The 51,623-nt window shown below is 64.6% G+C and carries 39 protein-coding genes; 11 read left to right on the top strand and 28 right to left on the bottom strand.

Annotated elements, in window-relative coordinates; genetic code table 11:
* Positions 1-132: 132 nt before the first annotated feature.
* Positions 133-1,524, bottom strand: coding sequence for an aminobacteriohopanetriol synthase HpnO (hpnO, locus tag IVA78_RS30470; RefSeq protein ID WP_247278896.1), 1,392 nt, complete (start codon positions 1,522-1,524; stop codon positions 133-135).
* 141 nt (positions 1,525-1,665) lie between these two features.
* Here hpnO and IVA78_RS30465 point away from each other — a divergent pair, with 141 nt between their 5' ends.
* Positions 1,666-2,292 carry a DUF2147 domain-containing protein gene (locus IVA78_RS30465; RefSeq protein WP_247278897.1) on the top strand — a complete coding sequence of 209 codons (627 nt, stop codon included), beginning with the start codon at positions 1,666-1,668 and terminating at the stop codon, positions 2,290-2,292.
* Here the strand turns inward: IVA78_RS30465 and IVA78_RS30460 are convergent.
* Positions 2,260-4,848 (bottom strand): MMPL family transporter, encoded by a 2,589-nt coding sequence (locus tag IVA78_RS30460; protein ID WP_247278898.1) that lies wholly within the window; start codon positions 4,846-4,848, stop codon positions 2,260-2,262. The two genes, IVA78_RS30465 and IVA78_RS30460, sit on opposite strands and share 33 nt — an antisense overlap.
* A 465-nt stretch (positions 4,849-5,313) precedes the next feature.
* Here IVA78_RS30460 and ispH point away from each other — a divergent pair, with 465 nt between their 5' ends.
* Together ispH and hpnH are read left to right on the top strand one after the other, a co-directional pair.
* Positions 5,314-6,240 carry a 4-hydroxy-3-methylbut-2-enyl diphosphate reductase gene (gene ispH, locus IVA78_RS30455; protein WP_247278933.1) on the top strand — a complete coding sequence of 309 codons (927 nt, stop codon included), beginning with the start codon at positions 5,314-5,316 and terminating at the stop codon, positions 6,238-6,240.
* Positions 6,241-6,275: 35 nt separating this feature from the next.
* Entirely contained in the window at positions 6,276-7,433 is a 1,158-nt protein-coding gene (gene hpnH / locus IVA78_RS30450; RefSeq protein ID WP_247278899.1) for an adenosyl-hopene transferase HpnH, read from the top strand.
* Positions 7,434-7,511: 78 nt separating this feature from the next.
* On the opposite strand, the gene IVA78_RS30445 is transcribed toward hpnH, so the two are convergent.
* From IVA78_RS30445 to IVA78_RS30420, 6 genes are all read right to left on the bottom strand, one after another.
* Positions 7,512-8,261: a phosphorylase gene (locus IVA78_RS30445; RefSeq protein WP_247278900.1), complete on the bottom strand. Its 750-nt coding sequence runs from the start codon at positions 8,259-8,261 to the stop codon at positions 7,512-7,514.
* Positions 8,258-10,225 carry a squalene--hopene cyclase gene (gene shc, locus IVA78_RS30440; protein WP_247278901.1) on the bottom strand — a complete coding sequence of 656 codons (1,968 nt, stop codon included), beginning with the start codon at positions 10,223-10,225 and terminating at the stop codon, positions 8,258-8,260. The genes IVA78_RS30445 and shc overlap by 4 nt, the downstream gene beginning before the upstream one ends.
* 51 nt (positions 10,226-10,276) lie before the next feature.
* Positions 10,277-11,533, bottom strand: coding sequence for a hydroxysqualene dehydroxylase HpnE (gene hpnE / locus IVA78_RS30435; protein WP_247278902.1), 1,257 nt, complete (start codon positions 11,531-11,533; stop codon positions 10,277-10,279).
* Positions 11,533-12,372, bottom strand: coding sequence for a presqualene diphosphate synthase HpnD (gene hpnD / locus IVA78_RS30430; protein WP_247278903.1), 840 nt, complete (start codon positions 12,370-12,372; stop codon positions 11,533-11,535). Before hpnD ends, hpnE begins: the two co-directional genes overlap by 1 nt.
* On the bottom strand, positions 12,362-13,246 hold the full coding sequence (gene hpnC / locus IVA78_RS30425; protein WP_247278904.1) for a squalene synthase HpnC: 885 nt from the start codon (positions 13,244-13,246) through the stop codon (positions 12,362-12,364). The genes hpnD and hpnC overlap by 11 nt, the downstream gene beginning before the upstream one ends.
* Positions 13,247-13,425: 179 nt before the next feature.
* Positions 13,426-13,659, bottom strand: a complete 234-nt coding sequence (locus IVA78_RS30420) for a hypothetical protein (RefSeq protein WP_166817451.1) — start codon at positions 13,657-13,659, stop codon at positions 13,426-13,428.
* A 448-nt stretch (positions 13,660-14,107) separates the two neighbouring features.
* Here IVA78_RS30420 and IVA78_RS30415 point away from each other — a divergent pair, with 448 nt between their 5' ends.
* Positions 14,108-14,605, top strand: a complete 498-nt coding sequence (locus IVA78_RS30415) for a hypothetical protein (protein WP_247278905.1) — start codon at positions 14,108-14,110, stop codon at positions 14,603-14,605.
* Positions 14,606-14,724: 119 nt separating this feature from the next.
* On the opposite strand, the gene IVA78_RS30410 is transcribed toward IVA78_RS30415, so the two are convergent.
* From IVA78_RS30410 to IVA78_RS30395, 4 genes are all read right to left on the bottom strand, one after another.
* Positions 14,725-17,088, bottom strand: a complete 2,364-nt coding sequence (locus IVA78_RS30410; protein ID WP_247278906.1) for an MMPL family transporter — start codon at positions 17,086-17,088, stop codon at positions 14,725-14,727.
* Positions 17,089-17,294: 206 nt separating this feature from the next.
* A complete protein-coding gene (gene eutC, locus IVA78_RS30405; protein ID WP_247278907.1) occupies positions 17,295-18,080 on the bottom strand; it encodes an ethanolamine ammonia-lyase subunit EutC in 786 nt (261 codons plus the stop codon).
* Positions 18,081-18,086: 6 nt separating this feature from the next.
* The gene (locus IVA78_RS30400) at positions 18,087-19,673 is read right to left on the bottom strand and encodes a B12-binding domain-containing radical SAM protein (RefSeq protein ID WP_247278908.1); all 1,587 of its coding nucleotides are present in this window, start codon (positions 19,671-19,673) and stop codon (positions 18,087-18,089) included.
* A gap of 147 nt (positions 19,674-19,820) precedes the next feature.
* The gene (locus IVA78_RS30395; RefSeq protein ID WP_247278909.1) at positions 19,821-21,203 is read right to left on the bottom strand and encodes an ethanolamine ammonia-lyase subunit EutB; all 1,383 of its coding nucleotides are present in this window, start codon (positions 21,201-21,203) and stop codon (positions 19,821-19,823) included.
* Between the two features lie 318 nt (positions 21,204-21,521).
* On the opposite strand from IVA78_RS30395, the gene IVA78_RS30390 reads away from it, so the two are divergent.
* The gene (locus tag IVA78_RS30390) at positions 21,522-23,261 is read left to right on the top strand and encodes a methyl-accepting chemotaxis protein (protein WP_247278910.1); all 1,740 of its coding nucleotides are present in this window, start codon (positions 21,522-21,524) and stop codon (positions 23,259-23,261) included.
* A gap of 258 nt (positions 23,262-23,519) precedes the next feature.
* On the opposite strand, the gene IVA78_RS30385 is transcribed toward IVA78_RS30390, so the two are convergent.
* From IVA78_RS30385 to hpaR, 14 genes are all read right to left on the bottom strand, one after another.
* Positions 23,520-24,950, bottom strand: a complete 1,431-nt coding sequence (locus IVA78_RS30385; RefSeq protein WP_247278911.1) for a hypothetical protein — start codon at positions 24,948-24,950, stop codon at positions 23,520-23,522.
* A 311-nt stretch (positions 24,951-25,261) separates the two neighbouring features.
* A complete protein-coding gene (locus tag IVA78_RS30380; protein WP_247278912.1) occupies positions 25,262-26,479 on the bottom strand; it encodes an acyl-CoA dehydrogenase family protein in 1,218 nt (405 codons plus the stop codon).
* A 29-nt stretch (positions 26,480-26,508) separates the two neighbouring features.
* A complete protein-coding gene (locus IVA78_RS30375) occupies positions 26,509-27,720 on the bottom strand; it encodes an ABC transporter substrate-binding protein (RefSeq protein WP_247278913.1) in 1,212 nt (403 codons plus the stop codon).
* Between the two features lie 169 nt (positions 27,721-27,889).
* The gene (locus tag IVA78_RS30370; RefSeq protein ID WP_247278914.1) at positions 27,890-29,413 is read right to left on the bottom strand and encodes an FAD-dependent oxidoreductase; all 1,524 of its coding nucleotides are present in this window, start codon (positions 29,411-29,413) and stop codon (positions 27,890-27,892) included.
* 27 nt (positions 29,414-29,440) lie between these two features.
* Positions 29,441-30,067 carry a GTP cyclohydrolase I FolE gene (folE, locus tag IVA78_RS30365; protein ID WP_247278915.1) on the bottom strand — a complete coding sequence of 209 codons (627 nt, stop codon included), beginning with the start codon at positions 30,065-30,067 and terminating at the stop codon, positions 29,441-29,443.
* Positions 30,068-30,204: 137 nt separating this feature from the next.
* Positions 30,205-31,095: an alpha/beta hydrolase gene (locus IVA78_RS30360; RefSeq protein WP_247278916.1), complete on the bottom strand. Its 891-nt coding sequence runs from the start codon at positions 31,093-31,095 to the stop codon at positions 30,205-30,207.
* A 112-nt stretch (positions 31,096-31,207) separates the two neighbouring features.
* A complete protein-coding gene (locus IVA78_RS30355; RefSeq protein WP_247278917.1) occupies positions 31,208-32,035 on the bottom strand; it encodes an HD domain-containing protein in 828 nt (275 codons plus the stop codon).
* 216 nt (positions 32,036-32,251) lie between these two features.
* Complete coding sequence (locus IVA78_RS30350) at positions 32,252-33,130, bottom strand: transglutaminase family protein (RefSeq protein WP_247278918.1); 879 nt, start codon at positions 33,128-33,130, stop codon at positions 32,252-32,254.
* The gene (locus IVA78_RS30345; RefSeq protein ID WP_247448580.1) at positions 33,127-35,652 is read right to left on the bottom strand and encodes a circularly permuted type 2 ATP-grasp protein; all 2,526 of its coding nucleotides are present in this window, start codon (positions 35,650-35,652) and stop codon (positions 33,127-33,129) included. Before IVA78_RS30345 ends, IVA78_RS30350 begins: the two co-directional genes overlap by 4 nt.
* Before the next feature lie 27 nt (positions 35,653-35,679).
* Complete coding sequence (locus IVA78_RS30340) at positions 35,680-38,955, bottom strand: transglutaminase family protein (RefSeq protein ID WP_247469136.1); 3,276 nt, start codon at positions 38,953-38,955, stop codon at positions 35,680-35,682.
* A gap of 104 nt (positions 38,956-39,059) precedes the next feature.
* On the bottom strand, positions 39,060-40,583 hold the full coding sequence (locus IVA78_RS30335; RefSeq protein WP_247419323.1) for an altronate dehydratase family protein: 1,524 nt from the start codon (positions 40,581-40,583) through the stop codon (positions 39,060-39,062).
* Between the two features lie 211 nt (positions 40,584-40,794).
* A complete protein-coding gene (locus IVA78_RS30330) occupies positions 40,795-41,571 on the bottom strand; it encodes an aldolase/citrate lyase family protein (RefSeq protein ID WP_247278922.1) in 777 nt (258 codons plus the stop codon).
* Between the two features lie 115 nt (positions 41,572-41,686).
* Positions 41,687-42,772: a malate/lactate/ureidoglycolate dehydrogenase gene (locus IVA78_RS30325; protein WP_247278923.1), complete on the bottom strand. Its 1,086-nt coding sequence runs from the start codon at positions 42,770-42,772 to the stop codon at positions 41,687-41,689.
* Positions 42,773-42,890: 118 nt separating this feature from the next.
* Positions 42,891-43,409, bottom strand: coding sequence for a homoprotocatechuate degradation operon regulator HpaR (gene hpaR / locus IVA78_RS30320; protein ID WP_247278924.1), 519 nt, complete (start codon positions 43,407-43,409; stop codon positions 42,891-42,893).
* 111 nt (positions 43,410-43,520) lie between these two features.
* On the opposite strand from hpaR, the gene hpaH reads away from it, so the two are divergent.
* The 6 genes from hpaH to IVA78_RS30290 all read left to right on the top strand — a co-directional run bounded on the left by hpaH (position 43,521) and on the right by IVA78_RS30290 (position 49,925).
* Positions 43,521-44,327, top strand: a complete 807-nt coding sequence (hpaH, locus tag IVA78_RS30315) for a 2-oxo-hept-4-ene-1,7-dioate hydratase (protein ID WP_247469134.1) — start codon at positions 43,521-43,523, stop codon at positions 44,325-44,327.
* A gap of 33 nt (positions 44,328-44,360) precedes the next feature.
* Complete coding sequence (locus tag IVA78_RS30310) at positions 44,361-44,759, top strand: 5-carboxymethyl-2-hydroxymuconate Delta-isomerase (protein WP_247278926.1); 399 nt, start codon at positions 44,361-44,363, stop codon at positions 44,757-44,759.
* Entirely contained in the window at positions 44,752-46,290 is a 1,539-nt protein-coding gene (gene hpaE, locus IVA78_RS30305; RefSeq protein ID WP_247278927.1) for a 5-carboxymethyl-2-hydroxymuconate semialdehyde dehydrogenase, read from the top strand. Before IVA78_RS30310 ends, hpaE begins: the two co-directional genes overlap by 8 nt.
* Positions 46,291-46,418: 128 nt before the next feature.
* Positions 46,419-47,402 carry a 3,4-dihydroxyphenylacetate 2,3-dioxygenase gene (gene hpaD / locus IVA78_RS30300; protein WP_247278928.1) on the top strand — a complete coding sequence of 328 codons (984 nt, stop codon included), beginning with the start codon at positions 46,419-46,421 and terminating at the stop codon, positions 47,400-47,402.
* Positions 47,402-48,271 (top strand): fumarylacetoacetate hydrolase family protein, encoded by an 870-nt coding sequence (locus tag IVA78_RS30295; protein ID WP_247278929.1) that lies wholly within the window; start codon positions 47,402-47,404, stop codon positions 48,269-48,271. Before hpaD ends, IVA78_RS30295 begins: the two co-directional genes overlap by 1 nt.
* 25 nt (positions 48,272-48,296) lie before the next feature.
* Positions 48,297-49,925 carry a thiamine pyrophosphate-dependent enzyme gene (locus IVA78_RS30290; protein ID WP_247278930.1) on the top strand — a complete coding sequence of 543 codons (1,629 nt, stop codon included), beginning with the start codon at positions 48,297-48,299 and terminating at the stop codon, positions 49,923-49,925.
* A 122-nt stretch (positions 49,926-50,047) separates the two neighbouring features.
* On the opposite strand, the gene alkB is transcribed toward IVA78_RS30290, so the two are convergent.
* Together alkB and IVA78_RS30280 are read right to left on the bottom strand one after the other, a co-directional pair.
* Complete coding sequence (alkB, locus tag IVA78_RS30285; protein ID WP_247278931.1) at positions 50,048-50,701, bottom strand: DNA oxidative demethylase AlkB; 654 nt, start codon at positions 50,699-50,701, stop codon at positions 50,048-50,050.
* A gap of 9 nt (positions 50,702-50,710) precedes the next feature.
* On the bottom strand, positions 50,711-51,457 hold the full coding sequence (locus IVA78_RS30280; RefSeq protein ID WP_247278932.1) for a 2OG-Fe(II) oxygenase: 747 nt from the start codon (positions 51,455-51,457) through the stop codon (positions 50,711-50,713).
* Positions 51,458-51,623 lie beyond the last annotated feature (166 nt).

The following is a 51,623-nucleotide window of genomic DNA, read 5'->3' as shown; positions in this document are numbered from 1 at the left end:
AACCACAGACCCCATCAGGCCTTGGCAGGACAAACTCCCAAGGCCTTCGCCGCTACCAAGACCACCGCGATCCAATCAGCGAATTATTGAACATCGACAGCCAATGACGCGCGTTGAGACCGATCGGCGAAACTACGCCGACCGTCGCACCGCGTTGTCGACCAAGGTCTTGCCGAGCGACCAGATCGCGCCGGGGACCTTGTGGCTGCCGGCGATGACGTCGTCGAAGGCGCGCTCGATCCAGGTGCAGTCTTCCTCGGTGATGGTGAGCGGCGGCAGCAGCTTGATGGTGTGGCTGCCGTGGCCGGCGACCTGGGTCAGAATCTTGTGATCCTTGAACAGCGGCACCGTGATGAGCTGGCAGAACAGGCCCTTGTTGGCGGTCTCCAGTACGTTCCAGGAAGCGCGAAGGCGCAGCGACTTCGGCGGGCCGAACTCGACGCCGATGATCAGCCCCTTGCCGCGGACTTCTTTCATCAGCTCGTAGCCGGGCACCATGCGCGTCAGCGCGAGGCGCAGTTCGGCGCCGCGCTTGGCGGCGGACTCGATCAGCTTGTCGGACTCCATGACGTCGAGCGTGGCGATGCCCGCAGCCATGGCGAGGTCGTTCTTGGAGAAGGTGGAGCCGTGCACCACCGCACGATCCATCTGGTTGAAGATCTTGTCGAAGATGCTCTTGCGCGTCAGCACCGCGCCGACCGGCACGTGGCCGCCCGACAGCGACTTCGACAGCAGCACCATGTCGGGCTCGACGTTCCAGTGCTCGACCGCAAGGAAGCGGCCGGTGCGGCCCATGCCGGTCTGGATCTCGTCGGCGACGAACAACGTGCCGTATTTCTTGCAGAGCGCGGCCGCGCCGGGCAGGAACTCGTCGGTGGGCATGTTGACGCCCTTGCCCTGGATCGGCTCGACGACGAAGGCTGCGACCTCGCGCGAGGCCAGGGCCTTTTCGAGCGCGGCCAGATCGTTGAACGGGATCGGGGTGCAGCCCGGCAGCAGCGGCTCGAATCCGGTGCGGAAGTTCGAATCACCCGTGAGCGACAGCGCGCCATAGGTCAGGCCGTGATAGCCGTGGGCGCAATAGACGATGCCGGGCCGGCCGGTCGCGCCGCGCGCGAACTTGATCGCTGCTTCGACGCATTCTGCGCCGGAATTGGCGAAGAACGCCTTGTCGAGATAAGGGACGTACTTCAAAAGCCGCTCGGCAAGCACGCCGGCGAGCACCGAGACATCGAACTGGACGAGATTGGGCAGGTCCGCGTCGAGCACGCTCTTGAGCGCCTCACGCATGACGGGATGATTGCGCCCGATCGCAAACACGCCGAACCCTGACAAGAGGTCAAGATAGCGCGCGCCATCGCGATCATAGAGGTACTGCCCCTGCCCTTTCTGGAACCCGACATCGTATCCGATGGTCTTCAGAACCCGAACGAACTGCTCGTTCAGATACCGATTATGCAGGGCGCTACGCTGGGCCTGACGGTCCGCGAAGAGCTCAGACATGTCTGGATTTGGACTGTGCATCCGCTACATACTTCGGTTGAGGGCCGTCTCGTCAACTGAAAACGGACCGCTGTCGAAAACGCTCTGTGCGGCCTTTTGCCCTTTTTCGGACCATCTTCGCAAGCACAGCTTTAAGCGATGTTGCACTGCCAAGGAACTATCATGCGTTTAGCCCTTTACACCGGAATAATACTGGCTGCCGGTTACACCTGTCCGACCCCCGCGCTCGCCGCAGACCCGACCGGCGACTGGCGGGTCGCCGACGGCGTCGCCAACATCCGTGTCGCCCAATGCAACGGCAGCATGTGGGGTGCCGTGTCCTGGGAAAAGCAGCCTGGCGGCCGCGACGAGAACAACCCGGATGTGTCGAAAAAGAACAGGCCGACGCTGGGCATGGCGACCCTGATCGACATGAAGAAGAAGCCCGGCGTCGATCAGTGGGAGGGACAGGTCTACAACGCGAAGGACGGCCAGCTCTACAGTGCAACCATCACGCCGGCCGGTACCGACCAGCTCGAAATCAAGGGCTGCGTGATGGGCTTCCTCTGCGGGGGCGAGACCTGGACCCGGGTTGGTCCGCCGATCCCCTTGAGCCCCGCCAACGCCATGGCCAGGGGCGCGCCGAAGTCCAGCGGCGCGGCACCGAAGGCCCAGGGAACGACGGGCGCCACAGCACCTGCCCCCGCTGCCCCGAAGGCCGTCGGCGCAGCCAAGGCCGGTCAGAAGGGCGCCGCCGACCCGATCGGCGACATCTGCCTACTCCCTGAGATTGCGGGGTTTGCCCATTAGGGCCGGCTGGAACAGCAGCACGGCGGCAAGCGTCGTCACCAGGGAGAGTGCGAGCAGCTTGCCCATGCTGGACGTGCCGGGATGGCTGGACAGCCACAGGCTGCCGAACGCGGTCGCCGTTGTCAGCGCGCTGAAGAAGATCGCGCGTGTCAGGCTGGTCTGGAGCAGGTTCGTCCTGCCCGAGCGCCACGCCACGACGTAATAGATCTTGAAGGCGACGCCGACGCCGAGCAGCAGCGGGAATGCGACGATGTTGGCGAAGTTGAGCGGCAGGCCGATCAACACGCAGATCTCGAGTGTCACCGCGCCGGCAACCAGGAGCGGCACCAGCGTCATCAGCACGTCGACGAACCGGCGTAACGTGACCCACAAGAGCAAGCCGATCACCAGCAGCGCATAGATGCCGGCATGGATGAACGCCTTCACCACGGTGTCGCCGGATTTCAGGATCGAGACCGGCCCGCCGATCGCGGTCGGCTCGGCCGCGAGCACTGCGGCGGCAAATTTGCGCAGGGTGTCGTTGTCATTGGGGTCGCCCTTGGGCAATGCCTCGACGCGGATGATGCCGTCCTTGCTCTTCCAGGCGCTGACGAGATCCGGCGGCAGTGATTTCAGGGTGACCGGCTCGGCCTGCATCGCGTTCCTGAGCTGGTCGAACACGATCTTCATCGGCGTGACGAACACGTCCTGCGCCTTGTTGCGCGTGGCCTCATCGGAATTGGCGAGCTTCTCGAGCGCGTCCGCCAGCCGGCGCGAGGCGGCCGCACCCGGGCCCTTCGCATCCCCCGCGGTCCGGCGCAGATTGTCAGCCGAGGATTTCAGCGATTCGACGTTCTCCTGATCGGAGGGAGCCGCATCGATCTGGTCGGGATTGAGCGCGGGATTCAGCACCTTGGCGCCCTGCGCGAGCAGCTTCAGCTTCGGCGGCTGATCCTGCGGCACGAAGCTGTCGAGTGACATCACCCGCAGCACCTCAGGCACCTTCTCCAGCTTGGCTTCGACCTGCCTTGCCTGCTCCTCCGACGTCGCCATCACGTTGATGGCATTGGCGCCGGTGTTGGGATCCTTGCGCAAGTCGAGGAAGGTCGCGATGGATTCGGCGTGCGGGTTGCGCAGATTCATCGGATTGAAGTCGAATTTCATGAAGTAGAGCAGCGGCAGGCCGCCGAGCGCCAGCAGCAGCGTGCCGCCGACGATCAGGACGCGGTGCTTTTCGAGGAAGTGATCGAGCGGCGCCAGGAAGGCGTAACCGACCGGCTCCGGTTCGCCGGGCGGGTTCAACAGCTTCAACAGCGCCGGCAGCACGGTGATCGAAGAGATGAACGCCACCAGCATACCGACGCCGGCGATCTGGCCGAGCTCGGAGATGCCCTTGTAGTCGGTCGGCATGAAGCAGAGGAAGCCCGCGGCCGTTGCCATCGCCGCGAGCGACAGCGGCACCGCCGAGCGCTTGGCGGCCAGCACCAGCGCGCCCGAGAGATTGTCGTGCTTGTAGCGCTCGGATCGGTAACGGACGCTGTACTGGATGCCGAAATCGACGCCGAGACCGACGAACAGCACCGCAAACGCGATCGATAGCAGATTGAGAGAGCCGACCATCATCAGGCCGGCCGCGGTCGTGATCGCGAGGCCCACGAAGAGGTTGACGAACACCGCGAAGATGATCTTCGCCGAATGCAGCGCCAGCCACAGGATGAGCAGCACGACGAGGACCGTGCCGATGCCGTTGACGACGGCGCCTTCCTGGACGGTCGCGTATTCCTCGTTGGCGATCGGGACCGGGCCGGTCAGCCGCACCCGCGCCTGGTATTTGGTGGGGAAATCCAGATCCGCTGCGGCCTTGCGGATTGCATCGGTGGCGCCCTTGCCCGGCTCCAGCGCGTTGTAGTCGAGGATCGGCTTGAACTCGATGAAGGCGCGCTTGTCCGAATCCTTCAGCGGCTCGTCGCTGACGAGCTCGCGCCAGGAGAAGCTGGCATTGCCCTTGTTGAGCACGGTCTCGACCGTCTGCGCGATCAGGTTGAAGGGCCGTTCCGTGCTGTCGAGCTTGACCTGGCCGCGCTTGACGCCGGCAAGTCCGGTCTCGAGCGCGCCGGTCAGGCCGCGGATCGAGGGGTCGCCCGCCATGATCTCGATCAGGGGCGCTGCGGATTCGAACTGACCGGTAATCTTGCCGACCTCCTCGGTCGGCAGGAACAACAGGCCGTTCTTCTCGAAGAACTCGCCGCTGCCGAGCTGCTGCATCGACTGGAAGTTGGTCTTGTCGTCTTTCAGCTTGGCAAAGAGCGCGTCCGCCGCGGCGCTCGCCATTTCGGGCGTCTTGGCCTCGACGACCGCCGTGATAGTCGCGTCGCGGTCGAAGGCGCGGTCGAACTGCTGGTCGCGCTGGCGCCAGTCGAGATTCTGGGCAATCAGCGAATTGATGTCGGTGTTGATGGCGAAGTGGCGCGCAGCGTAATAGCCCGCTCCCACCGACAGCAGGAGCCCGAGAACGACGACGAGGGAGGCAAACCGGGTGCAGGCCCTGACAATGGCAACGACTACGCTTTGCAGCACTTCTTTTCTTTCTGCGGTTAACAGCTTGCCGGAAACGCCCGCTGTTTATCGGAGTTCCCGGGCGAAACCTATTGCTGTTTTGAGTGGCTCTCGCCGGGCGAAGGTTCGAGGTAAACGGCGGAGGAGCGTGGCAAAAATGATGCGGGGCGGTCGGTATAACCGGGGAGTTGAGGCGGGAAAGTGACGAAAGAGTGAGCACCGTGCCGCATCTCGCTCACCGTGAATCACTCTACTATAATACCATAGAATGGGATTTTGTCGGGAACCCTAGGTTCATTCAGCCTTCCCTTGCTGCCGATTTTTTGACACAAAGTATTGCGCCTCCATGCGCCGGAGCCCCAAACGGGGAGTGGCGGCTACCGCGTGCGCAAGACCGATGGTGCGGTTATTGCAGCTCGTTGGTCACTATCGGGTGCTGTCGGGAACTTTGAAGTGGATTGGTGCAACTTGCGTGATGGACGTCCAATGGAAGTTTATCTGGCGCAGCCGCGCGGCTTCTGCGCGGGCGTGGTGCGTGCGATCGAGATCGTGGAGCGGGCCTTGGAAAAGTACGGCCCGCCCGTCTACGTGCGCCATGAGATCGTGCACAACAAATACGTGGTCGAGAGCCTGAAGAACAAGGGGGCGATCTTCGTCGAGGAATTGTCCGAGGTGCCGCCGAAAGCGGTGACCGTCTTCAGCGCCCATGGCGTCGCCCGCAGCGTCGAGGAAGAGGCCGCCGCGCGGGACCTTCCGGTGCTGAACGCCACCTGCCCCCTGGTCACGAAAGTTCACAATCAGGGGAAGCGCTACATCACCAAGGGACGCACGCTGATCCTGATCGGCCATGCCGGCCACCCCGAGGTCGAGGGCACGATGGGCCAGGTTCCCGCTCCCGTGCTGCTGGTTCAAAGCGTTGAAGAGGTTAAGGCGCTGACGCTGCCGGCGGATACGCCAGTGGCCTACATCACCCAGACCACCCTGTCGGTCGACGACACCAAGGACATCATCGCGGCCCTTCAGGCCCGCTTTACAGATATTCAAGGTCCGGATATCCGGGATATCTGCTATGCGACACAGAACCGCCAAACTGCGGTAAGGGATTTGAGCAAGCTGGTCGACGTGATCTTGGTGGTTGGCGCTGCCAACAGTTCGAACTCGAACCGGCTCCGCGAAATCGGCACTGAAGCCGGCGTCGCGAGTTATTTGATTTCCGACGGCAGCGAGCTCAATCCGGAGTGGTTGAAGGATGCCAGGACTGTTGGCGTCACGGCCGGCGCATCGGCGCCCGAGGTACTCGTGGATGACGTGATCGAAGCGATGCGGCGGATCGGACCCGTGAAGGTCTCGGTGTTGCCGGGTCGCGAGGAAAACATCGAATTCAGGCTTCCGGCCCAACTGGCTGCGAGCTGACCCACCCGAATTCAAAGCCCAGAAAGAAACTTGTAATGGCCATCCCGTTCTTCAAGGAAATGCGTATCGGCGGCTATTTGCTCAAGCAGAAACTGCTTGGCCGCAAACGCTATCCGCTTGTGCTCATGCTGGAGCCGCTATTTCGCTGCAACCTCGCCTGCGTCGGCTGCGGCAAGATCGATTATCCCGACGCGATCCTCAACCGCCGCATGACGGCCCAGGAGTGCTGGGACGCCGCCGACGAATGCGGCGCGCCAATGGTCGCGATTCCCGGCGGCGAGCCGCTGATCCACAAGGAGATCGGCGAGATCGTGCGCGGCCTCGTCGCGCGCAAGAAGTTCGTCTCGCTCTGCACCAACGCGCTGCTGCTTGAGAAGAAGCTGGATCTGTTCGAGCCCTCCCCGTATTTGTTCTTCTCCGTGCATCTCGACGGCCTGCGCGATCACCACGACAAGGCGGTGTCGCAGAAGGGCGTGTTCGACCGCGCCGTCTCCGCAATCAAGGCGGCCAAGGCGCGCGGCTTCACCGTCAACGTCAACGCCACCATCTTCGACGGCCATCCGGCCGAGGAGATCGCGAAATTCCTCGACTTCACCGTCGAGCTCGGCGTCGGCGTCTCGATGTCCCCGGGCTACGCCTATGAGCGCGCGCCGGACCAGGAGCACTTCCTCAACCGCACCAAGACCAAGAAGCTGTTCCGCGACGTCTTCGCCATGGGCAAGGGCAAGAAGTGGAATTTCATGCATTCCGGCCTGTTCCTGGACTTCCTCGCCGGCAACCAGGAATACGAGTGCACGCCGTGGGGCATGCCCGCGCGCAACATCTTCGGCTGGCAGAAGCCCTGCTACCTGCTCGGCGAAGGCTATGCGAAGACCTTCAAGGAGCTGATGGAGACCACCGATTGGGACAGCTACGGCACCGGCAAATACGAGAAGTGCGCCGACTGTATGGCCCATTGCGGCTACGAGCCGACCGCGGCGACCGCAGCCCTCAACAATCCGCTGAAGGCGATGTGGGTGTCGCTGCGCGGCATCAGGACCACTGGCCCGATGGCGCCGGAGATCGACATGTCCAAGCAGCGCCCGGCTCAGTACATCTTCTCCGAGCAGGTCCAGAAGAAGCTCTCGGAGATTCGCCGCGACGAAGCTCTCGCAGCGCAGGAGAAGGCGACGAAGGCTTCGACGGCGGCTTGAGGCAGGCCAAGCAGTTAAGAGAAGGGCCCGGTCGCCAATGCGACCGGGCCTTTCTTTTCGTCAGCTCGAAGAAGCCGCTCAGGCCGCCTCTGAGACCAGGGTCTCGCTGCCGGCGACCTCGGTGCCGATCAGAAAGTCGCGGCAGCCGCGCAAGGATCGCAGCGCGCGGTTGAAGTCGAGGCCGGTCGAGACCAGCGCATGCAGCGTCGCCGGATTGCGCACGATGCCGCGCAGCACGGCCGGAAGGTCGATCTGGCCGTTCGGCTTAATGGCGGCGCGGGCGAGCGCCGGCAGCGCGCGATGGGCGGGGTCGCTGATGACGCGGACCGCGGCAAAGGGCAGCCCGGCCTCGGCGGCGTAGGCAGCCGCGATGTGGCTCTCCATGTCGACGGCCGCTGCTCCCGTCTCGGAATGCAGCGCCGCCTTGCAGGACCGCCCGGTGACCACTTCCTCGGCACCGGCGAGGCTACCGCGCACGACACGGCGGCGTCCCGAGGTCAGGCGATCGATGAGGTCGTCGCCGAGCGACAGGCCGGCGGCCCAGCGGGTGTCGCCGGACAGCACTTCGGTCGCCAGCACGACGTCACCGGAGCGCAAGGTCGGGTCGAGCCCGCCAGCCACACCAAACGAGATCACACCGCGAATCGTTTCGGGATCCACCACCGTCAGCAGGGCCCGCAACTGGGTCGGGCTGCTGGATGAACAGATGACCGCCATTCCGGGCCCGGCTGCAATGCGGGCCTCCTGAACCAAACCGGTCACGATCAGTATCGGCCGCGGGTCGATCGTATTACCCGCGGTAAGATAGTCCCCCGTCCCCAAAGTCACATTCCGACCCCTACCACCCTGCTGTTGGTGTTCCGCAAGTTCCGGTACCGCGCCAGTGCCCACAGCGGGAAGAACTTTGGGTAACCATGATATCGTAGATAGAACACGCGGGGGAAGCCTGTGGCGGTGTACCGCTGCTCGTCCCACAGTCCTTTTTTGTTTTGTGTTGCAATCAGGTACTCCACCCCGCGGGCGACGGCTGGGTGATCAACCTCGCCTGCCGCCATGAGGGCAAGCAAGGCCCATGCCGTTTGCGAGGCGGTCGAGGGCGCAGCCTCCCAGCCCTTGTAGTCCAGGCGATAGCTGACGGCATCCTCGCCCCAGCCGCCGTCCTCGTTCTGGATCGAGGCCAGCCAGGCCACGGCTTTGCGAATCGTGGGGTCCTTGTGGTCGACGCCGGCCATGTTGAGGGCACAGAGCACGGACCAGGTTCCGTAGATGAAGTTCATGCCCCAGCGGCCGTACCAGGACCCTTCCGGATGCTGGGTTTTCCGCAAGTAAGCGACCCCGTCGGCCACCTGCTTGCTGGTCTTCGCGGTCTCGCCGAGCTGGGCCAGCATCGAGATGCAGCGCGCGGTGACGTCCTCGGTTGGCGGGTCGAGCAGCGCGCCGTGGTCGGAGAACGGGATATTGTTCAGGTAATATTCGAGATTGTTGACGTCGAAGGCAGCCCAGCCGCCGTCGTCGCTTTGCATGCCCTCGATCCACTCCCGGCCGCGGGCGATCGCGGCGTCATAGCCGGTCGCGCCGTGCTCCCGGCGCATCCGGTCCATCGACATCACCACGACGGCGGTGTCGTCGAGATCGGGATAATGGGCATTGTTGTACTGGAAGGCCCAGCCGCCCGGACGCACGTTGGGCCGCTTCACCGCCCAATCGCCCTTCACTTCGAGCTCCTGCTTCGGGATCAACCAATCGAGGCCACGCTTGGCGGCCGGCACGGCTGGCGCGTTGCCAGCTTCCAGCAGCGCATGGGCCGTCAACGTCGTGTCCCACACCGGCGAGACGCAGGGCTGGCAATAGGCTTCGTCGTCTTTGATAACGAGCAGCTTGTCGATGCCCCGCCGCGTCGTCGCGCGTGGCGGATAATTCTCGTCCTTTCCGAGCGCGTCATACATCATGACGATATTAGCCATGGGCGGATAGATCGCGCCCATGCCATCCTCGCCGTTGAGCCGCTCCTCTGTGAAGGCGAGCGCCGCATCAATCGCGCGCTTGCGCAGGCTCTTGGGAAACATCGGCTCGATCACGCGCAGGATCGCATCGAGCGAGCGGAAGAGCAGGAACCAGGCCATGCTCTGGTGCGGCGCCTTCGCGGTCATGCCGATCGAACGCGGATCCTGCAGGAACAGCTCGTCGATGCCGACGCCCTTCGGATTCTTCGCACGCGGCTTCAGCGCGGCGATCACCATCAGCGGCACCATCGTTGTGCGCGCCCAATAGGAGATCTTGTTGAGGTGGAACGGCGACCAGAACGGCAGCAGCACGATCTCGATCGGCAGCACCGGCACCGCGCGCCAGGTCACGACGCCGAATGTCGCGAGCAGGAAGCGCGTGAAGACGTTGCTGTGAATCGCTCCGCCGCGGGCATGAATGGCCTCGCGCGCACGCACCATGTGCGGGGCATCGATGGAATCGCCGATCATCTTCAGCGCGAAATAGGCTTTCACGCTGGCGCTCATGTCGAACTCACCGTCATGCACCAGCGGCCAGCCGCCATGGGCACCCTGGACGCGACGCAGATAGTTGCCGATCTTGGCTTCGAGCAAAGTGTCGACGGGCTCGGCGAGATAATGGCGCAGCAGGATATACTCGGCCGGAATCGTGCAGTCGGCCTCGAGCTCGAACACCCAATGGCCGTCCGCTTGCTGGAAGCCGAGGACGCCTTGCGTCGCCGATGCAATGCTCGATTCCAAGATGCTTGGATCCAAGGCTTCGCGGCTGGTCGCGTTCACGGAATCCATGTCGCTCGATTGCTCCGATTGTCGATTGAAATTGACCGGGACATTTGCCCGTCAGGGCCGCTGTGCGGCGAGAATCAGATCGGCGGCGCGATCGCCCGACCGGACCGATCCCTCGATGGTTGCCGGCAATCCCGTAGCAGTCCAATCCCCAGCAAGGAACAGGTTTTTCAGCGCAGTGACCGGCGCCGGACGCAGGGCATTCTGCGCTGGCGTCGCGGCAAACGTGGCGCGGCGCTCACGCACGATCTGCCACGGAGGCAACTCACCGGACACGCCGCCGGCCTTGCAGACGTCGTTCCAGATCGCCTGCGCGAGTTCCTCGCGCGGCATGTCGACCAGGCGGTCGCCATTGCTGATGGTGACGGAAAGTCGGTTCGGGAACGCGAACAGCCACTCCACAACGCCGCCGATCACGCCGAGGATCGGCGCAGAGCCCGGCGGCGGTTCGAAGCGGAAATGCGCGTTCACGATGGCGCGGAATTCGGTGGGCGTCTTCAGGCCGGGCAGCAGGCTGGCGGCGGCGCGGGGTGGCACCGCCATTACGATGACGTCCCCCTCACTGAGCTCGATCACGTCCTCGCCGCCGAAATTCAGCGCGGCGACCTTGCCGTCATTGGTGTAAAACGAACGCAGCTCATGGCCGAGCTGAACCGTGTGGCCGCGCTCAGCCAAGAATTTCACAGCAGGCTCGATCAGGACGGCGCTGAGGCCGTCGCGCGCGATCAGGGGACGGCAGGCCTGCCCCCCCGCGAGCAGCGTCTCGCGCACGATCGCGCCGGCGAGCCCGGCCGAGCCCTCGGGCGGATCGACATTGAGCGCCGCCAGCAGCAACGGCTGCACCAGACGCTGATAGAGGATGCCCTCGCAAGGAATGGACTTGCCGACCAGTGTCTCCTCCGACGCCCAGATCAGCGGCGCCAGCTTGAGATAATCGCTCAGCCCGGTATCGGGCACCCGGCGGCTCTCGTCGAGGACCCAGGTCGGCAGCCGGCCATCGCCGAGATCGATCTGCCAGCGTTGCCCGGTCTTGATGTCGACGAAGGGAAACTGCGCGCGCTCGGGGCCGACAAGGCCGGCCTCGGTGCCGATCGCGCGCGCATAGGCACGCGCATGGCTGTTGCCCGACAGCAGCAGATGATTGCCATTATCGATGGTGAGATTGGTGGCGCCGTCGAAATAGGACCGGCAGCGGCCGCCGGCCTGGTGCGTTGCCTCGTGCACGGCGACCTTGAAGCCGGCATTGGCGAGCCGCACGGCGGCGGAGAGGCCGGAAATCCCGGCGCCGATGATATGAACTGTCTTTTGCATCAGATGAAAGCGTAACGGAGCAGGATCAGGATGCGTGTGATCTTCGACACACGCACCGGCGCGCGCGGCGCGTCGAAGCCGCGCGCCATCAGGAGGTCCAGAATGGAATGATAGTATTTCGACATGATCCGCGGCGCGCGCACCGCGCGGCGCTTGTTGCGGTTCATGATCTCGTCCGACTTCTCGAAATGCGATTTCGCGCGCTGCGCCAGCGGCAGACAGACTTTCGGCAGCGCGCGCTCGGCGATGACGCGGTTGGGATCGGTGGCGGTGATGCCGGCATGCAGCAGCGCCTCGCGCGGCAGATAGAGCCGGCCGAGGCCAGCGTCCTCATCGATGTCGCGCAGGATGTTGGTGAGCTGAAGCGCGCGGCCGAGATGATGGGCAAGCAGGATACCGTCTTCTTCAGGCAGGCCGAACACCCGCACCGACAGGCGCCCCACGGCGCTGGCGACACGATCGCAGTAGAGATCGAGGGTCGCCATATCGGGCGCGCGGATGTCCTGCGGCACGTCCATCTCCATGCCGTCGACGATGGCAAGGAAGTCCTCGCGCTTCAGCCCGAAGGTCTTCACCGAGGCGACGTAGTCCTTCAGGCGCGGCGGCGGATTGCCCTGATAGAGCGCATCGATGTCGTTGCGCCACTGCTGAAGCGCGGCAAGCCGCTCCGCGCGCGGGCCGTCAGAATCGGCGATGTCGTCGACCTGGCGGCAGAAGCTGTAGATCTGGAACATCGCTTCGCGCTGATCATGCGGCAGGATGCGCATCGCGGCGTAGAAAGAGCTGCCGGATGCGGTCGAACCATAATTGGCGCCGGGCGAGGTCGCCTCAAGCGTCATGTGCAGTCCCCGGTCTGGAAATGGCCCTGCGTCCGATCGCGCGACGGCCGACTTCGCCAATCATCCCGGCGAGACTGAAGGCGAGCAGCTCGAGCTTGTTCAGATGCACGCGCTGGCGCAGGGGATCGCGCACCTTGAGCAGGCGCACGATGCGGTCGGCATAGGCCTGGATCACCGAAATGTCGACGCCCAGGCGGAAGTCCCTCACCTGCGCGCTGAGCGACTTGCTCTCGTTCAGCAGCGCTTCGTTACGCACGGCGAGCGCCTGAAGGCAGGCCAGCATCGCCGGCGGCGACTGCGTCAGCCCGAGCTGCTCGACGGAGGCGCCGCTCGCGGCCAGCGCATCGCGCGGCAGATAGACGCGGTTGAGTTCGCGAAAATCCTTGCCGCAATCCTGGAGGTGGTTGTTGATCTGGAGCGCCGCGCAGAGCGCATCCGAGGCAGCCCAGGTCGAGGTGCTCTCACCATGAACGTCGAGCATGAAGCGGCCGACCGGCATCGCCGAATAGCGGCAATAGTGGATGACCTCGTCCCAATTCTCGTAGCGCAGCTTGGTGACGTCCATGCGGAAGGCGATGAGCACGTCGAGCGCATGGCGCGGCGCCATGCCGCGCTCGGCCAGTGCACGGCGCAGGGTGACCGATTCGGCCTGGGTGTCGCCCCTGCCGAGCAGTTCCGCCTCGAGCAGGTCGAGATAAGCGAGCTTTTCGTCGGGCGGCAGCGTCGAATGGTCGGCGATGTCGTCGGCGGTGCGGACGAAATTGTAATACGCCAGAATCAGCGCGCGATGACGCGGATGAATGATCCAGGACGCGACGGGAAAATTCTCGTCGCGGTCACTCTTGCCGGATCGCAATTCGCTCGCAGAGGTCATCGAGGGCTGGTTTACAATCGGTTGGACAGGAAGGGCTTTTTCGCTCGCGCGGGCTCATGCCGGCGGCCCCCATATAGGGGAATACGGCCGCAAAACCAATCCTGTCTCTCGATGGCTGCCCCTTGCGGATCGCGCCGACAAAGGCGGCCCAGGCCGCCCTTGTCGGCCAGCGGCCGAGCTTACTGGTTGTGGTTCTTCAGGACCTGGTCGCAGGCCTGCGAGATCTTGGCCCGGTTCTCCTTGAGGCAGGCCAGGACGGTGAAATCGCCCTGGTCGATGACCGGACGGCAGAACTTCTGCACGTCGCGTGTGCAGGCCTTCTGCTCAGCGTCCGTGCCACGCCCTTGCTGGGCGAACGCCGCCGTCGAAAGAGAGGCCGACAGCAGGGTGAGAGCGACGAGAAGCTTACGCATTGTATTCCTTCATTCTGACGGCAGAATCGCACCGATCACGGGCTGCACAGGGCGGATGTCCGGCGCGGATTCTTCTGATGGCAAGTTGCCGCGGGAGTAGCGGGCTCAGAGAAGGCACAAGCACTGGCAAATGCGGCCAAATTGGCGCCACTTCCACCAAATCAGGTCTTCCCTGCGCCTTCATTGGCAGATGTAAGAGGCTGATACTACGAGATAATTCTGGAACATCGCGTTTTGGCTGGGATCTGTTGCAGAGCTGCATCTCTCCGCCTCGCTGTTTCGGTCAGAAACACACCGAAACACGGGGAATCGCGTTATTGCGCGTGGCACGAAGCACCATCTTCGGTGGTCACGCGTTGAACCTAGCACAGGCTCGGAACACTAAACTTTCGATGTGGCGAGACGTCCTTGTCTTGAATGGACGTCGTTCCAAAACGGGATATTTGAGATGACATTCTTTGGGCGATCTGGACAGGCAATCAAGGCGGTCGGCATCGGGGCTGCGCTGCTCTTCTCAGTGTCGGCAAGCCATGCTCAATCGTCCGGCCCATTTGCCGGTTTTGACGGCGCGTGGACCGGCACCGGCACGGTGTCGCTGTCCGACGGCTCCACCGAACGCATCCGCTGCAAGGCCGATTACAAGGTCGCCGGCAGCGGCCTCAACCTCAAGCAGGCGCTGCACTGCGCGTCCGACAGCTACAAGTTCGACCTCACGAGCGACGTGACGAGCCAGGGCGACCGCATCTCCGGCAATTGGAGCGAAGCCAGCCGCAACATCTTCGGCAACCTCCAGGGCACCGCCGGCGGCGGCCAGATCGACGTGTTCGTCGAGGCCAACGGTTTTGCCGCCAATCTGTCACTGCGCACCAACGGCACCAAGCAGACGGTGCAGATCTCTTCCAAGGGCGAAATCCGCGGCGTCAACATCACGATGACGAAGGGCTGACGTCCTTTCCGCTCACGAGCAACAAAGCCCCCGGCTCTCGCGAGCCGGGGGCTTTTTGTTGACATGGACATGCGTATGGCTGCTTGACGTCGAATACGAGACGGCCCGGGCCCTCCCGCTCAAATCGCCGGCTTGTCGCCCTGCAGCTTCGCGTGCAGATTGATCAGCCACATCGCCGTCGGCCGCAGGATGAAGAGGTCGGCGACGAGCGCCATCACCATCGAGAAGGCGCTGAGCCAGCCGAACAGCCGCAGCGACGGCAGGTCGGAGAACACGGTCACGACGAGGCCGCAGGCCAGCACCACCGTGGTCAGGATCAGCGCCGGGCCGACCAAGACGGTGGCGCGCTCCACCGCGAGCGCCGAGCCGACGCCCGGCTTGCTCTCGAGCCTCAGGCGGTTGAGGAAGTGGATGGTGGCGCTGAGGCCGAGGCCGAACGAGACGGTGAGCGCGACGACGCTGGCGAATTGCAGGCCCTCGCCCATCGCCCACAGCACCGTACCCGACATCACCACCGGGAAGATGCCAGGCAGGATGCAGGCCAACATCACGACCCAGGAGCGGAAGGCGAGGCCGATGAAGATCGCGACCAGCGCGAATTCGACGGTGAGGCCGCGGTTCAGCTTCTCGATCATGCTGGCCGAGTTGCGCGCCGCAATCGCAGCGAGGCCCGTCACCGCAATCTCGTAGCCGGGATGCTTCTTGCGGACGGCGTCGAGTTCGGAATCGAGCTTGTCGACGATCGGCAGCAGCTGGCTGGAATCCTTGTCCGGCACACGGCCGGCGACCACGACCGCGTCCTGCTCGGCGTCGATGAAGCGCCGCACCAGGTGCTCGGGGATGACGTTGACATATTCCTGCAGCGTCGCGACGTCGGCGCTGCCGGCCTTTTCCGCCAGCCAGCGGCGCAGGGTCTCGAGCGACCAGACGTTGCCGACACCGGCCGCCTTCTCCACGATCGCATGCACGTCGCCGATGGTCTGGAGCGTCTCCGGCGAATAGAGCGATTCGCCCTTGGGGAACGCGATCAGAACGTTGACCGGATTGGCACCGGTCAGCTTGGCGTCGAGCCGGTCGCTGGCGGCGACCGCCTGGCGCTTGTCCGGCACCTGATCGGCGAGCCGGTAGCGCGGCTCCAGATTGGCATAGATGACGCCGAGGCCGCCGACGAACAGCACCGCGATCAGGCTGAACAGGCCGGGACGGCCGACCATGCGCACCGCGATCCAATAGCAGAAATTGCGCAGCGCCTGGACGCCGGCATCGGCACCCTGGAACTTGACCGCAAAAACCTTCTCGTTGCGCACGAACAGCACGCCGAACACCGGCACCAGCGACAGCACCGCGACCAGCGCGATGATGGTGGCAGCAAGGCCCGCTTCGCCAAACTTGCGGATCAGGTCGGAGTCGGAGAATTGGAGCGCGATGAAGGAAATGCCGGCGGTGCCGTGCGTCAGCACGCAGGCCGGTCCCACCACCAGCACGGCGTTCTTGAACGCGGTGAACTTGTCCTGGCCTGCGATCAGCCGGTCGCGCGCGGCGAAGGTGAGCTGCATCGAGTCCGAGAAGCTGATGACCATGATGAGCGGCGTCATCACGTTCAGGAACATGTTAAGGTTGAAATTAGCCCAGCCGAGCGCACCGAGCGCCAGCAGGATCGCGATCATCGGCGGGAATGCCGCCGCGACCATGAACGAGATCTTGCGGAAGAAGATGATGGCGATGATACAGCCGGCGAGGATGCCGAGGATGTTGTAGGTGAGCCCGTCGCGTTCGACCGCGTTGCGGATCTCGAGCTGCATCACCGGCACGCCGGAGAGCTGCACGTTGAGCCCGGTGTCGCTAAGGTCCTCCTTCATCAGCGCGCGGATGTCGCCGACGGTCTTGGTCAGCTTATTGGAGCCGACCACCTCCGGATCGAGCGACAACACGATCAGGGCCAGCGTGCCGTCCTCCGACAACAGCTTGCCGCGGATGATCTCGTTGTTCTTGACGGTCTCGATGAACTTGTCATAGGCCGCGCCCTCGGGCAGCTCGGGCGGGAACAGCGCCGCCGGCAGCTTGCCCGGCGCCGGCGCCTGGCGCGCAGAGAACAGCGAGACCAGCCCGCGCGTGCCTTCGACCAATTGCAGGTCCGTGATGAAGTCCCGCAGCTTCTCCAGGTTGTTCCTCGCCAGCAGATCCTTGCCCTCAACCACGACGAGAACGTCGAACTCCTCGGCCGGGAACTTCTTGGTCACCTCTTCGTATTGGTGGAATTCGCGGGTGTCGGAGCGGAAGAGCTGCGACAGCGAATCGTCGATCTTGATCCGGTGAATGCCGAACACGGCGCCGACGATCAGCGCGAGCAGGACGATACAGGAAACGATCGGGGTCCGGACGGCGATCAGCCCGAGCCGTTCCAGCCCGAAGGCGATCGAGGACGTAGGTCCCTGCTCGACCTTGTCGACATGAACCTCATTCTCGCTGTGCTTTTCGAGCATGCCTTATCCAGTTCCTAAATCGGTTCGGTCTTGAGAGCTTATTACGCCCCGCGAACGGCTTGAAAACGCCATACCAATGGGAGGCTTGCCCTTTGAAAATGCGCGGAAAATCGCCGCGAGGGGTTTAGCAGGTCAATCACCCTTCTCGCAAGCCGGCGAAATGTGGCCGAATCGATCAAGATGCGGCGATTTTGCCGGAATGCTAGTCATTCCAGCAAAGCCGTGCCAATTCGACGCGGCGCGCGGTCCGCGCTCTCGTCCTTCAGCGCCACGCCGGTGGTCTTCCGGGCGAGCCCCTCACGGACCAGCCAGGCGACCTTGAAAGCAGCGTCGTCATAGCTCAACCCAGCGCGGTGGATGTTCGACACGCAATTGCGCTCAGCGTCGGTGCGGCCGGGTTTGGGCGCGAAGGTCAGATAGGCGCCGAGGCTGTCGGGCGCCGACAGGCCCGGCCGCTCTCCGATCAGCATCGCGACCATGTGCGCGCCGAGAATCGCGCCGATCTCGTCGCCGAGCGCGACGCGCGCGCCCGAGGCGACAATGACATGGCCGATCGCGACACCATCGCCGGCCGCGAGCAGCGGCAGCAGGCGCCTCAGCAGCGCCACCGCATGGCCGTGGACCGCTGCCGCCGACAGGCCCTCGCCGATCACGACCGCGAGCTGGCACGGCGCCGAGGCCCTTTGCGCCAGAAGCTCGGCTGAGCCGGCATCAAGCTGCCGTCCAAGGTCCGGCCGCCGCAGATAGTCCCTGCGGTCGACCGCCCGGCTCCTCACCTCGGTCACGACCAGGCCTAGCGCGCGGAGATCGGTGACCAGACGCGGCACCTCGAAGACGGCATGCACAGCATCGCGGGCGCGGGCATGGTCGAGCGTGAAATCGAGCAGCGCGCGCGTCGGCACGCTCGCGCCGCTGCGGCCCAGCGCAACGCGTGCGGGCGTGAACGTCCGCAGATCGAGCGTGGGACGGCGCGGCGGAGGCGGATCAGACATGTCGCATCATTCGGCGGGAATGGCGGCCTCGCGCAGGCGAATGGAATAGTTCGAGGCGTTCTGCTTGCCGCTGGAGGCCGCGCGCGCAAAGGTGATGAGGTGGTGCGCGGTCAGGGTGCAGCCGATCAGGCCTTCGATGTCGCCGCGCTTGATGCGTCCGAGCGCGAATTTCCAGAACACGCGCCTGTAGTCGCCGAGCACGCCGACCTTCCAGAAGATGTTGCGCAGCATGACGAGGGCGCGTCTGATATTGGGCCAGGTCTTCATCTCGTCCGGCACCGGCATCTTGAGGCGGTGCACGTAGACGTGGTCGCATTGATACTGGTAACGGGCGTAGACCTTCTCGGGCGCGTAAGCGACCGCCATGGTGTGTTTCCAGGATGCGACGACCTCGTCATAGGGCAACAGGAAATCGACATTGGAATCGCGACGGTCGTCGTCGACCAGGCGTCCCTCACGCTCCAGCCGGTCCCACAGCGGTGTCTTCGGCAGCGCCTGGAGCAGGTTGATGGTGAGCAGCGGAATCCGGGACTCCTCGACGAAAGCGAGCAGCGCCTCCGACGTGTTCGGCTTGTCGGTGTCGAGTCCCATGATGATGCCGGACACGACCTCCATGCCGTAGGAATTGATGGTGCGCACGCCCTCCAGGATCGGGACCATCATGTTGTGATCCTTGTGCATCGCCTTCAGTGCATCGGGGTCGGGCGTCTCGATGCCGCAGAAGATGGTGATGAAATAGGCCTCGCGCATCTTCTCGAGGATCTCGGGTCGCTTGGCGATGTTGAGCGTCGCCTCGCAGGCGAGCCGCACCACGTAGCCGGTCCGCTTCTGCCATTGGATCAGATGCGGCAGCAGGTCCATCGCCGCCTTGCGATTGCCGATGAAATTGTCGTCGACGAAATAGACGGTGTCGGTCATGCCGCATTCGCGCAGACGGTCGAGCTCGGCGATGATCTGCTCCGGCGTCTTGATCCGGGGATTGCGCCCGTAGAGGCCGGGGATATCGCAGAACTCGCACTGATAGGGACAGCCGCTGGAATACTGAATGCTGCCGAGGAAGTATTTCTTGACGTCGGCCAGTTCGTAGGCCGGGATCGGAAACTCCGTCATCGGCACGCGGTCCTTGGTCGTGAGCACGACCTGCTGCGCGGGCCGCGAGGTGTCGCGCGACAGGATGTCGATCAGCCGGTTGGTCGCGTCGCCGAGTTCGCCCACATGCAGATAGTCGAACGACGGATAGTAATCCGGGCAGGCGCTGACCGAGGGACCGCCGAGCGCGACCGGCAGATCGAATTCATGGGCGCGGCGGCAGATGTCGTTCATCTGCTGGCGCTGGATGTGCATGCCGCTGACGAAGACCGCCTCGGCCCATTCGAACTCCTCCTTCGACGTGCGGCGAAGGTTCTCGTCGACGAATTTGACCTGCCACTCTTTCGGAAGATAGGCGGAAATCAGCAGCAGCCCCTGCGGCGGCATGAAGGCGCGGACGCCGTCGGTCAGAGGATAGGAATGCTCGAACGTGCCGAACGACGAGGTGTAGCGCGGAAACACACAGAGAATCCGCCGGGACGTTCCGTTACTTTCAGCTCGCATCAAAGCTCCCCCGCCACGCTCGACCGAATGGTGCGGAAATTGCCAGCCAGTCACCTAGCGTAATGCTGTCGCCGGAATTTCTCAATATTGTGGCCGGCATTCAATTCGCGAGGGGCACCAATAGTTTCCCGGGCGTTTTCCGTGATCTTACGCGATCAGCCGCGAGGCAAAATCGGGCAGCAGGCCTGCATCTCCGGCAAGGCGGAAGTCGGCGCCGGCAATGCCTGATAACACCAGCCAGTCATCGAATTCCGGCGCGCGGCGCAGGGAAAAGACGTCACGGACATAAAGCGCGTCGTGAAAAGAGGTCGACTGGTAGTTCAGCATGACGTCGTCGGCACCGGGCACGCCCATGATGAAGGTGACGCCGGCGGCGGCGAGCAGCGTCAGCAGATTGTCCATGTCGTCCTGGTCCGCCTCGGCGTGGTTGGTGTAGCAGATGTCGACCCCAAGCGGCAGGCCGAGCAGCTTGCCGCAGAAATGATCCTCTAGCCCGGCCCGGATGATTTCCTTGCCGTCATAGAGATATTCCGGTCCGATGAAGCCGACCACGCTGTTGACCAGAAGCGGCGCAAAGGCGCGGGCGACCGCATAGGCGCGCGCCTCGCAGGTCTGCTGGTCGACGCCGTGATGGGCGCCCGCCGACAACGCCGAGCCCTGGCCAGTCTCGAAATACATCACGTTCTGCCCGACGGTGCCGCGCCGCTGAGACAACCCGGCCTCGTGGGCTTCCCTCAGAAGCGCGAGGTCGACGCCAAAGCTGCGGTTGGCGGCTTCGGTGCCGGCGACCGACTGGAAGACGAGATCGACCGGCACGCCCTGCCCGATCAGCGACAGCGTCGTCGTGACATGGGTGAGCACGCAGCCCTGGGTCGGGATCTTCAGCCGCGCGATGATCTCGTCGAGCAGCCGCAGCAATTGGGCGACGACGGCCGGATCGTCACTCGCCGGGTTGATGCCGATGCAGGCATCGCCGGCCCCGAGCAGGATGCCGTCGAGGATCGAGGCGGTGATGCCCCTGGCATCGTCGAACGGATGGTTCGGCTGCAGCCGCGTGCTCATCCGCCCCTTCAGGCCGATGGTGTTGCGGAAGGCGGTGGTGACCTCACACTTCCGCGCCGCCAGGATCAGATCCTGGTTGCGCATCAGTTTCGAGACCGCGGCCGCCATTTCCGGCGTGAGGCCGGGCGCGAGCATTTTCAATGCCTCGGGCGTGGCGGCGTCCGATAGCAGCCAGTCGCGGAAAGCGCCGACCGTCAGCGAGGCCACCGGCGCAAAGGCCTTTGCGTCGTGGCTGTCGACGACGAGTCGGGTGACCTCGTCGGCCTCATAGGGGATGACGGCTTCCTGGAGGAACTGTCCGAGGGGGAGATCGGCGAGCGCCATCCGCGCCGCGATCGTCTGCTCGGCGCTGGCGGCGGCGATCCCGGCCAGCCGGTCGCCGGAGCGCGGCGGCGTCGCCTTGGCGAGAAGGTCGCGCAGGTCCGGGAACGTGTAGGTCGTCGCGTCGATGGTGTGGCGGTAGACCAAGGGCCTCTCCAGGGTCGTCGGCCAGTGGCCGAGTCCAAATTCAATCTCGAAGGCGATCCCGACGGTAGGAATACGCTTTCGGCGGCCGGCGTGCACGCCGATGTTTGGAGCGTCCCGCCGGATTCCCGGGGGCGACCTGCCCGAGATCGACTGAGCTTTCCCAACCAGCTGAAACATTTCGTGTTTCCGCCCGGCCGGCGCGCTCTTCCGGGCCTGCGGCGTTAACGCCGCATCCATCTTCGTTCTGCATAGTTTTGCATCAAATTCAAACGACCGCGCCACCGGCCGCTCCAGGCCATCACGGGCCTCTTGAACACCATGCCATCAGACCGATCTGGGAATGCCGCTGGCCTCGCCGGCCGTTTCACGCTTGCCACCAAGCTCTACGCGATTTTCGCGCTGTTTGCGCTGCTCACGGCAGCGATCGCGATGCTGTCCGACTACAACAGCCGCCGCAGCGCCGACCTGACCAGCGCGATCGAGACGGCGAACGCGGCCGCGCTGAACGTCGAGCGGGTCAACTCGCTGGTCTATGCGGTCGTGATGGAATCGCGCGGCGTCTACATGTCGACCGAGCCCGCCGTGGTGAAGAAATACGGCGAGGGCCTGCTCAAGTTCAACGCGCAGATCCTCGACGTCGTGAAGCGCTGGGAGACTATCGTCAAGGCCGACGACGCCGAGCAGTTTTCCACCTTCAAGAAGCGCATCGAACAGTTCGTCGAGTTCCGCAAGGAGCTGGTGCGCCGCGGCATTGAGATCAATGCGGCCGCGGGCCGCGAATGGGGCGACAACGACGCCAATCGCAGCGTGCGCTCGGCGCTGAACAAGGACCTCGAAGCGCTCTCCAAGGTGTATGCCGAACGCGGCAGGCAAATCGTCCAGCAGACCGAGACCAATCGCACGCTGTCTTTCGTCCTGACCTGCCTCGGCGGCATCGCGCTGGCCCTGGTCGTGATCGGTATCGTCATCATCGCCCGCTCGATCGCACGGCCTCTCTCGGCCATCACGGCGACCATCAAGCAGGTCGCCGACGGGACCGAGAACGTCGTGGTGCCCTATAGCAACCGAGCCGACGAGATCGGCGCGCTGGCACGCGCGATCGAGGTCTTCCAGGAGGCAATGGACCGCAACCGCAATCTCGCCTCGCAGGTCTCGCACGACTCCGCCGCGCGCGAGGAGCGCGCCCGCCATATCGAAAAATCCGTCGAGGCGTTTCGCGAGGCGATTGGCGCCATCATGCGCGGCCTCAGCGACAACGCCTCCACCATGCGCGAGACGGCGCAGACCATCACGCGCGTCACTGCGGATGCGAATAGTCGCGCCGGCACGGCGGCGAACGCCACCGAGCAGGCCTCGCAGAACGTCACGGCGGTGGCGAGCGCCGCCGAGGAACTGTCGGCCTCGGTGGAAGAGATCGGTCGCCAGGTGCGGCAATCCGCCGGCGCGGTCGAGCAGACCGGCCAGCGCACCGAGAAGTCGATCTCCGAGATCGAGAGCCTTGCCGCGGCCACCCAACGTATCGACGGCGTTCTCAACCTGATCCAGGCGATCGCCGAGCAGACCAACCTGCTCGCGCTCAACGCCACCATCGAGGCGGCCCGCGCCGGCGATGCCGGCCGCGGCTTTGCCGTCGTCGCCCATGAGGTGAAGGCGCTCGCGGGCCAGACCGCCAAGGCCACCGCCGAGATCGGCGAGAACGTCTCGATGATCCAGGCCTCCACGCGCAATGCGGTCGAGGCCGTCCGCGAGATCGGCGGCGCGGTGCGCGAGATCAACGAGGTCACCTCGGCGATCGCCGGCGCCATCGACCAGCAGGACGCCGCCACGCGCGAGATTTCCTCCAACGCGCAATCGGCCGCGCAGGGCAACGAGACCCTGGTCGCCAACATCACCTCGCTGCGCGACGCGATCGGCGAGACCGACACGGCGGCGGCATCCGTGCTGACGGCGGCGAGCAGCCTGACGGAGACGGCGGACACGCTGTCGCGCGAGGTGGAGAAATTCTTCCAGAACCTGCGTTCGGGCGCGGCGGACGGCCGCACCGCCAAGGCGGGGTGAGCGAACGGCAAGGCCCATCCTCGAAAAAAGTCGAAAAACAACCCCATGCACAGTAGGCGGGGGCAGCTATATCAATGACTTGACGGTCGGCGCCAACGACTGCGGATTTCACGAAGCCGTTTGACACGTCGGGCAAAACAGGGGCATGATGTCACCATCGCAATGGCGCGCCCTCCAGCGTTCTCCCTGCAGCCCCGGCTGCGCCGCAAGCCTTTATCTGCCGTTCGGTCGGTGCACATCGAACGAGAGAGCGGCTTATCATTCCAGGCTTGATCGATCGACGAAGATGCGAACGCGGCCGACGTCCTCGATTTCGCGATAGCGACTTAGCTCCAGCTTGAGTTCAGCGTCTGAATTGGCCCAGGCCAACCAATCGAACTCGAACGTGCTCAGCAGATAAGTATCCACGAGAATGACATTTGGCCGACCGTTTCGCAGGTCCGCCAGCAAATGCCGTCGTTCGAAATTGATGATGCTGTCCAATCGTGCCCGCTCCTCCGGAGTCGGTTGCGAGCTGTTCTCGCGCAGTATTGCGCCGGCCGCCAAAAGCTGCGCACACGAGCTGCCCACCCAAGTGCCGCCGATCTGACGGACGAGGGGGTGCCCCAGTCCGATGTGGTCGGTGATCGTAATCAGCCGCGGCTGCTTCACGAGGGCCTGGACACGCTCCTTCAGCGGCGGAAACCCTGGGGCCGGTGAGGACAAATACAGCCCGATGGCCACAACGGTTGCGAGGCCACCGATCACAATCGGCGCTCGCACTGCCCTCGCGCAGGCCTGTAGCAGCGGCGCCGCAATCGCAAACAGACAAAGCGCGAAAGCCGTATATGGCCAGCCCTTGCCCTGAAGAAGGAAACCCGCGGCTCCGCCGACCGCGGCGGCCAGCCAAGGGATCGCCTCGCTCTGCATTTTGAGAGTTTGGCGGCCAAGCAGGCGCAGGAAGCCGATGGAAGCGCCTATCACCGCGATTGGAATGGGGAGCAGGCGACCAAATTCCCTTCTGATCGGCAGATACGCCTCGGCGACCATCGGGGCATAGGTGGAGAGATAGGCGGGGAAGACGGCTATCACCACCGCCGCGTAGCCGATGACGACAGCAGCAGCCGTGCACGCTTCCGAGGTGAACAAGGACCTGAAAGAACGCTGGCGGAGCGCGCCCAGGATGATCGGGAGGCCTGCCACCAGAGCAAAGAATGGCTTGATACTCATGGCGAGCCCCGCCCCCGCTCCGGCGACGATCGCCACCCATCCAGAATCGAGCCCGCGCCAGCGCAGTGCGGCGACGGCGACAAACGGGATCAACGCGATCACCGCGATGTGTTCACGTTGTCCAAAGATGGCACCCGGAAGAATTGCGAGCAGAAGCGCAAACGACCAGGTTGAAATACTTCTCTCCCGGGCTCCCAGCCTTGCGGCTGCGGCCGCTCGGTCCATCAACAGAAGCGCGCCGGCGATCTCGGCAATCACCAAGACGATCACGACGAATTCGGGTGCAACACCGGTCACGCGCGCGAGCATCACCGTCGGCATGTACATGTAGACCGACAGAGGCGGGTTGGACTCAAAGAGGTCGATGCCGAGCTTCCGGCCATCCAGGATCTTTTCGTTTGCAGTCAGAAGCCAGCCCAGATCCGCGTGGAGGACGAGGGGGATTTGAATGACCAGGGCCGCCAGGAGGATCGCAGCCACGACAATCCAACGTCGTCTTGCGCTGAATTGGTCATCTAACAGACCCACGGCGTACCTTCTCCTGCAGAGCAGCCCGTGGCAGCCTAGGCGGACATCCGCATCGATCGGGCACCCGCGTGTTTAGCCCACACGCCCTAAAAGAGGGTAACAGTGAAGGCACTTCGCCCTGCCGCAGAGATCTCGCTTCCGGTGGCCATCACGGTCTTTTTCGGGCGAGAGCTATCAAGCCCTGGAGACGTGGGCCCGGTGCGCCTGCATTCGACATGGGCAGCCTGGCTATCCGACTGACCGAGAGCAGGAGCGCAATAGCCCTAGCCCGCCGTCACCCCGCCACGCCTGATCAGCTCCTTCCCCACCGCCGCAAGATGCACCTGGTCCGGCCCGTCGCCGATGCGGATGAAGCGGGCGTAGACGTAAGCACGCGCAAGGAACGTGTCCTGCGAGACGCCGGCAGCCCCGTGGATCTGGATGGCGCGATCGATGACGCGGGCGGCCATGCTGGGCACCACGATCTTGGCGGCGGCGATCAGGTCGCGCGCGGCCTTGTTGCCGTCGCGGTCCATCTTATCGGCGGCTTGCAGCGTGAGCAGCCGCGCCTGCGCAATCTCGCAGAAGGAGTGCGCGATGTCCTCGCGCACCGAGCCCTGCTCCGCCAGCGGCTTGCCGAAGGCAAGACGGGAAGTCGCTCGCCGGCACATCAGTTCCAGCGCGCGCTGAGCACAGCCGATCAGCCGCATGCAATGGTGGATGCGGCCGGGCCCGAGCCGCCCCTGCGCGATCTCGAAACCGCGGCCCTCGCCGAGCAGGATGTTCTCAGCGGGCACACGGACGTTGTCGTAGACGATCTCGGGATGGCCGACCGGCGCGTCGTCATAGCCGTAGGTCAGCATATCGCGGACGATGCGCACGCCAGGCGTCGCCTTGGGCACCAGGATCATGGATTGCTGGCGGTGGCGGTCGGGATGATCGGGCGCGGTCTTGCCCATCACGATCAGGATCTCGCAATCCTCGTTCATGGCGCCTGACGTGAACCATTTGCGGCCATTGATGACGTAATCGTCGCCGTCGCGGCGGATCTCGCACTGGATATTGGTGGCATCGCTGGAGGCGACCTGCGGCTCCGTCATCGAGAAGCCGGAGCGGATGCGCCCTTCCAGCAGCGGCTTCAGCCAGCGCTCCTGCTGCGCGGGCGTGCCGTAGTTCGCCAGCACCTCCATGTTGCCGACATCAGGGGCCGAGCAGTTGAAGACCTCGGGCGCCCAGAGGATGCGGCCCATGATCTCCTTCACGGGCGCGTAGTCGAGGTTGCTGAGGCCCGGTCCGTGCTCGCCGGAGAGAAACAGGTTCCAGAGCCCGTGCTCCCGCGCCAGCTTCTTCAGGTCCTGAAGCACCTGCGGCGTCTTGTAGCGCGCGGCCTCCGGCTTGACCTGCTCGTAATAGAGCTCCTCGACGGGCTCGACATGCGTCCGCATGAATTGGCGGACGCGGTCCTGGAGCTCGAGCGAACGGGCGGAGTGTTGAAAATCCATCGTATCCTCCCGTTCGCTCGGCCGGCGCGTCAGGTACCGCGCAGCAGCTCGCTCGCCACGACCCAGTCGTTGCCGTCGAACTGGAGCATGTAGCCGTCTTTGATCGGGCGGAAATCCTGCGGGGTGGTGTTGAGGGTGATGCCGGGCATCAGCAGCGACAGCGGCACGTTCTTCAGGTTCGACGCCTGCGCCATGATGTTCTCGCGCGTCAGATTGTCCTTGCACTGCTTGAGCAGGACCACCAGCGCCTCGGCCACGGTGTAGCCGTAGAGGCCGGCGACGTTGTTGATGTCTGCATTGGGCAGGCGCTTCTTCATGAAATCGATATAGGCCGTCATCGCCGGATCGTTCTTGGGCTCGGCGACGAACGGCTTGAGCGCGCCGAGCGACAGCACGCCCTTGCCGGCATCGAGGCCGGCCGGCACCATCACGGTCGCCTTGTTGGCGCAGCCGGAGGCGAGGAAGCGCGTCGGCTGCCAGCCGACCTCATGCGCCTTGCGGATCGCCTGCGCGCAGGCGCGCGGCGTCACCGAATAGATCATGAAGACGTCGGCCTTGGTATTGGCGAGCGTCAGCACCTGGGAATCGACTGTGGGGTCGGCAACCTCGAAGCTCGAGGCCATCGCGATCGCCTTGTCGGCGTCGGCACCGAGCGCTTCCTTGACGCCGCGCAGATATTCCTTCCCAGCGTCGTCGTTCTGATAGAGCACCGCAAAGCGCGCATTCGGATTCTTGGCACGGGCATAGGCGACGTCGATCGCCGCTTCGCTGGTGTAGTTCGGCGCCCATGGCAGCGCCATTGACCAGGGCATGTTGGCGGGATCGTTCCATTTCGAGGCCGAACTGATCAGGAACAGCTGCGGCACCTTGTTGCTGTTCAGGTACTTTGCGATCGCCGAGCTCGGCGCGGTGCCCATGGTGGCGAAGATGAAGGCGACGCCATCGCCTTCGACCAGCCGCCGCGCCGCTTCCATGGTCTTGGGCGGGGAGAAGGCGTCGTCCAGGGAAATCAGATTGAGCTTGCGGCCATTGACCCCGCCCTTCTCGTTGACCTCATCGAAATAGGCCGCGATCACCCTGCCGGTGATGCTGAGCGGCGAGGCCGGGCCGCTATAGGGCATGGTATTGCCGATCTTGATCTCGGTGTCGGTGACGCCCGGACCGTAGGATTTTTGCGCGGCGACGGGCGTGAACAGACAGGCGGAAGCCAGCGCTGCGGCCAGGACCAAGGCGGATTTCATGGTTTCTCCCCGGTGATCATCTCCGCGCGAAGCGAACGCGCTGCGTGCTGTTTTTTGTCAGCACATCAGATCAGCGGAGTTGCGCCAGACGGTCTTGCGTCGAGTTGCTGATGGAGCGCCTCCAGCGCCTGTAACGTGAGGAGTTGAGGGTCAAACCCGATGCTTGGCTTCAGGTGCGCGACCGCTCCATCCCGAGCTCGGCCTTGAGATTGTCGAGATCACGGTAAATCGAAGCAACCGCGAGCACGCGGGCGCCCTTGCGGTACTTCAGCAGGCAGTCCTTGCCCGGGATGCTGCCGTCGATCACTATATCGTCAAAGCTCTCGGCGTGGCCGACATAGTTGATCGGCACATCGTAATGCTGGGACCAGAAGAACGGCACCGCGTCGAAGCGCTCGCGCTTGCCGAGCATGTTGCGCGCTGCGGTCTGGCCCTGGCGCTCGGCAACGACCCAATGCTCGACGCGGATGTTCTGGCCTGAGTGCGGATCGGGCCAGCGCGCGATGTCGCCGACGGCGAAGATGCCGGATGCGCTGGTCTCCAGATATTCGTTCACGCTCACGCCGCGATCGGCGGCAAGACCCGCCTGCTCGGCGAGCGCGAGACGCGGCTTGACGCCGATGCCGACCACGACGAGATCGGCCTCGATGACGCCGCCGCTCTTCAGCGTGGCGCGTGCGCCCTCGAGCTTCTCCACGGTGTCCTCGAGGTGGAAGATCACACCGTTTTCTTCGTGCAGTGCGCGAACGAAGTCGCCCATCTCCGAGCCGAGCACGCGCTGCATCGGCCGTTGCTCGGGCGCGACCACATGCACCTCGATCTTCCGCGCCCGCAAGGAAGCTGCGACTTCGAGGCCGATAAAACTGGCGCCGATCACCAGGGCGCGCTTGGCGGTCCCTGCGGCCGTGATGATGGCGCGGCTATCGGCAACCGAGCGCAAGGTGTGGACGCGCGGCTGGTCCGCGCCCGGGATCTGCAACTTGACCGGCTCGGCCCCGGTCGCCAGCAGCAGCTTGTCGAACGGCAGTCTGTCGCCATTGCCCAGCGTGACGTTGCGCGCCTGCGGATCAATGGCGGAGACGTTCGTGTTGAGCCTGAGATCGATGCCCGCGTCGTGATAATAATCCTCGGCCCGCAGCGGCAGCCAATCCTCTGGCGCGTTGCCGGCGAGGTAATCCTTTGAGAGGTTGGGCCGGTCGACCGGCATCGCGCCGTCATTGCTGAGCATGGTGATGGCACCGGCAAAGCCCTCGCGCCGGAGCGTGTCGGCCGCGGCGAAGCCAGCCGCGCCGCCGCCGATGATCACGAATTTCTCCGGCGTCGACGCGCTGCGATGCGCTGCCGACGGCTTCGGTGCGTCGCGCTTGCGCTGGACGACGATGTTGTCCCGATCGCGCGTGACCTCCCACACCGCCAGCGCGTTCAGCGCCGGCGGGCGGGTGGCTTCGCCTGTGCGCAGGGAGAAGCAGGCGTGATGCCAGGGACAGCGGATGGTGTCGCCGACCACCAGACCATCGGCGAGCGGGCCGTGGTAGTGGCTGCAGGCCGGCTCGATCGCAAAAATCTCGCTGCCGGCCTGCACCAGCAGGACGTCTTCCTCGCCGACGTGGCCGAGCAATTTGCCGTCCTCGAACGCGGTCAGTGATACGCCCCTGGCCAGATCGGGTCCGCTCGGCTTGTTGTCCTCGGTCATGGCGTCATCTCCTTGAGCAAGCGCGGATCAATCGTCCGAATTGGCCAGCCCCAACAGCTCCTGACGTGTCAGCGCATTGTCGCGGAACACGCCCAGCATGCGGCTGGTGACGAGATCGGTCCCGGGCTTGTGCGCACCGCGCGTGGTCATGCAGTGATGCGTCGCCTTGATGATGACGCCGACGCCTTCGGGCTTCAGCACGTCGTTGATGGTATTGGCGATCTGCGCGGTCATCTTCTCCTGGATCTGGAGGCGTTTCGCATAGATGTCCACCACGCGCGCCAGCTTTGAGATGCCGACCACGCGCCCTTGCGGAATATAGGCAACCCAGGCGCGGCCGACGATCGGCGCCATGTGGTGCTCGCAATGGCTTTCGAAGCGGACGCCGCGCAGGACGATCATCTCGTCATAGCCCTCGATTTCCTCGAAGGTCTTTTGCAGGATTTCGGTTGGATCCAGCGCATAGCCGGAAAAATATTCTTCGAAGGCACGCGCAACCCGATCCGGTGTATCGCGCAGGCCGTCGCGCGCGGGATCATCGCCCGCCCAGCGGATCATGGTCCGGACCGCTTGCTCGACCTCCGCCCGATCAGGCCGTTCGGTTGGCCTCTGCGCAACCGCGACACGTTCCAGCTTGCGCACTTGTGACTTCATCTAGATCCTCCCCTTGCGACGAGCCGCAACACAGAGGCGGCCCCACAGCTTGGACGGCTGCAATCGGAAAAGGTTCCCAGAATCAGGAAAAATCGGAAGCATGACAGACAAGCCAGCCGCGAGACTAGAAACGGGCTCTATGCGGCCGCTTTCCGGACGTCGAGCACGGCCCTCGCCCATTCGACCGGCCGCTCCTGCGGCAAATTATGACCCGCATTCGTGAAGACGCGCCGCTCGAACAACCCCTCGAACTTGCGCGCGTGATGGGCGGTGCCAGGATTGACGCCGTCGCTGTCGCCGTCGATTGCGATGGTCGGGACGCGGATCGGCGGCTGCGCGGCGAGCTTGGCCTCGATCGCGGCATAGGCGGGGTCGCCGTCAACAAGCGCATAGCGGTGGCGGTAGGAATGGATCACGACATCGACAAAATCAGGATTGTCGAAGGATAGCGCGCTTTTCTCGAACGTCGCCTCGTCGAACGTCCATTTCGGCGACCACATCGACCAGAGCTGACGCGCAAAGCCGCGCCGGTTGCGCTCCAGCGCGCGGCGGCCGCGCTCGTTGTGGAAGAGATATTGATACCAGAGCGCGGCCTCTTCGGCCGGCGAGGCCGGCTCCATCGCGCGGGCGATGTTCTGGATGTTGTAGGAATTGCCGGAGACGAGGGCGATCACGCGCTCCGGATAGAGCGCCGAAACCACGCAGGCGGCGCGTCCGCCCCAGTCATAGCCGCCGACGACCGCGCGCTTGATGCCGAGGGCGTCCATGAAGGCCAGGAGATCCACGCCAAGCGCCGCCTGTTCGCCGGAGCGCAGCGTCCCGGCAGCACGAAACCGCGTCGGCCCGTAGCCGCGCAGCCAGGGCACCAGCACCCGCGCGCCGGCCCGTGCAATGATCGGTGCGGCCTCGGCGTAGGCGTTCACATCGTAGGGAAAGCCGTGGCCCATGATGCAGGGCCAGCCGTCGATCGGGCCATAGTCGAGATAGGCGATCTCGAGGATGTCGGTGGCGATCGTTTTGTGTTGCATGATTTTTTCGCCAAGCTGTTCGCTATCATAGTCCGGACCAGCGAAGCGACATCCGGGATGAGGCATGCTGAACCCGGATATCGCTGCGCTCATCCGAGCTTCGAGCTCGATCTCATTTCTGCGGACCGGACAGCGAGATGTCGCGTTCGGCGCGGAACACGTTGCTGTAAAGATTGGCGATCCACTGCCGGCCGATCTCGGTCTTGTTGAGATAGCCGATCTCGGTCTGGATGTGCGGCGCGACGCTGTTCCAGTAGAACTGTGGGTAGCGGTTGACGATGTCGGCGGGCGAGTCGTAGCCGAGCTGGCGGTTGATGCCGACCTCCTCGAACTCGTAATAGAGCGCGTTGGCCTTGCGCAGATAGTTGGGATCGCCGAGCTGGCCGATGAAATCGGCGGCGCGCAGGATCGAGGCGTCCTTGTCATAGTCCTGGCCCTCGCGGGCAGGAAACCGCGTGCCCTCGATGGCGCGCGCGACACGCTCAGAGTCGAGGCCGCGGATCGGCGGCAGCCGCCGCCGCACAAAGAGTTTGGAGCGATCAACGTGATACATCATCAGACTGGCATCCGACGCGCCCCGCGGCAGCGACACCTTGGTTCCCGCCTCGTCGATGATGAAACCGTCTTCGTCATCCTCAGGAAACAGGCCGCGAACATAGCCGATATCGTGCGCAAGGCAGGCGATCAGGATATGGAGGTAGTCCTCCGCGGCAAGATGCGCATGGAGATTACGTCCCATGAGGATCGCCTGGGCGGCCAGAGTCACCAGCATCGTATGCTCGATGTTGTGATACAGCGCGTCGCTGTTGCCGATGCATTCCATCGCGGTGCGCGTCGAGCCTTCCAGCATCCTGGCAGAGGTCTCGTCGTACCGGCGACGCATGAACGAGCCCAGCATCTTCTCGAGGGTCTCGGCCGCCAGTCTCGGTAACGTCATCATGGATGCAGCCCCGTCTGTCGCTGGTGTTCCATACCAACTCCCGACGCCTCATTCTTGTCCTCGACGCACGAGCGAGCATAGCCCATCTTGGGCCGACTGACCAAATCCCGGCACGAAAACACGAAAATATGTTGCCGTTGCGCTGCGTCATATCTCAGTTGCAGTTGCGGCGCGATACATCTTAGGGTCGCTTCCGTCCAAACCGCAAGATTGCGGTCATTCCACCAGCAGCACATCCACGGCGACGCCGAGTTTCTGCTTCGGCGAGCCGACGATGATGCCGTCGACCGGCGACACGTCGGAAAAATCGCGCCCGACCGCGAGCACGATATGGTCATTTGCGACCAGGAGATCGTTGGTGGGATCGAAATCGACCCAGCCGAGCTCCGGCCCGCACCACAGCGACACCCAAGCGTGGGTGGCGTCGGCACCTTGCAGACGCGGCTGGCCCGCCAGCGGAACGGTACGCAGATAACCGCTGACATAGGCTGCAGGCAGGCCGAGCCCGCGCAACCCTGCGATCATCACATGAGCAAAATCCTGGCAGACGCCGTGACGCTTGTCGAAGACCTCGCCGAGCGGCGTCGAGATCACCGTCGCCTTTGGGTCGTAGCGAAAATCGCTGCGGATGCGGTGCATGAGATTGGCTGCACCTTTGAGGATGCCGGCGCCGGGCGCAAAGCTCATCGCCGCGTAGGCGCTGAGCGGATGCAACACCGGCACCAGCGGGCTCGCAAAGACATAGCCGACTGGCGAGGACGGCCCGAGGCTCGTCGCCTCGAAGGCAATGTCGCGAATGCTTTCCCAGGCCGGGCTTTCCGCATCACGCGCTGGCGGCTGTCGCGAGACGGACACACGTGATCGAGAATCGATCCGCAAGTTGCGGTGCGCAGCTTCGATCACCACGCTCTCGGTGAGCGTGCCAAAGAAATCGCGGCGGAGATTGCGCTCGGCCGGACGCGGACGGATCTCGACGTGGTGTGAGATCAGTTCCTGGCCATTGCCGCTGTTCGGCTCCAGCCGCAGCGTGCAGCGGGCGAAGCTGACCGGACTCTCATATTCGTAAGTCGTGACGTGACGGATGTCGTAGATCACGCCAGCCCCGTCAACTTTTCCGGCCGGCTGGCATTGGGGCCGTGCGGGAAATAGTGCTGCCCGATCGCCTCCGCGAGGCTGAGCAGATCCTGCTCCAGCGCGAACAGCGTCTTGACCTCGAGCTTCTCGGCCTCCGCGGTCGCGAGCATCGCCTGCATCGCCACTGCAAGCCGCTGCGGCTTCTCGATCAGGCCGTGCTCCTTCAGGCTCGGCAGCGCGGCGATGTGCTCGTTGAGCGTCGTCACCTGGAACGCCACCGAACGCGGATTGTAGGGATCGAGCACGGCGAGGTCGCGTACCGGCGCCAGGACCGGCGCCAGCAGATAGCGCGAGCGGTAGGTGATCTGGCAATCCACCAGCGTCAGCAGGATGTCGAGATCCTCGTCGCCGGCCTCGTCATAGGCGAATTGACGCGTGAAGCGCGTGGTGTTGACGGCGCGCTCGACGCGGCGGCCGATGTCGAGAAAGCGCCAGCCGGCGGCGCGGTTCATGTTCTCCTGCGCGAGGCCTGCAAAGCTCGCGAGCTCCTGCAAAGTGAGCTCGGCCGCGCTCAAGACGCTGTCGTCGTCCTCGACCTCGTGGGCGAGGCGCTCGGCCATCTCGGTGATGACCTGCCAGGCATCAGGCGAGAGGCGCTCGCGCAACGAGGTCGCCGTGCGCTGCGCCGCGCGGACCAGCGACAGCGACGAGCCGAAACGCTCCGGGCTCTGCAGCGCTTCGGCGACGATAGGTCCAGGCGCCGCGCGCGAGGTTTGCGAGACCGCGCCCCATGCGACCAGCAGGCGCTGGATCCGTTCAATCGACTGCATCGTAGCCGAGCTGCCCTTGTTGGGCCCGCTCGGCGATCCCAACGCGCGCACCAGGCGCAGCGTCGCCTCGGCGCGTTCCAGATAGCGGCCGAGCCAGAACAGATTGTCGGCGGCGCGGCTCGGCAGCACGCCGGCGATGCGGCGGATGCGCACCTTGTCGGTCGCCGGCAGCAGCGTCGCGGTCGAGACCTGCTTGTCCGAGACGACCCAGACGTCGGCGGCGCGGGCACCGTCGCCCATCGATACCGCGCGCGCGTCGGCCTGCTCGGCGATCCGGCAGAAGCCGCCGGGCATGATGGCCCAGCCATCGGGCGTGGCGGCTGCGAACACGCGCAGCACGAACGGCCGCGGCGTGAGCTGGCCCTGCTCCCACACCGGCATGGTCGAGAGCCGCACCACCTCCTGACCGACATAGTCCATGCCGCGCGCGGTGATCGCATCGACCAGGCGCTGGCGCTCGCTCGCATCCAACTCGCTCGCGAGCACCGGTCCCGTGCTGTCGAAGCCGGGAACGCCGCGTCGGTAGGCACCCTCGATCGCGACCTCGTCGAGCCGCGCCAGCACCTCGTCGCGCGCCGCGCGCTGGCCGCACCACCAGGTCGCGATGTGCGGCATCTTCAGCTCCTCGCCGAGCAGGCGGCGGCTCAGCGCCGGCAGGAAGCCGAGCAGCGCCCGTGCTTCCGGCACGCCCGAGCCCGGCATGTTGGCGATGACGACGCCGTCCTTGCGCAGCACGTCGATCAGCCCCGGCACGCCGAGATGCGAGGACGCGTCGAGCTCGAGCGGGTCGAGCGAGTTGGAATCGACGCGGCGCAAGAGCACGTCGAGCCGCTTCAGGCCGGCGACGGTGCGGATGTGAACGCGGTTGTCGCTGACCGCGAGATCGTCGCCCTCAACCAGGAGGAAGCCGAGATAGCGCGCCAGCGTCGCATGCTCGAAATAGGTCTCGCTGAAGCTGCCCGGCGTGAGCACGCCGATCCGCGGCTCGTCGCGGTCGGCACGCGCGCGCAGGCTATCGCGGAACGCCTCGAAGAACGGCGCGACGCGCGGCACATTCATCGACTTGTAGAGATCGGAGAAGGCGCGCGAGAGCACCAGGCGGTTCTCCAGCGCATAGCCGGCCCCCGACGGCGCCTGCGTGCGGTCGCCAAGCACCCACCAGCGGCCGTCAGGACCGCGGCCGACATCGGCGGCATAGATCGAGAGGTAGCGCCCGCCGGGCGGCGGCACGCCGCAGACGGGGCGGAGATATTCGGGACTGCCGGCGATCGCAGCCGCGGGCAGTGCGCCCTCGGCGATGAGGCGCCCCTCGCCATAGATGTCGCGCAGCACGAGCTCGAGCAATTCGGCGCGCTGGGTGATGCCAGCGGAGAGCTGCTTCCAGTCGGCCTCGTCGATCAGGAGCGGCAGATGGCTGATCGACCACGGCCGGTCGGCACTGTCGCCTGGGGCGCGGTAGGTGACGCCGGCCTCGCGGAGATGGCGGTCGGCCATGCCAAAGCGACGCTCGACCTCGTCGGGCGCGAGCGCGCCGAAGGCATCGAAGAAGCGGCTCCAGACCGCCCGCGGGGCGCCGTCGGGTCCCAGGAACTCGTCGGGGATGCCAGGCAGGCGGCTATAATCGCGGACCCATTGCGCAAGGCGGCGCTGGCCTTCACGCAGTCCTTGCGCCCTGCCCGCCTGGTCGTCCTGCTCGGCTGCGCCCTCGGCCATGCGCCTCTCCCTGCCCCACCATCATACTCATTGCAGGAGCGGGGTCCGCAAGTCGAGGGTCAGCGGAAACTCATTTGTGCGTTCCTCGGGCGGCGGCTGTATTGGCCCAGGGGTATGGCCGTGGTCCTGGAAGCGCGCCAGCCGCCGCGCCTCGGCTTCATAGGTGTTGACGGGCTTGGTATCGTAGTTGCGTCCGCCGGGATGGGCGACGTGGTAGACGCAGCCGCCCAGCGAGCGGCCGTTCCAGGTGTCGATCAGGTCGAAGGTCAGCGGCGCATGGACTGGAATGGTCGGGTGCAGGCCGGAGGCCGGCTGCCAGGCCTTGAAGCGGACGCCGGCCACGGCTTCCGTCGAGCGGCCGGTCGATGTCATCGGCAGGCGGCGGCCGTTGCAGGTGACAATGTGGCGACCCTCGACGAATCCCTCGGCCTTAACCTGAAGCCGCTCGACCGATGAGTCCACATAGCGCACCGTGCCGCCGGCCGAGCCCTCCTCGCCGAGCACGTGCCAGGGCTCCAGCGCCTGGCGCAGCTCCAGTGTCACGCCGCCATGATGGACCCGGCCGAAGCCGGGGAAGCGGAATTCGAGCTGGGCCAGATACCATTCCGGCTCGAAGGAATAACCGAACTGCTTCAGCTCGGTGAGCACGTCATGAAAATCCTCCCAGATGAAATGCGGCAGCATGTAGCGGTCATGCAGCGCGGTGCCCCAGCGCACGAACTTGCCTGTCAGCGGCTCGCGCCAGAACCTTGCGATCAGCGCGCGGATCAGGAGCTGCTGAGCCAGCGACATGCGCGGATCAGGCGGCATTTCGAGCGCGCGGAATTCGACCAGGCCGAGGCGCCCGGTCGAACCTTCCGGCGAATAGAGCTTGTCGATGCAGATCTCGGCACGGTGGGTGTTGCCGGTGATGTCGACCAGCAGATGCCGGAACAGGCGATCCACCAGCCACAGCGGCGTCTGGGTGCCGGGCGGCGGCACATGCGACAGCGCGACCTCGAGCTCGTAGATGCTGTCGTGGCGCGCCTCGTCGATACGCGGCGCCTGGCTGGTCGGGCCGATGAAGAGGCCGGAGAAGAAATAGGACAGCGACGGATGCCGCTGCCAGTACAGCACGAGGCTCTTCAAGAGATCGGGCCGCCGCAGGAACGGCGAGTCCTGCGGTGACGAGCCGCCGACCACGACGTGATTGCCGCCGCCGGTGCCGGTGTGGCGGCCGTCGATCAGGAAACGGTTGGCGCCGAGACGGATCTTGGCGGCATCCTCATAGAGCCCGACGGTGATGTCGACAGCCTCACGCCAATTCTTTGCCGGCTGGACGTTGACCTCGATTACGCCAGGGTCGGGCGTCACCTTGATGACGTCGATGCGCGGATCGAACGGCGGCGGATAACCCTCGACATGAACCTGGAGCTGCATCTCCTCGGCCGTGGCTTCGAGGGCCGCGACCAGCTCCAGATAATCCTCGATGCGCTCGACCGGCGGCAAGAAGGCGCAGAGCACGCCGTCGCGGACTTCGATCGACATCGCGGTGCGTACCGGCTCCGCTGCGTCGGGACGGTCCGGCGCCAGTCGCGGCGGCGGCGATTGCAGGCGTGGCATGCGCTCGAACACCGGCAGCTTGGTGCGCGGCTCCATCGGATCCTGCTCGACGATATAGGGATAGCGATCGGGCGGAATATATTCGAGCGCGCTGAGCGGCAATCGCAGGCCGAGCGGGGAATCGCCGGGCATCAAGAACAGATGCTTGCGACGCAGCTTCCAGCGCTCGCTGCGCCAGCGCGGCGCGTCCGCGTTCCAGCGCTGCACCGGCAGCACGAAGCCCTTTGGCGTATTCAGCCCCTCGTCGAACACCCGCGCCATTCGGGCGCGCGCTTCCGGATCGGACAGCTTGGAATCCGAGGGATCGACGTTGATCGGAAGCTCCCCCTCCTTCTGCAACCAATAGGCGGGATCTTCATAGGCCGGCATGATGTAGCCGGGATCGAGGCCGAGCCGTGCGACCGTGCCCTCCATGAAGGCCTCGGCGTCCTTGACGTTAGCGCGCCCCGGGTTCTCGATCCTGGCGATGAGATCCGCATTCTTCGAGATCGGCACGCCGTCCTTGCGCCAATACAGGCCAAACGCCCAGCGCGGCAGGGTCTCGCCAGGATACCATTTGCCCTGGCCGAAGTGCAGCAGGCCGCCGGGCGCGAACCGCACGCGCAGGCGGCGGATCAGATCGTCGGCAACGGCGCGCTTGGTCGGACCGACGGCGTCGATGTTCCATTCCGCCGCTTCAAGATCATCGACCGAGACGAAGGTCGGCTCGCCGCCCATGGTGAGCCGCACGTCGTGGGCGGCAAGTTCGCCGTCGACCTGCTCGCCGAGATCGTTGAGCCGCGCCCAGGCTTCGTCAGAGAACGGTTTTGTGATGCGCGGCGCCTCGCGAATGCGCTTCACGCTCATGTCGAATGCGAACTCGACCTCGGCAAAGCCGGCGCCACCGGAGATCGGCGCGGCCGAGCGATAATGCGGTGTTGCGGCAACCGGGATGTGCCCCTCGCCCGCGAGCATGCCGGAGGTCGCGTCGAACCCGATCCAGCCCGCGCCCGGAAGGTAGACCTCGGCCCAGGCGTGCAGATCGGTGAAATCGTTCTCAACCTCCGGCGGCCCCTCGATCGGATCGATGTCGGGACGGATCTGGACGAGATAGCCGGAGACGAAACGGGCGGCGAGCCCGAGATGGCGGAAGGTCTGGATCAAGAGCCAGGCGGAATCGCGGCACGAGCCGGCGCCGGAACTGAGCGTCTCCTCCGGAGACTGCACGCCCGGCTCCATGCGGATGACGTACCGGATCTTCTTCTGGAGCTCGCGATTGAGATCGACCAGGAAGTTGACGGTGTTCGGCGCTTCCTGCGGGATCGCATCGAGATATTGCGCAAACAAGCGATCGGGCTTGATGGTCTCGAGATAGGGCGCAAGCTCCGTCTTCAGGTCCTTCGGATAGGCGAACGGAAAGCTGTCGGCATAAGGCTCGACGAAGAAGTCGAACGGATTGACCACGGTCATCTGCGCCGTAAAATCGACCTCGAATTTCAGCTCGGTCGTCTTCTCCGGGAAGACGTAGCGCGCGAGCCAATTGCCCTGCGGGTCCTGTTGCCAGTTTACGAAATGATTGGATGGCGTGACCTTGAGCGAATAGCTCAGGATCGGCGTGCGAGTATGCGGCGCCGGCCGCAACCGGATGGTCTGCGGGCCGAGATCGATCGGGCGGTCGTATTTGTAGTGCGTGACGTGGTGTAGTGCGACGTAGATCGACACGGGGTGCGGTGCTCCAGCAGCTTTTTTGAGCAGAACACCTGATGTGAGCGCGATCAAGCACTAACAACGTGCAGACCGTGCCTATGGCGCAGGCTGCAGGTTTACTACATCGTCGCCCCTAACACCCACGGCGCGAACTCGGCGCCGCCAAAGTCAAAACTCTCGCTCTTGGTCGGCTGTCCCGAGGCCGTCTTGAGGATGAGATCGAAGATGCGCTGGCCGCACTGCTCGACGCTCTCCTCGCCTTCGAGGATGGTGCCGCAATTGACGTCCATGTCCTCTTCCATGCGCTTGTACATGGGCGTGTTGGTGGCGAGCTTGATCGACGGCGCCGGCTTGCAGCCGAACACACTGCCGCGCCCGGTCGTGAAGCAGACGAGATTGGCGCCGCCTGCGACCTGGCCGGTCGCTGCAACCGGGTCGTAGCCGGGCGTGTCCATAAAGACAAAACCCTTCTTGGTGACGGGCTCGGCGTAGCGCAGCACCTCGACGAGATTGGTGGTGCCGGCCTTCGCCATTGCGCCGAGCGATTTTTCCAGGATGGTGGTGAGGCCGCCGGCCTTGTTGCCGGGGCTTGGATTGGCGTTCATCTCAGCGCCTTCGCGCGCGGTGTATTCGTCCCACCAGCGCATGAGGTCGACCAGCTTCTCGCCGACCTCGCGGCTGACGGCGCGGCGCGTCAGCAGATGCTCGGCGCCATAGGTCTCCGGCGTTTCCGACAGGATCACGGTGCCGCCGTGACGGACGACGAGGTCGCTGGCAGCACCGAGCGCGGGATTGGCTGATACACCGGAATAGCCGTCCGAGCCGCCGCATTGCAGGGCCACGGTGAGCTCGCTTGCCGGCACGGATTCGCGCCTGACCTTGTTGGCATCGGCGAGCGCCTCGCGCACGAAGGCGATGCCCGCCTCCACCGTCTTGCGCGTGCCGCCGACCTCCTGGATGTCCATCGCACGCAGGCGGCCGGCGAGCTTCTGCTCTTCCATCAGGCCGCCGATCTGGTTCACCTCGCAACCGAGGCCGAGCACGATGACGTGAGAGAAATTGACGTGCCGCGCATAGCCACCAAGCGTGCGGCGGAGCAGCGCCAGCGGCTCGTTCTGCGTCATGCCGCAGCCGGTCTTGTGGGTCAGCGCGACCACGCCGTCGACGTTGGGGAAATCGGCCAGCGGGTTGTCGCCGGTGAAGGGATTCTTCTTGAAGACGTCGGCAACGAGACTGGCGACATGCGCGCTGCAATTCACCGAGGTGAGGATGCCGATATAGTTGCGCGTGGCGACGCGGCCGTCCGGACGGCGGATGCCCTCGAAGGTCGCCGGCAGGTCGAAATTCGGCGTCGGCTTGACGTCGGCGCAATAGGCATAGTCCTTGGCGAAATCGCCCATGCCGCAATTCTGCGTGTGGACGTGCTGGCCCGGCGCGATCGGCACCGTGGCAAAGCCGATGATCTGGCCGTAGCGCTTGATTGGCTCTCCCAATGCGATCGGCTTGATCGCGACCTTGTGGCCGGAGGGAATGCGATCGACCGTGATCACGCCGTCGGCGACCATTGTGCCGGGCGGCAGGCTCGCGCGCGCGATCAGCACGCCATCATCGGGATGCAGGCGGATGACGGGGCTAATGGTCATGGGAGGTCTCCTTGGGTCTTCAAAATATCGTGCGCCGGACGCAGCGCAGCGTGAAAGGATGCACTGCTGATCCCGGGCCCATTGTCACGTCAGCCTTGTCACGCCAGCCTTGCGCAGCAACTGGGTCGCGGCTCTGCGGTGCATCGCCATAGCGGTCAAAGACGCGCGTAAACGCGCTTTTGTCGCTGCACCGCGTCCGGGACACGCTAGATCACGCCTTCCCGCCTGATTCCTTGCGGGTCGCATTCACCTGCATCTTGGCGTAGGTCGTCATCAGACCGACCTCGTTCGACAACGTCACCAGCTTGAAGCCCATATTGATGGCGCGCGCTGCGCCTTCGGCGCCGCTGCAATGGATGCCCGGGTTGAGGCCGCGCTTGCCGCACTCCTTGATGATCTTCTCGTAGATCGCGAGGATCTCCGGCTCGCTGCGGTCGAGCTTGGGCTCGAGGCCGTAGGAGAAGCCGAGGTCGGACGGGCCGATATAGACGCCGTCGATGCCCTCGACGTCGAGGATCGCTTCCATGTTCTCGACCGCGGTCCTGGTCTCCATCATCGGCAGCAGCACGATCTCGTCGTTGGCCGTCTTCTGGTAGGAGCCTGCGGTGCCGTACATGCCGGCGCGGATCGGACCGTTGGAGCGCACGCCCTTCGGCGGATATTTCGAATAGGAGACCAGGTTCCGGGCTTCCTGCGGCGTATTGACCATCGGGCAGATCACGCCATAGGCGCCGCCGTCGAGCACCTTGCCGATGATGCCGGGCTCGTTCCAGGGCACGCGGACCATCGGGGTGATCGGATGCTTGTCCATGGCCTGGAAGCACTGGACCATTGACAGATAGTCCTGCACGCCATGCTGCATGTCGACGGTGACGCTGTCGAAGCCGCATTGCGCGACCATCTCGGCCGAGAAGCCAGAGGGTATAGCGAGCCACGCGTTGACCACGGCCTTGCCCGACTTCCAGATTTCCTTGACCTTGTTCGCCACGTTGCCTTCCTTCTTTGTTGTTTGAACCTTCGTCACCATGACGAGCGCCGCGACAGCACAACCCCGCTGTTACCGCGAACTGGATCGCCGCGCTACGCTCGCAATGGCGCAAGACCTATGCGGTCGCCCTCTGGATGCTGACTTCGCTGACGCCGACCTCGCGGGCCGTGTTCACTATTGCCGCCCAGGTGTCATCCGGCAAGGGGATGCCGTTTTTCGTGCGTTCCGCGCGGATTTTCCGCTCGGGATCGCCGGGAATCAGCACCCGATCGACGTCGGCCATCGGCTTGGTGGCGCGTATGAAATCGACATAGCGCGAGACTTCGTCGTCGAAAAGGTTGGAGGTATCGACCACCTTCGGATCGACATAGAACGCCAGCATGCCGTTGGCAAAGCGCCGCCCGCCCGATGTGGCCCCGGTTCCAGTCAGCGCACCGCCCAAGAGCTCGCATATGAAGGCGAGCCCCGATCCCTTGTGCTCGCCGAAGGCACGGATGGCGCCTGTGCCCTTGGTATGATCGCGCGGTCCCGCCGGCGTGTAGGGGCCGTAGAGCACGACTGGGTCCTCGCTCAGGCTGCCGTCGGAATCGACCAGCGCGCCTTTCGGCAGCTTTTTGCCGCCACGGCTTGCGACCAGCACCTTTCCTTCGGCGACGACCGAGGTCGCGAAGTCCAGCACGATCGGATCCTGACCCGCGCGGGGGATGCCGACGCAATATGGCGCAGTCGACAGCCGCTTCTCGACGCCGCCGAACGGCGCAACCAGCAGCGAGCCCGCCGCATTGACGAAGTGCACCGAGATCAGCCCTTCGGCGGCAGCCATCTCGGCCCAGTCGCCGACACGGCCGATATGGCCGGCGTTGCGCAGCGCGACCGCGGCAAGCCCCGCCTTCTTGCACTTGTCGAGGCCGATCCGAACCGCCTGCGGCGTCACGGTCTGGCCGTAGCCGAACTTGCCGTCGACCACCGCGAGCGAGGGCGTGTCCAGCACCACTTCCGCGTTCTGGTTGGGCACGACCGCGCCGGATTTCTGCCAACGGATGTAGACGGGCACGCGGATCACGCCGTGACTGTCATGGCCGGTCAGGTTCGCTGTTGTGAGGTAGGTGGCGATGCGCCTGGCTTCCTCCGGCGAGGACTGCGCATGCGCAAAGACCTCGCTGACGAAGTCGATCAGCCTCTGGACTTGAATGGTGACCATGACGGTCTGCTTACCTCTACCCGCTGCCGATTTTGCAGCGATCGGCTTGGGCGGCACTTTGAGCGAAAAAACGCGGCCATGTCCATGGCTCGCACCGCGCGCTCGCGCATATCAGCTTTCACTCCTCGGCACTTGCCCCCTCGCCGCTGCCGAGCCCTGCGAGACTCTGTTCGAGCTCGCCAAGCATGTCCTGCAACTCGACGAGTTTGCGTGCGCCAAAGCGTCGCGTGATCTCGGCATAGATCGCCTCCGACGTCGGCGCCACGGAGGCCATCAGCTTCACGCCTTCTTTCGAGATCGAGACCATGCTGCGGCGCTGGTCCGCCTTGGCGGTCTTGCGCTCGATCAGATTGCGCGCTTCGAGGTCGCGCAGGATGCGTGACAGGCTCGGCCCGAGCAGGAACGCCGTGCGCGCGAGTTCCGTGACCTCGGCCGCCTCGATGCCGGCCAGCGCGCGCAGGATGCGCCATTGCTGCTCGGTCAAGCCGTGCTCGCGCAGTGAGGGGCGGAATTGCCGCATCACCGCCTCGCGTGCCCGCAGCAGCGACATCGGCAGTGAACGCGAGAAGTCGCGCATCGGCACCTGCCGCGCGGCAGGCGCGTTTTCGCCGGCGGGATCGGCGGGTTTCTTCGTCATGATACCCTTTCAAGCTGCAAAATCTTCGCAATGCAGCAAGCGCGAATTGTGTTTGACGCATTCATTTAACATGTTAAGTATCTCCGGGCACCCCGATTTGTAAGATCACAAATGGCGCTTTCCAACGACGATATCCAAGCTTGCGCGAGGCGTCTGCACCAGGCGGAGAAGACTCGCACGCAGATCCGGCAGCTCTCGCAGGATTTTCCTGGGATCACCATCGCTGACGCCTACGCGATTCAGAAGGCTTGGGTCGACGTCAAGATCGCCGAGGGGCGGATCGTCAAAGGCCACAAGATTGGCCTGACCTCGAAGGCGATGCAGAGCGCGCTCGATATCGACGAGCCGGGTTCCGGCGTGCTGCTCGACGACATGTTCTTTGCTGATGGCGGCCCCGTCCCGACGGAGCGCTTCATCGCGACGCGCGTCGAGGCGGAGCTCGCCTTCGTCATGAGCAAGCGCCTTTCAGGACCCGGCTGCACGATGTTCGACGTGCTGAACGCCACCGACTTCGTGGTGCCGGCGCTGGAGATTTTGGACACGCGCATCGAGCGGGTCGATCCGAGGACCAAAGCGACGCGGAAGATTTTCGACACCATCGCCGACAACGCGGCGAATGCCGGCATCGTGCTCGGCGGGCGGCCGATACGGCCGCTGGACGCCGATTTACGCTGGATCGGCGCGCTGTGTTTCCGGAACGGCCAGCTCGAGGAAACCGGACTTGCCGCCGGCGTGCTCAACCATCCCGCAACCGCCGTGGCCTGGCTCGCGAACAAGATCGCACCGCTCGGCCATGCGCTGGAGCCCGGACAGGTCGTGCTCGCCGGCTCCTTCATCCGCCCGATCGAGACCCGCAAGGGCGACACAATTCAGGCCGATTATGGCGCCTACGGCTCGGTGAGCTGCTACTTCGCTTAGACGGACAATAAGAAGACAGGGAGTGAAACCGCGATGCCGCATTTCACCATCGAATATTCCGCCAATCTCGATGGCCGCCTCGACATGGGCCTGGTATGCGAAGTCGTGCGCAAGGCAGCGGTCGAGACCGGCATCTTCCCGCTCGGCGGCATCCGCGTTCGCGCCGTCAGGTGCGAGCATTACGCGATCGCGGACGCGCGGCAGGACTACGGCTTTCTCGACATGGTATTGCGCATCGGCGAGGGCCGCGATCTCAAGACGCGCCAGAAAGCCGGCGAGCACGTATTCCAGGCGCTCTCAAAACATCTCGACCCCGTCTTCGCTGCCAGCAAGTTCGCCTTGTCGTTCGACATGCAGATCAACGACAAGGACACGAGCTGGAAGCGCAACAACATCCACGACGCCCTGAAAGTGGAGGCCGCAAATGGATAAGCCCGCGCCAAAAGCCGACGTGTTCCAGGCCAACCGCGACCGCCTCGCACCGCTGCTGAAAAAGCTCCGCGCGGACGGCATCGGTCACATCATCGACGGCAAGATCGAGCCATCGATCTCTGGCGAGACCTTCGAGACCAAGTCGCCGGTCGATGGCGCGACGCTCGCGAGCGTCGCCCGCGGCAATGCCGAGGACATCGATCGTGCGGCCACTGCTGCCGCGCTGGCCTTCAAATCCTGGCGCGACATGGGCCCGGCTATGCGGCGCAAGCTGCTGCATCGGGTCGCCGACGCGATCGAGGACAATGCCGATGACATCGCGGTGCTCGAATGCATCGACACCGGCCAAGCCTATCGCTTCATGGCCAAGGCCGCCATCCGCGCCGCCGAGAACTTTCGGTTCTTCGCCGACAAATGCGCCGAGGCGCGCGACGGCCTCAACACGCCGAGCGACGAGCACTGGAATGTCTCGACGCGCGTGCCGATCGGCCCGGTCGGCGTGATCACGCCGTGGAACACGCCGTTCATGCTCTCGACCTGGAAGATCGCCCCTGCCCTGGCAGCCGGCTGTACCGTCGTGCACAAGCCGGCCGAGTGGTCGCCGGTGACGGCCTCCATTCTGGCGAAGCTCGTCAAGGAAGCCGGCATTCCCGATGGCGTGCTCAACACCGTGCACGGCTTTGGTGAAGAGGCCGGCAAGGCGTTGACCGAACATCCCGCCATCAAGGCGATCGGCTTCGTCGGCGAGAGTGCGACGGGCTCGGCGATCATGATCCAGGGCGCGCCGACCTTGAAGCGCGTGCATTTCGAGCTCGGCGGCAAGAACCCCGTGATCGTGTTCGATGACGCCGATCTCGACCGCGCGCTCGATGCGGTGGTGTTCATGATCTACTCGCTCAATGGCGAGCGCTGCACCTCCTCCAGCCGCCTGCTGATTCAGCAGAGCATCGCCGAGACATTCGTGGAGAAGCTGACCGCGCGCGTGAAGGCGCTGAAGGTCGGCCACCCCCTCGATCCCGCAACCGAGATCGGGCCGCTGATCCACGAGCGTCACCTCGCAAAGGTTTGCTCTTATTTCGACGTCGCGCGCCAGGACGGCGCGACGATCGCGGTCGGCGGCAAGCCCTGTGACGGCCTCGGCGGCGGACATTACGTCGAGCCGACGCTGGTGACCGGTGCGCATGGCAAGATGCGGGTGGCGCAGGAGGAGGTGTTCGGCCCCTTCCTGACCGTGTTGCCGTTCCGTGACGAGGCGGACGCGATCGAGATCGCCAACGACATTCGCTATGGCCTCACCGGCTATGTCTGGACCAACGACATGGGCCGCGCCCTGCGTGTCGCGGACGCGCTGGAGGCCGGCATGATCTGGCTGAACTCGGAAAACGTCCGCCACCTGCCGACGCCGTTCGGCGGCATGAAGGCCTCAGGCATCGGCCGCGACGGCGGCGACTATTCGTTCGATTTCTACATGGAAACCAAGCACGTCTCGCTGGCGCGGGGCACGCACAAGATTCAGAAGCTGGGAATCTAGGAAAACCGTCGTTTTGGGGCGTGCGAAGCACGAACTATGGTGCGCAATTGCGCACCTGAGAACCTCGAGATTCCGGGTTCGGCTCAACGAGCCGCCCCCCCGGATGACTGATACAAGGGGAAACGCAAATGCCCATACCGCAACACGTCTTCGAGCCGCCGTTCAACATCATTCGCTCCAGCCATGTCGTGCTCGACGTCACCGATCTGAAACTGAGCCGCGAGTTCTACGAGACCATTGTTGGCCTGCATGTCGAGGACGCCGACGACAATGTCGTTTATTTGCGCGGAGCTGAAGAGCATCAGCATCACTCGCTCGTCCTGCGCAAGGCCGCAGCGCCCGCCTGCGCGCGGCTCGGCTTCAAGGTCGGCAACGACAAGGATCTCGACAAGGCGGCCGCATTCCTCTCCGAGAACGGTCTCGCCTACGGCTTCGCGGACCAGCCGTTCCAGGGCCGCACTCTGCAATTCACGGACCCCTTCGGCTTCCAGATCGAGCTCTATGCAGCGATGGACCGCCGGCCACACCTCTTGCGCCGCTACGATCTCTACAGAGGCTGCCACCCGCAGCGGCTCGACCATTTCAACGTCTTCGCCGCCGAGGTGCAGGACACCGTCGATTTCTACGCCCGGCTCGGCTTCCGGCTGACCGAATATGCCGAGGAGGACGGACCGAACGGACGTATCGCCGCAGCCTGGATGCATCGCAAGGGCAACGTCCACGACTTCGCCATCACCAACGGCAAGGGCCCTCGCCTGCACCACTTCGCCTATTGGACGCCGACGGCGATGAACATCATCCATCTCTGCGACGTCATGGCCTCCCAGGGCTTCGTGAAGAACATCGAGCGCGGCCCCGGACGCCACGGCATCTCGAATGCGTTCTTCCTTTATGTGCGCGACCCTGACGGCCACCGGCTCGAGCTCTACACCAGCGATTACTTCACGGGCGATCACGACCACGAGCCGCTGCGCTGGTCGCTGCGCGATCCGCGCCGGCAGACGCTGTGGGGTGCCCCCGCGCCGCGCTCCTGGTTCGAGCAGGGCTCGCCCTTCACTGGCCAGGCCGTGCGCGAGCCGAAATTCGTGGCCGACGTGCTGGTGGCAGACTGATGACACTCCCTCGCCTCGCCACCTATTCCGTCGAGGGGGCAACGCGCTACGGCGCGGCCGTCGATCGCGGCGTGGTCGATCTCTCCGCGCGCCACGCCAAGGATTTTCCGACGCTGCGCGAGGTGATCGCGGCCGGGAAGCTGACGAGCCTTGCCGAGGAAGCCGCAGGCCGCTCGCCGGATCATCCCCTCCGCGAGATCACCTTTCTGCCGCCAGTGCCCGCGCCGGAAAAGATCATCTGCATCGGCGTCAACTATCCCGATCGCAACGCCGAGTACAAGGATGGCCAGGACGCGCCGAAATACCCGAGCATGTTCATGCGGAGCCCACGCTCCTTCGTCGGCCATGGCACGCCGCTGGTGCGGCCGCGCGCCTCCGCACAGCTCGACTATGAAGGCGAGATCGTGCTGGTGATCGGCAAGGAAGGCCGGCACATTGCGGAGAGCGCAGCGCTCGATCACATCGCCGCGCTCACACTCTGCAACGAAGGCTCGGTGCGCGACTGGCTGCGTCATGCCAAGTTCAACGTCACGCAGGGCAAGAACTTTGATTCCAGCGGCAGCCTCGGGCCATGGCTCGTGCCCTATACAACGGAATCCCAGATCGCCGACATTCGCCTCACCACGCATGTCAACGGTGAGCTCAGGCAGGACGATCGCACCAGCCGCTTGATGTTCCCGTTCCGCTACCTCATCAACTATATCTCGACCTTTGCCACCCTCGTCCCCGGCGACATCATCGTCACCGGCACGCCGACCGGCGCCGGCGCGCGGTTCGATCCGCCGCGCTACCTGAGGCCGGGCGATATCGTCGAGGTCGAAGCAGAAGGCATCGGGCTCTTGCGCAACGGCGTCGTCGACGAAGCCTGATCAACCATCGAAGTGGAATAGCACCATGACCACTCTCACCGGCGGCGAAGCGATCGTAAGCGGCCTCGTCGCCCACGGCGTCGACACCGTGTTCGGCCTGCCCGGCGCGCAGGTCTACGGCCTGTTCGATGCCTTCCACCAAGCCCAGCTCAAGGTGATCGGCGCGCGGCACGAGCAGGCCTGCGGCTACATGGCGTTCGGCTATGCGCGCTCCAGCGGCAAGCCCGGCGTGTTCAGCGTGGTGCCTGGCCCCGGCGTGCTCAACGCCAGCGCGGCGTTGCTCACCGCGTTCGGCTGCAACGAGCCGGTGCTCTGCGTCACCGGCCAGGTGCCGACGCCATTTTTGGGCAAGGGTCGCGGCCATCTCCACGAGATGCCGGACCAGCTCGCGACCCTGCGCACTTATGTGAAATGGGCAGACCGTATCGAATATCCCGGCAATGCGCCGACGGTCGTCGCGCGCGCCTTTCAGGAGATGATGTCGGGGCGGCGTGGGCCTGCGTCTGTCGAGATGCCGTGGGACGTCTTCACCCAGCGCGCCGAAACCGCCGCCGCACAGATGCTGGAGCCGCTGCCCGCGCCGCTGCCTGATCCTGACCTGATCAAGCAGGCCGCCGCGCTGATCAAGACCAGCAAGGCGCCGATGATCTTCGTCGGCAGCGGCGCGATCGAGGCGCGCGAGGAGATCCTCGAGCTCGCCGAGATGATCGATGCGCCCGTCGTTGCCTTTCGCAGCGGCCGCGGCATCGTCTCCAATGCGCACGAACTCGGACTCACCATGGCTGCTGCCTATAAGCTGTGGCCGAACACTGATTTGATGATCGCAATCGGCACCCGCGCGGAGCTGCCGGCCTCTGGCTTTCGCTGGCCCTATCAGCCGAAGGGACTGAAATCCATTCGGATCGATATCGATCCGGCCGAGATGCGGCGGCTCGCCTTCGATACCGCCATCGTCGCCGATGCCAAGGCTGGCACGGCCGATCTCGTCACCGCCGTGAAGAAGGCCGGCTATGCGAGAAGCCGCAGCCGGCGGGGAGACATCCGCGAGGCCGCCGCAACCGCGCAACAGGAAATCCAGCGCATCCAGCCGCAGATGGCGTATCTCAACATCCTGCGCGAGGTGCTGCCGGCGAATGCGATCGTGACAGATGAATTGTCGCAGTTCGGCTTCGCCTCCTGGTACGGCTTTCCGGTCTATCAGCCGCGCACCTTCATCACGTCAGGCTATCAGGGCACGCTCGGCTCGGGCTTTCCGACTGCGCTTGGCGCCAAGGTCGCGAACCCTGACAAACCCGTCGTCGCCATCACCGGCGACGGCGGCTTCATGTTCGGCGTGCAGGAGCTCTCGACCGCCGTGCAGTTCAACATCGGCGTGGTGACGCTGGTGTTCAACAACAACGCCTACGGCAATGTCCGCCGCGACCAGCGCGAGCGGTTTGACGGCCGCGTGGTGGCTTCGGATCTCGTCAATCCGGATTTCGTCAAGCTCGCGGAATCCTTCGGCGTTGCCGCTGCGCGCGTCACCGCGCCGGACCAGTTCAAGGCGGCGATGGAGAAGGCGCTCGCCCATGGCGGGCCGTATCTGATCTCGGTGGAAGTGACGCGGGACTCCGAAGTCAGTCCCTGGGCGTTCATTCACCCGCCGAAGCCGTAGTTGTCCTCATGGTGAGGAGGCGCGAAGCGCCGTCTCGAACCACGAGGTCCCCCGCTGCGGCGGCTCGGGCCTCCATCCTTCGAGACGCTTGCTTCGCAAGCTCCTCAGGATGAGGGGATGGACTAGCGTGTTTGTCGAAACGTCAAATTGATTCGCTTCCGGCCGAGCAGAGCATGCTCGCCGTCGGCGAGCGGCGCGACGCCGTGATAAGCGAGCCTGCTAGTCCCGCCCCAGACCACGACGTCACCATGGACGAGGCGGAAGCGGCGCGGCTTGTCGCTGCGCGCCAAGCCACCGAACAGGAAGGTTGCGGGCAGGCCGAGCGAGACCGAGACAATCGGGGCCGAATAGTCGAGCTCGTCCTTGTCCTGATGCAGCGACAGCCGCGTGCCGGGCTCGTAGCGGTTGACGAGGCAGGCATCGGGCGCGAAGTCTTTGAAGCCGCCCTGCTCCGCCGCGCGGCGGGCGAGATCACGGAATACTGCCGGCATCGCCGGCCAATGCTCGCCGTTTCGCGGATCGATTGGATCATAGCGATAGCCGGTGTGATCGGTGATCCAGCCGCGCTCGCCGCAATTGGTCATCGCCACCGACATCTGATAGCCGCCGGGCGTGGTCATGCGCCGAAACGGCGATTGCGCCACGATGGCGCGCACGGCTTCGATCAACTCGCTCTCGATCGGCGTGACGAAGCCGCGCAGCAGCACGGCGCCGTCAGCGATCTCCTCGCGCAATGGCTGCGCCTCGGCGACGCTATCGAACAAATCCGCAGTCAATCGCCTCACTCATTTGGCATCATGAAAGATCACACCCAGCGTGTGGCCCTGGCCGGAGCGAATCCGGCTGACGCCGTGACGCAGGTTAACCCGGTATGTCCCGCGTGTCCCCTGCACCGGGCGGTGATGCACGGCGAAGGCGACGGCGTCGCCCTGCGCCAGCGGCACCACCTCGGCGCGCGACTGCATGCGCGGCCGCTGCTCGGTCAGCACGAATTCGCCGCCGGTGAAGTCGCGCCCCGGCTCTGACAGCAGAATCGCGACCTGGATCGGGAACACATGCTCACCATAGAGATCCTGGTGCAGGCAATTGTAGTCGCCGGCCTCATATTGCAGCAGCAGCGGCGTCGGCCGGCTCTGGCCTGCTTCGTGGCAGCGCTTGAGGAACGCCGCATGCGCGGCGGGATAGCGGATGTCGATCCCCATCGCCTCGTTCCAGCGATTGGCGACGCCCTGAAGCTGCGCATAAAGCACGGGGCGCAATTGCGCAATCAGGTCGGGGAGCGGATAAGAGAAGTACTTGTATTCGCCGCGGCCAAAGCCGTGGCGCCCCATGACGATGCGGCTGCGGAAGTGCGTGTCGTCTGGATAGAGCGCGGCGATGCTACGGCATTGCTCCGGCGTCAGCAGGCCTTTCAGGACAGCGCAACCCTGGGCGTCGAGTTCGGCGGTGATTTGCGGCCAGTCGAGGGCGTTGACCTGGGCGGAAGGGTCAGCGGATGGCTTCTGGGGTGATTTGCGTGCGGTTGCTGTCATGGCCAGGACTTTCGCAAGACTGCCCTACCCGCCGCCACCCGATTCCCGACTATCTCCCCGTCATTGCTGTCGATGTTCAATAATTCGCTGATTGGATCGCGGTGGTCTTGGTAGCGGCGAAGGCCTTGGGAGTTTGTCCTGCCAAGGCCTGATGGGGTCTGTGGTT

Source organism: Bradyrhizobium sp. 137 (genome assembly GCF_023074095.1).
Taxonomy (GTDB): domain Bacteria; phylum Pseudomonadota; class Alphaproteobacteria; order Rhizobiales; family Xanthobacteraceae; genus Bradyrhizobium.
Note: the sequence above shows the minus strand (reverse complement) of the source record. Positions and strands in the feature narration are given on the sequence as shown.

Coding starts and splice junctions, on each gene's coding strand:
- hpaH (WP_247469134.1), top strand. CDS start 43,521: ATGGCGCTTTCCAACGACGATATCCAAGCTTGCGCGAGGCGTCTGCAC.
- folE (WP_247278915.1), bottom strand. CDS start 30,067: ATGAAGTCACAAGTGCGCAAGCTGGAACGTGTCGCGGTTGCGCAGAGG.
- IVA78_RS30410 (WP_247278906.1), bottom strand. CDS start 17,088: ATGCTCGAAAAGCACAGCGAGAATGAGGTTCATGTCGACAAGGTCGAG.
- hpnH (WP_247278899.1), top strand. CDS start 6,276: ATGGCCATCCCGTTCTTCAAGGAAATGCGTATCGGCGGCTATTTGCTC.
- IVA78_RS30370 (WP_247278914.1), bottom strand. CDS start 29,413: ATGACCGAGGACAACAAGCCGAGCGGACCCGATCTGGCCAGGGGCGTA.
- hpnE (WP_247278902.1), bottom strand. CDS start 11,533: ATGCAAAAGACAGTTCATATCATCGGCGCCGGGATTTCCGGCCTCTCC.
- hpaE (WP_247278927.1), top strand. CDS start 44,752: ATGGATAAGCCCGCGCCAAAAGCCGACGTGTTCCAGGCCAACCGCGAC.
- hpaR (WP_247278924.1), bottom strand. CDS start 43,409: ATGACGAAGAAACCCGCCGATCCCGCCGGCGAAAACGCGCCTGCCGCG.
- hpnD (WP_247278903.1), bottom strand. CDS start 12,372: ATGACGCTTGAGGCGACCTCGCCCGGCGCCAATTATGGTTCGACCGCA.
- IVA78_RS30280 (WP_247278932.1), bottom strand. CDS start 51,457: ATGACAGCAACCGCACGCAAATCACCCCAGAAGCCATCCGCTGACCCT.
- IVA78_RS30380 (WP_247278912.1), bottom strand. CDS start 26,479: ATGGATTTTCAACACTCCGCCCGTTCGCTCGAGCTCCAGGACCGCGTC.
- IVA78_RS30310 (WP_247278926.1), top strand. CDS start 44,361: ATGCCGCATTTCACCATCGAATATTCCGCCAATCTCGATGGCCGCCTC.
- IVA78_RS30415 (WP_247278905.1), top strand. CDS start 14,108: ATGACATTCTTTGGGCGATCTGGACAGGCAATCAAGGCGGTCGGCATC.
- IVA78_RS30355 (WP_247278917.1), bottom strand. CDS start 32,035: ATGATGACGTTACCGAGACTGGCGGCCGAGACCCTCGAGAAGATGCTG.
- IVA78_RS30400 (WP_247278908.1), bottom strand. CDS start 19,673: ATGCGAGCTGAAAGTAACGGAACGTCCCGGCGGATTCTCTGTGTGTTT.
- hpaD (WP_247278928.1), top strand. CDS start 46,419: ATGCCCATACCGCAACACGTCTTCGAGCCGCCGTTCAACATCATTCGC.
- IVA78_RS30375 (WP_247278913.1), bottom strand. CDS start 27,720: ATGAAATCCGCCTTGGTCCTGGCCGCAGCGCTGGCTTCCGCCTGTCTG.
- hpnO (WP_247278896.1), bottom strand. CDS start 1,524: ATGCACAGTCCAAATCCAGACATGTCTGAGCTCTTCGCGGACCGTCAG.
- IVA78_RS30420 (WP_166817451.1), bottom strand. CDS start 13,659: ATGCGTAAGCTTCTCGTCGCTCTCACCCTGCTGTCGGCCTCTCTTTCG.
- IVA78_RS30295 (WP_247278929.1), top strand. CDS start 47,402: ATGACACTCCCTCGCCTCGCCACCTATTCCGTCGAGGGGGCAACGCGC.
- eutC (WP_247278907.1), bottom strand. CDS start 18,080: ATGTCTGATCCGCCTCCGCCGCGCCGTCCCACGCTCGATCTGCGGACG.
- hpnC (WP_247278904.1), bottom strand. CDS start 13,246: ATGACCTCTGCGAGCGAATTGCGATCCGGCAAGAGTGACCGCGACGAG.
- IVA78_RS30335 (WP_247419323.1), bottom strand. CDS start 40,583: ATGACCATTAGCCCCGTCATCCGCCTGCATCCCGATGATGGCGTGCTG.
- IVA78_RS30390 (WP_247278910.1), top strand. CDS start 21,522: ATGCCATCAGACCGATCTGGGAATGCCGCTGGCCTCGCCGGCCGTTTC.
- ispH (WP_247278933.1), top strand. CDS start 5,314: ATGGAAGTTTATCTGGCGCAGCCGCGCGGCTTCTGCGCGGGCGTGGTG.
- shc (WP_247278901.1), bottom strand. CDS start 10,225: ATGGATTCCGTGAACGCGACCAGCCGCGAAGCCTTGGATCCAAGCATC.
- IVA78_RS30345 (WP_247448580.1), bottom strand. CDS start 35,652: ATGGCCGAGGGCGCAGCCGAGCAGGACGACCAGGCGGGCAGGGCGCAA.
- IVA78_RS30325 (WP_247278923.1), bottom strand. CDS start 42,772: ATGGTCACCATTCAAGTCCAGAGGCTGATCGACTTCGTCAGCGAGGTC.
- IVA78_RS30360 (WP_247278916.1), bottom strand. CDS start 31,095: ATGCAACACAAAACGATCGCCACCGACATCCTCGAGATCGCCTATCTC.
- IVA78_RS30290 (WP_247278930.1), top strand. CDS start 48,297: ATGACCACTCTCACCGGCGGCGAAGCGATCGTAAGCGGCCTCGTCGCC.
- IVA78_RS30465 (WP_247278897.1), top strand. CDS start 1,666: ATGCGTTTAGCCCTTTACACCGGAATAATACTGGCTGCCGGTTACACC.